This is a genomic window from Bacillus sp. ISO11, assembly GCF_003458115.1.
Lineage (GTDB): Bacteria > Bacillota > Bacilli > Bacillales > Bacillaceae_G > Bacillus_A > Bacillus_A cereus.
In genome coordinates, this window is record NZ_QXCO01000024.1 from 1 (window position 1) to 57,671 (window position 57,671).

A 57,671-nucleotide genomic window follows, 5' to 3' on the forward strand; every position below is an offset into this window, starting at 1 on the left:
AGATTTCCCATAGCGTAAGCTAGTAAGATCCCTGAAAGATGATCAGGTTGATAGGTTCGAGGTGGAAGCATGGTGACATGTGGAGCTGACGAATACTAATAGATCGAGGACTTAACCATATAATATGTAGCAATGTTATCTAGTTTTGAAGGAATATGCATTAAAATTTCTTCTTGACATTTCGAAATAAATGTTTATAATGATAAAAGTCTGGTAATGATGGCAGAGAGGTCACACCCGTTCCCATACCGAACACGGAAGTTAAGCTCTCTAGCGCCGATGGTAGTTGGGACCTTGTCCCTGTGAGAGTAGGACGTTGCCAGGCTAATATTATTCCGCAGTAGCTCAGTGGTAGAGCTATCGGCTGTTAACCGATCGGTCGTAGGTTCGAGTCCTACCTGCGGAGCCATTATGCTTCCATAGCTCAGCTGGTAGAGCACTTCCATGGTAAGGAAGAGGTCACCGGTTCAAGCCCGGTTGGAAGCTTGGGAATAGGTTTAAAACTTTTTTGGCCCGTTGGTCAAGTGGTTAAGACACCGCCCTTTCACGGCGGTAACACGGGTTCGAATCCCGTACGGGTCACCACTTTTGGAGGATTAGCTCAGCTGGGAGAGCACCTGCCTTACAAGCAGGGGGTCGGCGGTTCGATCCCGTCATCCTCCACCATATATGTTTAAAATGTCGGAGGGGTAGCGAAGTGGCTAAACGCGGCGGACTGTAAATCCGCTCCTTCGGGTTCGGCAGTTCGAATCTGCCCCCCTCCACCATTTTCTTTAAAATAACCTGAGAGGGTTTATTTTTTTGAAAAGATAACCATACTAGTAAATATTAATGGGCTATAGCCAAGCGGTAAGGCAACGGACTTTGACTCCGTCATGCGCTGGTTCGAATCCAGCTAGCCCAGCCATTTACGAGCCATTAGCTCAGTTGGTAGAGCATCTGACTTTTAATCAGAGGGTCGAAGGTTCGAGTCCTTCATGGCTCATCATTTTTGCGGAAGTAGTTCAGTGGTAGAATACAACCTTGCCAAGGTTGGGGTCGCGGGTTCGAATCCCGTCTTCCGCTTAATTAATAAGGGGCCTTAGCTCAGCTGGGAGAGCGCCTGCCTTGCACGCAGGAGGTCAGCGGTTCGATCCCGCTAGGCTCCATCTAAATAAAAAAGCTTACATCATATGATGTAAGCTTTTTTTGTGTTTAAAAAGACAACTTTTATACTTGTCGTTTAAAATGAAGAAAACGTAAAAATAAGGGATGGGGAGATAATTGTGAAAGTTGTTATTGCATCTGATTCATATAAAGAAAGCCTAAAAGCTATAGAAGTATGTGGAGCTATTGAAAGAGGTTTTAGAGCAATTTTTCCTAATGCAGAGTATGTGAAAATACCAATTGGAGATGGAGGAGAAGGGACGGTTGAATCACTTGTTGATGCTACAGGGGGGAGAATTATATCAATTAGTGTGACAGGACCGCTTAGAGAAGGTATACAAGCTTTTTATGGCATTTCTAAAGATAAAAAGACAGCGTTTATTGAAATGGCAGCAGCATCAGGATTACAGCACGTTCCAGTTGAAAAGCGCAACCCACTTATTACAACGACAAAAGGAACAGGAGAACTTATATTACATGCGCTAGATCAAGGAGTGGAGTACATAATTTTAGGACTTGGAGGAAGTGCTACAAATGATGGTGGGGCAGGTATGTTAGCAGCTTTAGGAGTAAGATTTATAAATGACAAGGGTGAAGTAATAGATCCATCTGGAGGCACATTACATTCGATTGTTGCTATTGATTTTTCACGAATGGACCCCCGCTTAAAGGGGGTAAAGATAGAAGCGGCATGTGATGTGGATAATCCATTAGTCGGAATGCAGGGAGCATCTTTCATATTTGGGAGACAAAAGGGTGCAAATGTAGAGATGATGAAAGAGCTAGATGAGAATTTACAACATTATGCGAATATGCTTAAACGATATGTATCTTTTGATGTATCTGAAATACCTGGTGCAGGGGCAGCGGGAGGAATGGGAGCGGCTGTTATTTCAGTGTTAAAGGGAGACTTGCGGAGGGGCATTGAAATTGTATTAGATTATACAAATTTCGATAAACATATAGAAGATGCAAATCTCATTATAACTGGTGAAGGTAGAATAGATAAACAAACTGCATATGGAAAGGCTCCTGTGGGTGTTGCGGGGCGTGCAAAACGTTTTTCTGTGCCTGTAATTGCTATTGGAGGGTCTGTATCATCTGATTATTCAGCTGTGTACGAGAAAGGAATAGATGCGGTATTTAGTATTACAACGAGACCGATGACACTAGAAGAAGCATATAAAGTAGCAGAAGAAAATATTGAAATGACAACAAAAAATATTGCAATAGTATGGAAAATAGCATCAGAAAAACACTTCTAAATGTAGGAGTGTTTTATTATTATTATTTAATAATAGTGATTGCGATTGTTTCATTAAGTTAACTTTATACATAGAATAGTCTTGAAATTTGGTTTTCAGTATGAATATAAGTGAATAAATTGTATATCCATACAGAAAAATGTCGAGTTGAGTCAGACTATATAAAAGATTTAAAATATTTAGTGAAGGCATAAAAGGGGGATACTATCTATGAAAAAAGAAATCTCAGTTATTGGAGTTCCAATGGATTTAGGACAGATGCGTCGTGGAGTTGATATGGGACCGAGCGCGATCCGTTATGCAGGGGTAATTGAAAGAATTGAAGAAATTGGATATGACGTTAAAGATATGGGAGATATATGTATAGAGAGAGAAAAAGAGATAGATGAAAATACAAAATTAAGAAACCTTACACAAGTTGCAACTGTATGTAATGAATTAGCAAGTAAGGTGGATCATATTATAGAAGAAGGTCGTTTTCCACTTGTATTAGGTGGTGACCATAGTATTGCTATCGGTACATTAGCTGGTGTAGCAAAACATTATAAAAACTTAGGCGTTATTTGGTATGATGCACACGGTGATTTAAATACAGAGGAAACTTCACCATCTGGAAATATTCATGGTATGTCACTTGCAGCAAGTTTAGGTTATGGACATTCTTCACTTGTAGATTTATACGGAGCATATCCAAAGGTGAAAAAAGAGAATGTCGTAATTATCGGTGCGCGTGCATTGGATGAAGGAGAAAAAGATTTCATTCGCAATGAAGGTATTAAAGTGTTCTCAATGCATGAAATTGATCGTATGGGGATGACGGCTGTTATGGAAGAAACAATCGCATATTTATCTCATACTGATGGTGTACACTTATCATTAGATTTAGACGGTCTTGATCCTCATGATGCACCAGGTGTTGGAACGCCTGTAATTGGCGGTCTATCTTATCGTGAAAGTCATTTGGCGATGGAAATGTTAGCAGAAGCTGATATTATCACATCTGCTGAATTTGTTGAGGTAAATACGATTTTAGATGAGAGAAATAGAACGGCAACAACAGCAGTTGCTTTAATGGGTTCTTTATTCGGTGAAAAACTAAAATAAATGTAAGAAAAGCAACTGAGAAGTTGCTTTTTTTATTTGAAAATAGGCGTATAATAATGATTTATATTATACTGTACAATAAAAATGTTTGACATCTTACCAATTTGAGCTAAAGGGGGTTGTTTGTAATTGTCGTTTGTTTCATGTATGGTATAATTAACTAGTTGTTGGAAATACATACAGATAGAGCATAAAACAATATTTCAATATATGGATAGAATTGCTCGTAAGTAGGAGGAAGGGATAGCATGCCTTTTGAAGATACGACCATTTTGAAATATCTTAGTACGGCATTAGATATTGCCATTGTATGGTTTATTATATATAAGCTAATTCTTATAATCCGAGGGACGAAAGCTGTTCAACTTTTAAAAGGGATTACAGTTATTATCGTCGTTAAGATGATCAGTATTTTCCTTGAATTGCGTACGCTATCTTGGCTAACTGAACAAGTATTAACGTGGGGATTTTTAGCCGTTATTATTATCTTTCAGCCAGAATTGCGAAGAGCACTTGAGCAGCTAGGGCGCGGAAGTTTATTTTCGCGTGTTGGAACGCATGAGGATGATGAACCTGAAATGGTTGCAACAGCGATAGCAAAAGCAACCGAATATATGGGGAAACGTAGAATTGGTGCATTAATTACTTTGTCAAAAGAGACCGGTATGGGTGATTATGTGGAAACGGGTATTCCGCTGAATGCAAACGTATCATCGGAATTACTTATTAATATTTTTATTCCAAATACACCTCTTCATGACGGAGCGGTAATTATGCAAGGAAGTACAATTAAAGCAGCAGCATGCTATCTTCCATTATCAGAAAGTCCGTTTATTTCTAAAGAATTAGGAACTAGACATCGTGCTGCAATGGGAGTTAGTGAAGTTACTGATAGTATTACAGTAGTTGTGTCTGAAGAAACTGGTCAAATTTCTTTAACGAAAAATGGTAAGTTGCATCGTGATTTGAAGACAGAACAGCTGAAGGATATGTTATTAGCTGAATTTAGTGGAAACGAAAAAACGACTTCTTCGTCTTTATGGAATTGGAGGAGAAAGCGTCATGGATAAGTTAATGGAGAATCATTGGTTTTTAAAAGGGATCTCATTACTATTGGCGTGTATGCTTTTTATGTCAGCGACGTTAACTGAAAAAAATACGACATCAGGTATATTACCTTTTGCAAATGATACGAAAGAAACATTAACTAATTATGCTATTAATCTTAAGTATGATGAGGAGAAATATATTGTAAGTGGTATTCCGGCAGAGGGCGTTAAAGTAAAATTAGAAGGCCCAAAAGCATCAGTTGCTACAGCAAAAGCAAAAAAACAATTTGACATACCAGTTGATTTGCGAGATAGTCCAAAAGGAACTTATGAGATTTCTTTAAAAACGAACGGGCTTCCAGATGATGTGAAAGGAACAGTTCAGCCATCAACAATTAAAGTTACTCTTCATGAAAAGGCGAGAAAATATGTTCATGTAGATCTGAAATTATCAAATGAGGATCAGATGCCAGCGGGGGCTACTCTAGAAAAATCAAGCCTTAAACCGGATACTGTTGAGGTAGTTGGGACGAAAGAAGAAATTGAAAGCATTTCATCTGCCAAAGCGTATGTTGATTTAAAAGGTGTTAATAAAACTGTTACAAAAACGCCCGAAGTTACATTATACAATAAAGAAGGAAAACGTTTAAATGTAAGAACAAGTCCATCTAAGATTAGTGTAACGTTGAATGTGGCAACGCAAAATACAGCCAATAATACTGAAAAAACTGTTCCTGTAACGTATACGAAGAAGGGGAGTTTAGCAGAAGGATTGGCGGTTACAAATATCAGTGTTGAACCGAGAGAAGTAACGATAGCTGGTCCAAAAGATATTTTGGATAATATACAATCGCTAGAGGGGGTCGAAGTAGATCTTAGTCAATTGACAGAGTCTACAACATTCGATGCCTCTGTTTTATTACCCAAGGGTGTAACAAGTGCCAAACCGAATCAAGTGAAGGTTTCGGTGGGAGTGCAAAAAACAAAACAAACGAAAACAAAAACGATTGATGGTATCCCAATCCAGAAAAATGGACTTTCTAAAGATGTTACTGCTCAGCTACTTTCGCCGCAAGATGGAAAGATAAGTGTTGATATTTCAGGAGAAGCAAGTATAGTAGATAAAATAACAGCTGCTCAAATAACAGCGGTAATTAATCTGCAAAATGTATCTCCAGGAACGAAAGATATTTCAATTCAAGTGAGTGGTCCTGGTAATATTTCAATAGAGCCAAAACAAAAAAGTGCTAAAGTTACTATTGTGAAGAAAGAAAAACCAGATAAAGAAGTACAGGGTAACGGTCAACAACCGGATTCAAACACCGATCAAGAAAATCAAAATGAGAAACCAAAAAATCCTGAACCTGATTCAGAAAAAGAACAGGAAAAGAATCAAAACCAAAATCAAAATCAAAATCAAGATAAAGATAAAGAAACGAGTCAAGAACCAACAGTAGATAATCACAATCAAAAAGAGCAAGAAAAAGGAGCGAATCATAATGGGTAAATATTTTGGTACAGATGGAGTACGCGGAGTTGCAAATAAGGAGTTAACACCTGAATTAGCTTTCAAAATTGGACGTTTTGGTGGTTATGTATTAACAAAAGATACAGATCGTCCAAAAGTAATTATTGGTCGTGATACACGTGTATCTGGCCATATGTTAGAAGGAGCTTTAGTAGCAGGGCTATTATCAACTGGAGCAGAAGTAATGCGCCTTGGCGTTATTTCTACACCGGGCGTTGCTTATTTAACAAAAGCACTAGACGCACAAGCGGGTGTTATGATTTCTGCATCTCATAATCCAGTACAAGATAACGGTATTAAATTCTTTGGTTCAGACGGCTTTAAATTAACAGATGAGCAAGAAGCTGAGATTGAAGCTTTATTAGACAAAGAAGTTGATGAACTACCACGTCCGACAGGTACTAATCTTGGACAAGTGAGTGATTACTTTGAAGGTGGACAAAAATATTTACAGTACATTAAACAAACTGTTGAAGAAGATTTCTCTGGCCTACATATCGCTTTAGATTGTGCACATGGTGCAACTTCTTCTCTTGCTCCATACTTATTTGCAGACCTAGAAGCTGATATTTCAACGATGGGAACTTCTCCAAATGGTATGAATATTAATGAGGGTGTAGGATCTACACATCCAGAAGGCTTAGCTGAATTGGTAAAAGAAAAAGGTGCGGATATCGGACTTGCTTTTGATGGCGATGGCGACCGTTTAATTGCTGTAGACGAAAAAGGAAACATCGTTGACGGTGATCAAATTATGTTCATTTGTGCGAAGTACATGAAAGAAACTGGTCAATTAAAACATAATACAGTTGTTTCAACTGTTATGAGTAACTTAGGTTTCTACAAAGCACTTGAAGCAAATAATATTACAAGTGATAAAACAGCAGTTGGTGACCGCTACGTAATGGAAGAAATGAAGCGCGGAGGTTACAACCTAGGTGGAGAACAATCAGGCCATATTATCTTACTTGATTACATTACAACTGGTGATGGAATGTTAAGTGCACTTCAACTTGTAAACATCATGAAAATGACGAAAAAGCCATTATCTGAGCTTGCAGGGGAAATGACGAAATTCCCACAATTGCTAGTAAACGTTCGTGTAACAGATAAAAAATTAGCATTAGAAAATGAAAAAATTAAAGAAATTATTCGTGTTGTAGAGGAAGAAATGAACGGTGATGGCCGTATTCTTGTTCGCCCATCTGGAACAGAGCCACTTATTCGTGTAATGGCAGAAGCACCAACACAAGAAGTTTGTGATGCATATGTACATCGCATTGTAGAAGTTGTGAAAGCCGAAGTTGGCGCTGAATAATTAGCTGAATTTATATGAAAAAGGAGCACAAAAAGTGCTCCTTTTTCATATGTTTTATAGACGATGAAAAAAATTTCATTGACGGTTTATCCATGTTTGTTATAAGATGGTCTTGTTCTTTTTCTCAAAGGAAATATTGTAAATTATAAAAGCGCCAGAACTACAAATAGTGTAGTTGACGAGGTGGGGTTTATCGAGATTTCGGCGGATGACTCCCGGTTGTTCATCACAACCGCAAGCTTTTACTTAAATCATTAAGGTGACTTAGTGGACAAAGGTGAAAGTGTGATGAGAGAAGAGGAACGGATGAAAACTAGCTGTATAAGTATATACGGACTTAAACCCAATCGAGAGGAAGGTGAAAGCCGTTACAAGCTTACAGGGCTAGCAATATGTAATCCGTTTTTTAGTATAAATAAAAATGGTATCGGACTATGTCGTTACATGTTCGCAGAGCAGTGTAAGCATTTGTAACGGCGACTAAACATGTGTGGAATCGTAGGATTTATTGGAGAGCAAGATGCAAAGGAAATTTTATTAAAAGGTTTAGAAAAGCTAGAATATCGTGGATATGATTCAGCAGGTATTGCAGTACAAGCAGAGAACGGTGTTGTTGTATACAAAGAAAAAGGCCGTATCGCAAAACTTCGTGAAATCGTAGATGAGAACGTAGCAGCAAGCGTAGGTATCGGACACACACGCTGGGCTACACACGGTGTTCCAAGTAAAGTAAACGCGCATCCGCATCAAAGTACATCAAAACGCTTTACATTAGTTCATAACGGTGTAATTGAAAACTATGAATTAGTGAAAAAGGAATATTTACAAGATGTAACGTTCGTAAGTGAAACAGATACAGAGGTTATCGTACAGCTTATGGAACAACAAGTGAGCACAGGATTAAGTGTAGAAGAAGCGTTCCGTAATACGCTATCTCTTTTACATGGCTCTTATGCAATCGGATTACTTGATGCTGAAAATCCAAACATGATTTATGTTGCTAAAAACAAAAGCCCGCTATTAGTAGGTGTTGGTGACAACTTTAATGTTGTGGCAAGCGACGCTATGGCGATGTTACAAGTTACAGATCAATTCATTGAGTTAATGGATAAAGAAATCGTAATCGTAACGAAAGAAAGTATTACAATTAAAAACTTACAAGGTGAAACGATTGAACGTGCACCGTTTACAGCGGAATTAGACGCAAGTGATATTGAAAAGGGAACATATCCTCATTTCATGCTTAAAGAAATCGATGAGCAACCACTTGTAATCCGTAATATAATTCAAAAGTATCAAGATGAAAATGGCGAAATTGAATTAAATCAAGACATCCGCAATGCGATTTTAGATAGCGATCGCATTTACATCATTGCATGTGGAACGAGTTATCATGCAGGTCTTGTTGGAAAACAATTTATCGAGAAGTTTGCAAAAATGCCAGTTGAAGTACACGTGGCAAGTGAATTCTCTTACAACATGCCATTATTAACAGAAAGACCATTCTTCATTTACATTTCACAAAGTGGTGAAACAGCTGATAGCCGTGCAGTACTTGTACAAACAAATGAAATGGGGCATAAAGCATTAACAATTACAAACGTGCCTGGTTCTACGCTTTCTCGTGAAGCTGATTATACACTTCCGTTATACGCTGGACCAGAAATTGCAGTTGCATCAACGAAAGCTTACACAGCACAGCTTGCAGTACTTTCAATTTTAGCGGCTGATATTGCTAAAGCAAAAGGTGAAGTTCTTGATTTCGATTTAACACACGAACTAGGACTTGTAGCAAATGCAATGATAGAACTTTGTGATCAAAAAGAAGAAATGGACGCATTAGCAAAACAATTTTTAGCAACAACGCGTAACTGTTTCTTCATCGGCCGTAGCGTAGACTTCTACGTAGGATTAGAAGGTGCGTTAAAACTAAAAGAAATCTCTTACATCCAAGCAGAAGGATTCGCTGGAGGAGAGTTAAAACACGGTACAATCGCTTTAATTGAAAATGGTACACCAGTTATCGCACTTGCTACACAAGAGCACGTAAACCTTGGAATTCGTGGTAACGTGAAAGAAGTAGTAGCACGCGGGGCTAACCCATGTATCATCTCAATGAAAGGCTTAGAAATGGAAGGTGACAGCTTCGTATTACCAGCTGTACACGAAGCGCTAGCACCGCTAGTAGCAGTTATTCCATTACAACTTATCTCATACTACGCAGCACTTCACCGCGAGTGTGACGTTGATAAGCCACGTAACTTAGCTAAGTCTGTTACTGTTGAGTAGGAGATTGGTAGGTTAATAAATATAGTTATAGCTTTAAAATAAATTTACAAATTTGCACCCCTTTAGATATTTTATCTAAAGGGGTATTTTTGTGTCGAAAAAGAACATCTAAAATTGATAAGCGGAAAGAGCCCTATAGATTAAAGTTTTACTTTATCGGATTCACTTTTATTTATCTGAATTTTCCGTTACTATTTTAAGTATCCGTGAACAATTTCCTTTATTACGACAAGAAGAGACGGTAGATTCATGGACATTACAAGGGGGCTTATTATATGAAAGTGAAAGCAAAAACATATTTAAGTATAGAAGAGATTATTTCATTACCAACCGTATCAAGTACAAACATAAGTGATGATGGTAAAAACGTAGCATTTGTTAAGAAGACGGCTGATTGGAAAGACAATACATATAGGAATCATGTATGGATATATGAAAAAGATAAGAAGCAGAGTTACCCATTATCAAATGGTGATATAGATAGTACACACCCATTATGGTCTCCAGATGCTAGGTGTATCGCATATCTTAGTCCAGTTGGTGACGGGGAAAATCAGATATTTGTTAAGTCACTAGATGATTATAGAGAGGTTCAAATTACTGATGAGAAAGAAGGAGTCAGTACATTCAAATGGGGTCCTACTGGCAAGGGTCTTTATTATGTTACGCAGTCAAAAGAATGTGAAGAGATAAAGAAACGTAAGGACCTATATGGAGATTTTCAACATATAGGTAAGGAACACCAGAATAATTGTTTATATTACATTGAAATAGAAAAGGTGATACAAAGTGATACAGATGAACACGAGAACAGAGTTGTTTATCAATTAACGGATGGTAAGGACTTTCATATCCATGAATTTGATATTTCAAATGATGGTAAAAAGGTTGTATTTATAACGACACCAAGCTCAAATATGGCAGATTATATAAATGGAGATCTATACATACTCCATATTAAAGCTGGAGAGCTACAAAAGCTGAATGTGGATAAGTTGTTGGGAGGGAGTGTTTGCTTTTCTCCTGACGGCAGTAAAATATGTTACACAGCAAGCATAAGAGAGAAGGATTACTATAGAAACCATATACAAGATAGTACGTTAGAGATATATGATATGAATACTGGAGAGGTAATTCAGCCTCTAACAAACTTTGATAGTACAGTTATGCCATTACAGTGGACAGCTAAAGGAATTTTAATTAGATGGCAGGATAAAACGAATTATCGTATTGGATTACTAGCTGAAGATGGCACTGTGGAAGCATTAAGCGACAAGATAGATGGCTTTATAATGGATGCCTCTATAACAAAGGATGGAAATCATATAACCTATAATAAGGCTATAACAAATGAAACCTTTGAAATCTATTTAGACGATAAAAAAATAACGGATGAAAATAGCTTTTTCAAAGGGAAACTTAAAAGTAACAGGGAAATCATCTCATGGAAAAGTAGTGATGGTCTTGAAATAGAAGGTGTTTTATCAACGCCAGTAGAGTTTGACACTAATAAAAAATATCCTTTATTAGTAGTAATTCACGGTGGTCCGGCTTGGGCATCTTTTCCGATATTTTCAGACTGCTTCAATGAGAAATATCCGATTGAACAGTTTGTTGAAAAAGGCTTTATCGTTTTAGAACCAAATTACAGAGGAAGTTCAGGTTATGGTAATGAATTTTTAAAAGCTAACTATAGAAAACAGGGGATTGCTGACTACGACGATGTTATATCAGGAGTTGATAAACTAGTTGATCAAGGGATAGTAGATAAAGATAGAGTAGGAGTTATGGGATGGAGCAATGGTGGATATGTATCAGCTTTTTGTTCTACATTTAGTAGCAGGTTTAAAGCTATTTCAGTTGGCGGTGGAATAACTAACTGGAGTACCCATTATGTAAATACAGATATACCTTACTTTATTAGAATGTATTTAGGAAATACTCCATGGAATGATCCAGATATATATACGAAGACATCACCTATGACGTATATTAAATCAGCTTGTACGCCTACCTTAATTCAACATGGGGAAAAGGATGCAAGAATTCCGATTACAAATGCATATGATCTATATCAAGGATTAATGGATATGGAAGTTGATACAGAATTAATTATATTTAAAGGAATGGCATATAGTTCTGACCAACCAGGAGTTCATGTGGCTATTATGAAGCAGAACTTGATGTGGTTTTCACACTATATGCTTGAAGAGAGTATGGAGGGTTTTAGGACTTTGTAATAGATGTTTGTACAAGACATATGATTGAAACGGTCTTCATATTGAGATGATTTATTATAAAATATATACTTAAACTACTATCAGTACATACATCAGGGAGGACTAATATGACAGGAAATAAAAATGACTTACTAGTAGAAAAACGTGAAGAGTTATTGAAAGTATTGCAAGCTCGTTTTGAGAAAAATATGAACCGCCATGAAGGTCTTGAATGGGCTAAAGTTGAAGCGAAGCTGACTACTAATAATGAAAAATTGTGGTCACTTAACGAAATGGAAGTAACTGGTGGTGAGCCGGATGTTATTGGTTATGATGAAGAAAAGGACGAATATACTTTCTATGATTGTTCAAAGGAGAGTCCTAAAGGCCGCAGAAGTCTTTGTTATGATCTTGAAGCGTTAGAATCAAGAAAAAAGCATAAACCAGAAAATAACGCTATTGATGTGGCGGCCGCTATGGGTATTGAGTTATTAACGGAAGAACAATATCGAGAGTTACAACAACTTGGAGATTTTGATATGAAATCATCGAGTTGGGTACAAACACCTTCAGATATTAGAGAGCTTGGTGGAGCTCTATTTTGCGATTATCGCTTTGGACATGTTTTCGTGTACCACAATGGAGCAGACTCTTACTATGCTGCCAGAGGTTTTCGTGGTTCGTTAAAAGTTTAAATTAGGATAAATAAGAAAAAGAGCCTATATTCAGGCTCTTTTTCTTATTTATATTTTAAAAGTAAATTGTTACTACGCAGTTTTACTTAATTTATATGTTCTGTGGTTGTTTTTACGGAAAAGTTTAGGGAAAACATAGCCATCTAATCCAATACGTCCAGCGTTCTGCCCTGCAACTAAAATGAACATAGTCAAAATAAGCAGGTTTGGGTTTACACTAACAGTTCCGCTTAATAAAAATGAAAGATTCATTATGATTCCGAAAAATGCAGCTGTTTTTGTTAATCCGCCTAAAATCAAACCTAGACCTACTAAAATTTCTCCCCATTGAACTAAAAAGCTAAATAGGTCTGCGTTTGGAAGGACAAAATGTTGAAGAAAATCTGCCCACCAACTTTGTACTGCAGGATGGTCACCTGATGCTTGAGCAATAGCACCCTTTAGAAAACCGCTTGCGTCAAAAGATTGTCCGAAGACTTTGCCTATCCCAGCAGCGAGCCATGTATATCCTATGTAAAGCCGTAAAAGTAATAATATGAAAGTAGCACGTTTATCAGTTCTTAAAAAATTGATAACCATTGAAATCCCTCCAATATTGTATTTACACGTTTATTATATATCCAATGTGAAAAGATTCACAATGGAGAGAATGTGAACAAGGATAGGTTGTGAATAATTGTTTTATTTTTTGTAACATTTTATCTGCTTTGATAAACTAAGAATAGAGATATATGTAAAGGAGACAAAGACTCAATATGTGGATGAACTTGTAATGATTAGAAACTACTAGATAGATAAATTTTTCTCTCATAAGCGAGGGTTTATTTAGTTATCTGTAAATCATTCAAGGAATGCATATTTGGCTTGTACATCCCTTTTATAAGGATAGGTGCCTATTTTATGTATCTGTCTTTTTTGTGGGAAAGTTTATATCTCTTATATAAAATATGCGTCCTTTAAACTTGGAGGAGTATATGATGAACCAATTAAAAAATAAAGTAGCAGTTATTACAGGGGTAAGTCGTCTAGATGGTATAGGGGCAGCGATTTGTAAAGAATTAGCTGAATCAGGATACGATATATTTTTTACGTATTGGACAGCTTACGATAAAGAGATGCCTTGGGGCGTTGATAAAAATGAACAAATACAATTAAAAGAAGAGTTACTAAAAAACGGTGTTAAAGTATCAAGTATGGAGTTAGATTTAACTCAGAATGATGCACCAAAAGAGCTTATAAATAAAGTTACTGAACAATTAGGGTACCCTCATATATTAATTAATAATGCAGCATATTCTACGAATAATGATTTCTCTACGTTGACTGTTGAAGAATTAGATAAGCATTATATGGTAAATGTTCGTGCGACTACGCTGTTAAGTAGTCAATTTTCCCGGGGATTTGATAAGAAATCTGGTGGTAGAATTGTTAATATTACTTCGGGGCAATTTCAAGGTCCTATGGCAGGAGAACTAGCTTATGCGACAACGAAGGGAGCTATTGATGCTCTTACTAGTACGTTGTCAGCAGAGGTAGCTCATTTAGGAATAACAGTGAATGCAATTAATCCAGGACCAACCGATACAGGATGGATGACTGAAGAGATAAAACAAGGGTTAAAGCCGATGTTTCCTTTTGGCAGAATTGGTGAGCCAAGGGATGCAGCTAGACTCATTAAATTTTTAGTAAGTGAAGAGGCCGAGTGGATTACTGGGCAAGTTATTCATTCAGAAGGTGGATTTAAAAGATAAAAAAGAAGGCATCTCACCAGGGTGAGATGCCTTCTTTTTTAATCTTTCTTCAATCTTCGTGCAACACCATTCCCTAAAGACTGTAATCCTTGAACGAGGATAATTAAAATAAAGACGGTTGCATACATTACTTCAGGCTCGTAGCGTAAATGTCCGAAGCGGTATGCTAAATCCCCTAGCCCGCCAGCACCTACAAGGCCAGCCATTGCTGTTGCGCCGATTAAGCCGATCGTTGCGATTGTTAATCCGAGTACAAGGGAGGGACGTGCTTCTTTCACCATAACGTGCCAAATGATTTTTATAGTAGAAACGCCCATCGCTTGGTAGGCTTCAATGACACCGCGATCGACTTCTAGTAAAGCTGTCTCCATTAAACGTGCGATATAAGGGGCTGTGAAGACGACAAGCGGTACGATAACACCTTGCACGCCAATGGACGTTCCCATTAGAAACTTTGTAAAAGGTAAAATAAAGAATAATAGAATGATAAATGGAAGAGAGCGAATGATATTAATAATTGTATTAAGAATAGGATAGATGATTTTATTTTCACGCTGTCCACCAGGTCTCGTTAAAACAAGTGTGACGCCAAGTGGTAATGCAATAAGGATCGAGATGAGTAATGAGATAGATGTCATTTGAAAGGTTTGGATTGTGGCTTCCCATATGACTTTACCCCATTCATCCAAAAAGGACTTGTTTCCCATAATCTGTTCTACCTCCTTCTACGATGATTCCTTGCTCTTGTAAAAATGATAAAGCACGGTGGATTTCATTTTGTTCCCCTTGCATATGAACGACTAGTTTCCCATATGCTTCATGTTTTAACTGCGTAATATTACCGGATAAAATATTCGGATACACTTGGAAACGTTTTGTGGCAACGGCTAAGGCAGGTTCCCCTGAAGTAGTGCCAATAAATGAAAGTGTTACAATTTCTCCAGTACTTTGTAGTTCTTTCTGTACCTCTTTTGGAATTTTCGCTGCAAATGCGCTATTTACAAATTTCTTCGTGGTTACATGTTGTGGGTTTGTGAAAATATCTTTTACAGTCCCACTTTCGACTACAGATCCATGTTCCATAACAGCAACGCGGTCACATATACGCTGGATGACATTCATTTCATGTGTAATGAGTAAAATCGTAATTCCGATTTCTTCGTTAATCTTTAATAACAAATCAAGGATAGAATCGGTTGTTTCGGGATCTAATGCGCTCGTTGCTTCATCACTTAATAACACTTCAGGTTCATGTGATAGCGCACGAGCAATTGCAACACGCTGTTTTTGACCACCAGAAAGTTCGCTTGGATACGCATCTTTTCTATTAAAAAGATCGACAATGCGTAAATACTTTTCTACTCTTTTTTCAATTTCTGCTTTTGGAATGCCAGCAAGCCGTAACGGTAATGCGATATTTTCATAAACGGTAACAGTTTTAAGTAAATTGAATCCTTGGAAGATCATTCCGATTTTTTGTCTCGATTTTGCTAGTTCTTTTGTCGATAACGTTGTTAAGTCTTGTTCGTTTACAATGATATTTCCTGTCGTTGGTTTTTCTAATAAATTTACACATCGAATCAATGTACTTTTACCAGCGCCACTATACCCAATGATTCCAAATACCTCGCCTTTTTCTACTTTAAGGGAAGTAGACTTAAGAGCCTCAACATTCCCTTTTTTTGTTGTAAATACTTTGGATATGTTTTTTAATTCAATCATTATCGTAAGCTCCTACCAAGATGGTAAAACTGAACCATCAAATTTTTTCTCGATAAACTCTTTTACTTCTTTAGATTGATAAGCTTTCTTTAATTTGTTTACAACGGCATCATCTTTATTTTCAGTACGAACAACGACCCAGTTCACATATGGTGAATCTTTTCCTTCGCGGAAGATAGAATCTTTCGCTGGACTTAATTTTGCACCTAATGCAAAGTTTGTGTTAATTGCAGCTGCTTTCACTTCACTTAGTTGTGTTGGTAATTGAGATGCCTCTAATTCGACAATCTTTAATTTTTTTGGATTTTCAATTACATCTTTTGCAGTCGCTTTTTCTGTAGCCTTTGGATCAACTTTTAAAACCCCTGCTTTTTCAAATAATTTTAAAGCTCGAAGTTCATTCGTTGGGTCATTTGGTACAGCAATTGCGTCGCCCTCTTTTAAGTCTTTTACATCTTTTATATCTTTAGAATATACGCCCATAGGGAATGTTACTGTTGAAAATACTTCAGCTAATTTCATATTGCGTTCAGCTTTAAATACATCTAAATACGATTTCGTTTGGTAGCTATTTACATCAAGGCTTTTTTCATCTAAAGATACGTTTGGCGCTACATAATCATTAAATACTTTTATATCAATTTCGAGACCATCTTTTGCTGCAACTTCTTTTACCTTTTCAAAAATTTGTTCATGTGGTCCACCTGTTACACCGACAGTAATCTTTTTCTCGTCTAATGCTTTTACCTCTTTATCTGAACTCACGCTACATGCGCCTAATAATAATACTGCTCCGCTTACAATGCTTAATAATACCTTTTTCATCTATAAATCCCCCCTTCATATACGTTCCAAAATAAAAAGCACCTCCCAAAAATAAGAGAGGTGCCGAATAGACGAAATAGATTCCTCTCTTATCTTCCAAAACGAAAACTCGTTTTGCAGGAATTAGCACCTTAGCTTATACGTCATAAGCTCGGTTGCCGGGCATCATCGGGCCAGTCCCTCCGCCACTCTTGATAAGAGTATGTGTATGTAGTTTTGAATATGGTACTAATAGTAAATCGTACAAAAAGAATTGTCAATGATATTTTCTGAATATATTTTATTTTAAGATAATCGAAACATTCCCCTTTTTATGTCCTTTTTCTACATATATATGAGCTTCAGCAATTTCTTCTAATCGGTAAGTTCTATCAATAACAGGTTTTAGCTTTTCTGTTTCAGCTAGTTGTTTTAGTAGGTTCATATCTTCTTTACTGACCTTTGCCATCATTCCGTTCACAGATACATATTTTCCATTAGGCATTAATGCATCTGTACAAAGAGACTTTTTATATTTTCCAACTGCATCAAATATAATATCGTAGTGCTCGCCCTGCTTAGTAAAATCTTCTTTCATATAATCAATTATGTTGTCTGCCCCTAAAGTTGTTACTAGATCGAAATTCGAACTACTACAAATGGCTGTGACAGTCGCCCCGAAGTATTTAGCAAGTTGTATGGCAGCTGTCCCTACTGACCCAGAGGCGCCGTATATAAGTACTCGTTGCCCTTTTTTTATCTGTCCTTTTCTAAGGAAGTGCAATGCTGAAGTTCCGCCAAAAGGAATAACGGCAGCTTCTTCATATGTCACATTGGTAGGTTTTAATGCTATTAATCCACTTTCATGCACGCATGTGTATTCCGCATAACCACCAAGGTTTAGTTCTGTTAATGCAAAAACTTGATCTCCTTTTTTAAATTGTGTTACATCTGTTCCAATGTCTTCGATTTCACCGGATAACTCTACGCCAAGTATAGGTTTTCTTGGTTTTCTGAAACCTAATATGATCCGCATAGGAATCCAAAATAAGAGGGGGCTATTAAAGCCACGTATTCTACAATCTCCAGTCGATACACTTGTTGCGTGAATTTTAACTAATACTTCATTTTTTTTAGGTTTAGGCTTTTCTACATTTTGAAGCTGGAGAACATTAGGTGGTCCGTACTTTGTACAAATAATCGCTTTCATAATGACCTCCTGAAATGAGTTGTTATTATTTACATCATATTTAAACTTTTTCTCAAACATGTTGTTATATAGGAAATAAATTTAAAGATAAATATTACGAATTATATAGATTTCATAGGAAAAGAGATGATATTATTTTTGGGAAGGAGGGGACGTTATGAAAAAACTTATTTTAATTTCAAGTTTAGTACTTGCAGTCGGTCTAGGAGTAGGGTGTAGTAATGAGAAAACAAAAAAGACTGACGAACCGAAAAAAGAAGCTGTGCAGAAAGAAAAGGAATTAACAGCGAAGGATGTTTTTAATAAAGCGAATGAAGCTTTTAAAAACGAAGAAAATGTAACGATGACATATGATGTGGGAATAAAGGCTGAAGGAACAGAGATGAATGTAATAAAGGCTAAAATGCAACTAGAGCCGAAGAAAAAAAATTCTCGTTCTGAAATGAATGTTTCTGGTACAGAGGTTGTTGTTTATGATGTGGGTGGCAAAATTGCTGGTCAGTTGAAAAATCCTAATACGGGTGAAATTATGTCTGTACCAGAGGAACAATTGAATGCTAACGGAATGAACGCGACTCAAGGAATGGTAGATAATTTAGAGATTCCATCGGAAATTTTAAATAAAGTGAAGATGGAGAAAAGTGGAGATAATTATAAGCTGAAGTTTGCATTAAAGGGGCAAGAGACAGAGAGTATGCTAGCTAGTATGGATGAAAAGCAGAAACAAATGCTACAAGGCCAAAATGCAAAGATAGAAGAAATAGATGGGGAATATATTATTACAAAAGATTTTAAATATGAATCAGCAAAGATAGATATGGTTATGAGTAGCAATGGTGAGGATAAAGCGCACATTATTACGGATGCAAAGTTTACATCGTATGATAAATTTGATCCAATACAATTGCCAGCAGCAAAGTAATCACTGTCAAGAGAGGTACCTGAAAGAAAGGGTATCTCTTTTTGTTGCTAATAAGGAGAGTGTCCTTTGAAAAAAAGAAAGATAGCAGCGGTCATTGTCGCATATACGGTTTTGCTTGCAACGTCTGTACATACGTATAAAAAACAAATTGATCATCCTATTATGAGTGATGTAGGTAAATTGCTTCCGACAAAAATAAAACGTGTTGAAAGTGCTACGGAAGAGCACTCGTTAATAAAATTAGTGCGAGATGCAAAAGTTTCAGGAGAGAAAATTTCCATTGCAGGCATGCAACATAGCCAAGGAGGACAGACATATTATCCGAATGGCACGATGCTCGATATGAAAGGATATAATAAAATATTAGAATTTGATCCAGAGAAGAAGCGGATTACAGTTCAAAGTGGTGTCACCTGGAATGATATTCAGAAGAAAATAAATCCTTATGGCCTTGCGGTACAGGTCATGCAGTCTCAAAATATTTTTACTGTTGGCGGTTCATTAAGTGTAAATGTACACGGGCGTGATATTCGTCATGAGGCACTGATTGATACAGTAGATTCATTTAGATTGTTAATGGCAGATGGCACGGTACGTAATGTAAGTAGAGAAGAAAATGCAGAGTTATTTCCATATGTCATTGGGGGTTACGGTTTATTTGGAGTTATTTTAGATGTGACGCTGAAGTTAACAGATGATGAATTATATGAAATGCACACGAGAATGATAGATTATAAAGAATACGCATCTTATTTCAAAGAGAAAGTGAAAAGAGATGAGAATGTTCGTATGCACTTAGCGCGTATTTCTGTTGCTCCAAATTCATTTTTAAAAGAGATGTATGTGACAGATTATACTTTGGCACAAAATCAAAATATGAGAGAAGAGTACAGTGAATTAAAGGAAGAAAATATTATAGCTGCACCGAAATTTTTACTTGGGTTATCACGTTATAGTGATTGGGGAAAGAATACATTTTGGGATATACAAAGAGGTTATTTTGAACGTACAGATGGAAAGTATGAGACGCGTAATAACGTTATGAGATCAGATAGTGCTTTTATGGAATATGAAAATCCAAATAGGACCGAAGTGTTACAAGAATACTTTGTGCCTATAGATGCTTTCACAGAGTATATAGATGATTTACGTAACGTATTAAATGAAGAAGAGTTTAATTTACTCAACATTACGATTCGTTACGTGGAAAAGAATGAAAATGCAGTTTTGTCCTATGCGAAAGATGATATGTTTGCGCTGGTTCTTTTGATTAACCAGGGACGCTCAGAGAGTGAGATAAAGAAAACAGAGGATGTCATTCGAAAGATGATTGATATTACTTTAAAGCATAATGGTAGTTACTATTTGCCGTATTATTCTTATCCAACGAAAGAGCAGTTAAAGAGGGCATATCCTCGCATTGAAGAATTTCTCAAGAAAAAGAAGGAAGTAGATTCAGAAGAGAGATTTGTGAATTTATTTTATAGGGAGTATACGAAATGACATATAGAAGATTTGTGGCTTCGCAAAGTATCATCATGATGGCAGGAAGTATGGTATTTCCTTTTTATATATTATTGCTTCGAAACGTCGGAAATAGCTTCTCGCAATTTGGCTGGGCGTATGGCTTATTTGCTTTAACATCAGCACTTGTATATCCACTAGTGGGAAAGGTATCTGATCAAGTAGGGGATAAAAAATTATTAATCATATACGCTTGGTCCATGGCAATCTTAATGCTTTGCTTTCCAATTGCCACGGAAGTTTGGCATGTGTATATTCTTCAAATTGTAATGGGCGTTTTAGGTGCTGTGCAGCGTAATACTGAGAAGACTTCGTTAGCACGAAAGGTTGCGCAGGAAAAGGCTGGTTATGAGATTGGAAAATACCATGTGTGGACATCCATTGGCGGAGCAGTAGCGGTTATTGCCACGGGATATTTAGTAGATTTCTTTACGATTGGTACAATTTTTTATATTGCATCTATTCTATATGTAGTGAGCGGGATTGTATTAAGTAGTAAAAAAATATAACTATTCCTATTTTCACCTTAATAACCTTTATTTGTTATACTAAAAGGGAATACAAAAGAAAAGGGGACAGTGCCTTTGATGAAATTTGTAGTTTTAGCTATTCTTACTTTGTTTTTGATTCCATGGACAAGAAGTAGTAGTAAGCTTCGAGCAGTGGATAAGAAGGGAGATAAGAAGGTTGTAAAGGGTAAGAAATCATCTATTTTAGTTATTCCTGTTTTATTTTGGATAGGTATTGCAATCTATGAATACTTTTGGCTAATTGATGATCGAGTAGATTCGATTCTTACTCATTATTCTGTTGCAGTAGCAATTTTAATTGGGCTTGTTTTATTTTCACAAGATCAAATAGGGAAATTAGAAGGTGCATTAAAAGGACTTCTAATGTTTATTTTACTCGCAAGTTACGGCTACTTTGGTTATTTGCACGATATAGTAATCTCGCAAAAGAAATATGATTCTGTTGTTAAGGTAGAGAAAGATATTTCAGAGCCATTTACTGAAAATGACCAGCCGTTTACAGTGCCGCCAAAGACAGCGGAGAATAAGATGAAAAAAGTATTTGGTGATATTCCAAAAGTAGCTTATTTTGAGCTAGGAGAATTAACGCCACAAATGGTAAACGGCGAAGCTTTATATGTAGCGCCGATTGAAGTTTCAGGGTTTTTTAAAGCACGTAAAGCTGAGACAATTCCAGGGTATGTAACGATGTCAGGTACGAATCCTGATGCGGAAGCGAAACTGCACCTCGGTTATAAAATGAAATATGTGCCAAGCATGTTTTTTGGTAATAATTTAGAGCGTGTGGTAAGGCAAGCAGAACCAAATTTAATCTTTAAAGGAAAACCTAAATTTGAGGTTGATGATAAAGGAAAACCATATTATACAATGACGTACGGTGAATTTATTTCAGGAAGATCTGGATTTGAGGTAGAAGGTGTTGTCGTAGTAGATGCACAAACAGGTGAAGTGAAAAGATATGATAAAGGAAAGGCACCTAAATTTGTTGATGGTGTATTAAATCATGAGACTGCATCTACGTTAAATACGTACTTTGGTAAATATATTCACGGATTTTGGAATACGAAATTCTCACAAACAGATATGAAAATTCCGACTGAGTGGGGAACGAAAGAAGGCGTGACCCCGATTTTTGGTAAAGATGGAACACTGTATTATTTTACAGACTTTACTTCTCCAAAAGAAGGAGTAGATTCAGCTCTAGGCTATTCATTAGTAGATGCACGCACAGGCAAGCTATATTATTATAATGGAAAAGAAGTAAAGGGGATTATGGATGGTTCAGCAGCTACAGAAGTAGTGGATAATTCCTTTAAGAGAGAGAAATGGCATGGGACAATGCCTGTCATTTATAACGTATACGGAAAACCAGCTTGGATTATTCCGGTTGTTGATGACGGAGGCCTAGTACGTGCGCATACAGTTGTATATGCTGCTAATGCAAAAATATTTGCGACAGGTTCTTCGCAGAAAGAAGCGCTTGAGAATTATAAAAACGTAATGAGCGGTAATGGTGATACATTTAGACCAACCTCAACAGGAAAAGAAGCGCAAAAAGAAGGTATTGTACAACGTGTATATAAAGAAAAATCAGGTGAAAATACAATCGTGTACGTACTTTTAGAGAATGAACAAAAGGTATTTATGATACCAGTGAAGAAATTCCCATATGCTATGTTTACAGAAGTAGGAGACCCAATTCAAATTACATATTTAGATACGGGAGAGACGATGGCCTCGGTATCTAAATTTACGAATAGCAATGTGAAAAAGTAAAGCGGTAGAATTTCTATCGCTTTTTTTACATTATGAAAGAGGAAAATGCACTGTACTTGACGTATGTTTATGATGTAACTATAATTGTTACGATTCAGTGTGTATAGGAAAGGGTGAATTGAAAAAGTGAATGAAGTTAATCACGAAATATATAAACCTGTAAAGGCAAACAGGTTGTGGATGATTCTTGTATTAGGGACACTTACGGCGATTGGGCCATTATCTATTGATATGTATTTGCCTTCATTACCGAAGTTAACGGATGACTTGCAAACAGGTGCATCGCTAGCGCAGCTTACATTAACAGCTTGTTTGCTTGGGTTGTCAGTAGGGCAATTATTTGTTGGCTCAATTAGTGATATTTACGGAAGACGCAAACCACTTATTATTGCTCTTATTATTTATGTTGCTTCTTCTTTACTTTGTGCTGTTGCGCCATCTATTTGGACATTAGTATTATTGCGCTTCCTACAAGGAGCTTCAGGATCAGCCGGGATTGTTATATCACGTGCGATGGTAAGAGATATGTACTCAGGTTCTGAAATGACGAAGTTTTTCTCACTGCTTATGTTAGTAAACGGAGCAGCACCTATTTTGGCACCGATTATTGGGGGTCAATTGTTACAGTTTACAACGTGGCGCGGTGTTTTCATCGTTCTTGGAGCAATTAGCGTATTCATGTTAATCTCAGCTACTTTTGTATTGCGTGAAACATTACCTCCTGAAGAAAGAGAAACGGGTGGTTTGTCAGGGACTTTGGCGACGTACGGAAAATTGTTAAAGGACCGTCTGTTTATGGGATATGCATTGTCACAAGGATTAGTAACAGCGGCAATGTTTGCATACATTTCGGGCTCACCATTTGTGTTGCAGAACATATACGGAGCATCACCACAGCAATTTAGTTTATTCTTTGCGATTAACGGCATCGGTATTATTATTGCTAGTCAGGTAACGGGTCGTTTAGCGGGGAAAGTGAATGAGAAGACATTATTTGTTGCGGGTATTATTATCGCAGCTGTTGGTGGTCTATCTTTACTACTGACAATCGTATTAGGAATAGGTTTAATTGGTGTTTTATGTTCGTTATTCCTTGTCGTATCAAGTGTCGGGGTTGTATCAACAACTGGGTTTTCATTAGCGATGAGAAATCAGAAACAAGCTGCAGGAACAGCATCAGCTTTATTAGGTTTATTACAGTTTATTTCAGGAGCTCTTGTTGCTCCGCTAGTAGGTATCGGTGGAAGTAATACAGCATTACCGATGGGTATTGTTATTGCGCTTTGTGAAGTAGGAGCAGTGTTATGTTATCTATTTATGGCCAGAAGAAGTGAGAAGCAGTTTGAACTGCAGCAAAAACAAAATCTAGAGGCTTAACAAAAAAGAACTGATTCAAAGGGAATATTTGAATCAGTTCTTTTTTCATTTCTTTGAAATACCTCATACAGTTTTGTAAGGTGATGTAGTAAAGCATTGCAAAAGTTATTTGTATAAAGTGACGATACTGTGACAAACATGTTGGTATATATATTACGGTGTCGTCTTAAGTGTAAAAAGTAGGATGTTCTCGGTATAATAACAAGTGGAGATAAAAGAAACTATAATGAGTAATAGTTGTAGATAAAAGGAGAAGAAGAGATGAAGAAGGTTTTGGGTATTGCCGTAATGGGAGGAATGCTCCTTCTAGCAGGATGTAATGGAAATAAAGATACGAAAGAACCGAAAGAAAAGGTAGAGCAATCTACAGAACAAACAGAAGAGATGAAAGAATACCGTGCAGTACATGAAAAATACGATATGAAAATGAATAAAGAAATTAATAAAGCACTGCAGTTATTTGAAGTAGCAAAAGAAAAGGGCGGTAAGGAAATAACGACTGCTACATATAAAGAAGATGTGCAAAAGGTAACAACGAGCATGTTAGAAGATATTGATCATATACGTAAAGAAATTCGTGTTCCGAAGTCGAAAGAGCAAGAACATGAAGTATATGTTGGTTTCTTGAATGAATCGGAGCAAGCAATGAAAAAATTACAGAAGTTAGCTAAAGAAGAAGATTCATCGTTGATTCGTGATATAGAAATTAATTTTGCAACAGCATCGACATACTATAAACGTTTTCAAGCAGAAACGAAAAAATAACCTTGCCTGTGCAAGGTTATTTTTTCTTCTTACCATCTTCATCTTCATCCTCGGATACTAATACCTTCTGCTCTTCGTGAAATTTGGAAATAGTTTGCCCGGTAATATTATCGAAAGGAGTATAAAAAAAGTAATACGTTTCTTTTTAATAAAGAGTTTATAGAAGCCGATGATGACAAGTATAACGATTGTTAAGGGTAATCCTATAGTAGCAAGAAGTAAGGGGTCCATCTTATAACTCCTTTAACATCATTTCTTTTTATTATAAGCTGAAAAATGTAATTTCGATAAATGGATTAAAAACTGATTTTTCTAAATATACCCAATTTGATTGACTTTTCATTTTTTCAGAATTATAATTCGAAATATACAATTTGAACCAAATAATAATATAGCAATTTACTTATCCAGAGAGGTAGAGGGACTGGCCCTATGACACCTCAGCAGCGGGTTCTGTAGTAGGAACACCGTGCTAATTCCAGCAAGCAAGTCTTGAAAGATAAGTGATGGGCCTTTGTTTATTAAGCCTTGATCTTATTTTTTAAGATCAAGGCTTTTTGTATTCTAAAAAGAGAAAAGGGAGTAATGGAAAAAGTACGTTCATAAAACTAAGTAAATATATGTGTTTAGGGGGTTATTGAAGTGTATGTAATTAAAAAATTATCAGTTATGGTGTTCACGCTATGGGTTATTACGACGGTGACATTTCTAATTATGCATATTATTCCGGGGGATCCATTTTCATCAGATGCAAAAATCTTTCCTGAAGAAGTGATCCAAAACATGAGAGCGAAGTATCACCTTGATGAACCGTTGTGGAATCAATATGTGGCTTATTTAGACGGTGTAGTTCATTTTGATTTTGGTGAATCTGTTCAATCAACCGGGCAAGGTGTATCAGAAATTATAACAACTGGCTTTGGTCCATCAGCAATTATTGGTCTACAAGCACTTGTTATTTCGTTGTTAGTCGGAATTGCTGCAGGTACATTTGCTGCTCTATATCATGGGAAAGTAATTGACTATAGTGTGAGTTTGCTCGCAATTCTAGGTATTTCTATTCCAAGTTTTATTTTAGCACCACTATTTATACAAGTATTCGCTATTCAATTCGAGCTTTTACCAGTAGCCTCTTGGGGAACATTCGAACATACAGTATTGCCATCCTTTGCGTTAGCGTTAGGGCCAATCGCAGTGATTACAAGGTTTGTTCGTTCTAATATGATCGAAGTACTGCAGAGTGATTATATTAAGTTAGCAAGAGCAAAAGGCATACCAATTAAGAAGATTATTATAAGACACGCTCTTCGAAATGCGATTGTTCCAGTACTTACATTTGTTGGACCGTTAATGGCTGGACTCTTAACGGGGACTTTCGTTATTGAAAAAATCTTTTCAATTCCTGGCCTAGGAAAATATTTTGTAGATAGTATTTTTAACCGAGACTATCCGGTGATTATGGGAACAACAATTTTCTATAGTGCATTATTAATTACTTGTATTTTCATTACAGATATTATTCACCGTATTGTTGATCCACGTATTCGTTCTATTACGTAAGGAGGGGGATGTTTAGATGGGGGCTTATGAAATTAATGACCAGTTATTAACAAATGAAGAGAAAAAAGAATTAACGATAAATAAAAATCAGCAAACGATTAGCAGAAAGAAAGAAGTGTTTCGTAAGTTTATATCGAATCCAATCGCAGTTTTAGGAACAGTGACGTTATTGCTAATTATTGTTTTCTCGCTTATTGGCGAAAGTTTAACTTCATTTACTGCGAGTGAACAAGTAAAAGAGGCAACAAATTTACCGCCGAGTAGTGAACATTGGTTTGGAACAGATGATCTAGGGAGAGATATTTGGGCACGTACTTGGGCTGGTGGGAAGATTTCACTAACAGTTGGATTAGTAGCAGCTGCCCTCGATATAGGGCTCGGTGTACTGATTGGTGGATTTAGTGGATATGTGAGAGGGCGTAATCGCCTTGGAACGTTAATTGATGAGTGGATTATAAGAGGAATTGAAGTATTATACGGCATCCCATATTTATTAATTGTTATTTTACTATTAATTGTTATGAAACCAGGTCTTTTCACCATTATTATCGCCCTTGCATTAACGGGATGGATTGGAATGGCTCGTCTCATTCGAGCACAAGTATTGTCTTTAAAACAACGAGAGTTTGTTATTGCAGCAGAGCGATTAGGTACATCACATATGAAAATTATATATGGGCATTTAATTCCGAATTTAACAGGGATTATTATCGTCAATTTATCATTTACAATTCCAGCAGCTATTTTTTCAGAATCATTTTTAAGCTTTATAGGACTTGGGGTACAATCACCAGCGGCAAGTTGGGGGACGATGACGAATGATGCACTCGGGACATTATTGAGCGGAGAATGGTGGCAGCTATTTTTCCCAGCAATCATGATTGCACTCATTATGTTCGCATTTAATGCAATTGGTGATGGTTTGCAAGATGCAATTGATCCAAAAATCGTCAAACGGAATCGAAAGGAGAAAAAACATGGGACAAATCTTATCTTTAGAAAACGTAACGTTAGCCGTTGAAAAAGAGAATAGTAAGCAAGCAATTGTGAAACATGTTTCCTTTTCTATTAACGAAGGTGAAATAGTTGCACTTGTAGGAGAAAGTGGTTCAGGAAAAAGTGTTACAGCACAATCCATTATCGGCTTGAATCAAGAATTAATTCATATCGATGATGGAAATGTATCTTTCCAATCAAAGGAATTAACGAATTTACAAGAATCAGAATGGAATCAAATTCGCGGAAAAGATATTTCCTTTATATTTCAAGATCCGCTTTCATCTTTAAACCCAACGATGAAGGTAGGCAAACAAATTACAGAAGTAATTTTGCAACATGGGGAAAAGTCGAAAAGAGAGGCAAAGGGAATTGCGATTAACTTGTTAACAGATTTAGGGATACATGAAGCAGAGAAACGCTTTGAACAGTACCCACATCAATTAAGCGGGGGGATGAGGCAGCGTATTTGTTTAGCAATTGCGTTTGCTTGTCATCCAAAGCTTGTAATTGCAGACGAGCCGACAACAGCGTTAGATGTAACGATTCAGAAACAAATTATGGGGCTATTAAAAGAAAGAAAAGAAAAACAAAATACGAGTATTTTATTAATTACACATGATTTGGCACTTGTACGTGAGGTAGCTGATCGAGTAGTTGTTATGTACGGGGGACGTGTTGTTGAAAAAGGAACGATACAGGAGGTAATAGGTTCTCCTAAACATCCATATACGAAAAGCTTATTACAAGCAATTCCGAATATGGATGTTTCCGAAAAGGTATTACGTGCTATAGAAGGAACGACACCTTCCATTGAAACATTAAATAGCTTTGGTTGTCCTTTTGTAAATCGTTGTCCAGTAGCCATAAAAGAATGTATTCATCGTTTCCCAGAGAGAACAACGTATTCTAAGGAGCATAGTTCACATTGCTGGCAGCATGTTCTGGAGCATAATAAAGCGAAATCAAAAGAGAAGGTGAATGCCTCATGACGACAGATTTAATTACTGTAAAGCAAGTAACGAAAACATATGGAAGTAAAAGTAAAGAAATCACAGCGTTAAAAGATATATCACTTTCTATCCCGAAAGGAACAACACTTGGCATTATTGGTGAAAGTGGTTCAGGAAAAACAACACTTGGAAAGCTCATAGCAGGGATTGAGAGTCCAACGTTTGGTGAAATTGATTATAACGGTCAAGTTGTTCACATGCTGAAGTCAGCTCATAAGCGAGATTTTTTACAGAAAGTACAGTTCATTTTTCAAGATTCTACAGCTGCATTAAATCCGCGCTGGAAAATACGCGATAGCGTAACGGAGGGTTATATTTCATTCGGTTTAGGTGATAAAGGATTGAAGGATAAAGTAGCGGGTGATGCCCTGGAGCGTGTTGGATTAGATAGAAGATATATTGATCGATATCCGCATGAATTTAGCGGAGGACAACGTCAACGTATCGCTATTGCAAGAGCGTTATTGTGTGAGCCAGAAGTATTGATTCTTGATGAACCAATTTCAGCATTAGACGTTTCATTGCAAATTCAAATTGTACATCTGCTGCAAAAAATCCAAAAAGAACAAGGTTATACATATTTATTCATCGCTCACGATTTACCGATGGTTCACTATTTATGTGAAAAAGTAGCTGTCTTATACAAAGGAGAACTTGTTGAATTTGGAAATACGGACGAAGTATTCCGTAATCCACAACATTCTTATACAAAAACATTATTAGCATCAACACCAAAAATTTCAGGTTAAAGGAGAATGTAGGATGAAGAAGTTTTTACTGTTTGTCATTATGACTGTTTTAGCAATTACTTCTGTTGCTTGCGGTAAGAAAGAAACGCCAAAGGCGAGTGCTGGTAAGGGAGAAGGCGATCGATTAGTAACGAATATTAGTAGTGATCCATATACACTTGATTCTGCTATTGCAACAGATAGCACGTCAGGTTATATAATTGGGCAGTTGTTTTCAAGTTTATATACGCAAGATAGTGATGGGAAATATCAAAATGAATTAGCGGAGAAAGAAGAAGTAAATGCTGATGGAACTGAATATACAATTCATTTGAAGAAAGATATTAAATGGTCAGATGGTTCGCCTATTACAGCAAATGATTTTGAATTTGCATGGAAGCGATTATTAAATCCAAAAACGGGTTCTATGAATGCGACAGAAATGTATTTTATTAAAGGGGCAGAGGCGTATAATACTGGGAAAGGTGAAGAGGGGCAAGTTGGTATTCAAGTTGTTGATCCTCAAACATTAAAGGTAACCCTTGAACACCCAGTTGCTTCTATTAAACAAAAACTAGCAAGCTCACTATTTATTCCATTAGCTAAAAAGTCGATTGATGATAATAATAAATTAAAAACAGATCCAAAAGAGTTAATTACGAATGGGCCATTCACGTTAAAAGAGTGGAAGCATAACCAGGCTATTACAGTACAAAAAAATAAAGAATTCTATGATAAAAAGGTAACTCTAAAAGAAATTGAGTTTCGTATTATTCCAGACTCTAAAACAGCGTATCAATTATTTAAATCCAAAGAATTAGATTTACTAAGTGGTTTACCACAAGAGATGATCGAAAAAGAAAAAGGAAATAAAGAATATAAGCGTGTTGCAGGTTTCTCTTCGTATATTTATTCGTTTAACGTAGAAAAAGAGCCGTTTACAAATGCGAAGGTACGTAAAGCATTTTCATTAGCGGTTGATCGTAAATTTATCGTTGAAAAATTGTATAAAAATAATGCGCAAGAAGCATATGCATTCGTTCCAGAAGGAGCAAAAACACAAAGTGGCCGTGATTTCCGTAAAGAAAAAGGTGATTACGTTAAATTTGATCCAGCAGAAGCGAAAAAGTTATTAGAAGAAGGCATGAAAGAACAAGGCTGGTCTACATTACCTGAAGTAACATTAAAATTCACTACAGATACACAACATAAAAAAGTAGCAGAAGCAATGCAAGAAATGTTTAAGAAAAATCTTGGCGTAGATATTAAATTAGAAAATAAAGAGTGGAAGAGTTACATCGACACATACAAGCAAAGTGATTTCCAATTAGCTTATATGGGATGGGGCGGCTCTTTATTAGATCCAATTACTAAACTAGATTTATATGCAGGTGATGGTCCGAATAACTATGCAAAGTGGCATAATAAAGAATTTGACGCTTTAATAAAAGAAGCAAAAGTTGAACAAAACGAGGATAAGCGCTTTGAATTATTACATAAAGCGGAAGATATTATGTTTACAGATTCACCATTAATCCCAATTATTTTCCCAAGTGCCTCATATTTACAAAAATCATCAGTATCTGGTGTCCAATTCATTATTGGTTCTAGTCCAGAATTAAGATACGCAAAAATTAAAAAATAAAGAAGTAGGCAACCGCCTACTTCTTTATTTTATTTCTCTTTTGTATTCTTTTTTCGTTCCATCAGAGAAGACAACTTCTAAATCAAATTTTTGATAGTCTTTATCAAGTTTGAACACATTCACTACTTGATCGATTACTTCTTGGTCAGCAGTATTTTTATCAAATTTTAATTCTTGTAAGAGTGGGCTTAATTTTGTGATAGCCTCGTCTCCTGTTAATTTTACATCTGCTTTATGATCTTCAATTTTTGCTTCCATTTTCTTATCAGCTGCTACATTTTTATAGTCTGCTTCGTAGTCTTTCTTTGTATCTTGGTAGTCTGCCTTTAAATCGAATTCATTGAAGTTTAGTTTTAAATCTGCAGGAGCCTCATTTTTTGCTTCTTCAGTCGTCTTTTTATTAGAAGTTGTGTCTTCTTTTGCAGGAGCTTTACATCCTGTTAATGCAGGTACTAGCATAAGAGCTAATAAAACTGATAGTAGAATTCTCATTATAAATTCCTCCTTATGTAAATTCGTTCTATACAAGTTTTTCCCAAAAACATGTAATTATGTATGTGTTGAAAATAAATTATTATTCTGTAGTTGCAAGGGCTAATCCGCAATTTAAATCAAAAAAGATTTGTATGTATATGGTAAATTGAAGTTGTGAGGGGGGGCTAAAATGCATGAAGAATATAAAGAGATAATAAAAAAATCAATTGAATATATAGAGAATCACTTACATGAGGAGCTTACAACAGAAAGAGTGGCATCTCACAGTGCAGTATCGATGTACCATTTTCATCGCATCTTTCAAAGATATGTTGGGATGAGTGTAACAGATTATATTCGAAAGAGAAGGTTAACTCATGCTGCGCAAGTTTTAGTGTCAACGGAGAGAGCTGTTATTGATATTGCAGTGCAATACGGTTTTTCCTCACAAGAGGCATTTACGAGAGCTTTTAAAAGAATGTTTCAATTGCCACCAAAGAAATATCGAAAGTACTTTCAGTCATTTTATATAGAAAGAGAGGGTGTTTCAATGCAAAAAGGTATACCGAAAGGATGGATCTTAAGTGGAAGTCATCCTGCTGAATATGAGATGGGTTTAGATTATGAAGTTGTCCATCAGGGGAAAGTATCTGCATACATAAAAGCAAAAGAGAATGTTACGCACGGAGGATTTTCAACATTAATGCAAATGTTCCGAGCGGATAAATATGTAGGAAAGAGATTACGTTTTACAGCATTTATTAAGAGTGAAAATGTAAGAGATTGGGCAGGATTGTGGATGCGAGTAGATGGAAAAGATACAGAACCGCTCGCTATGGATAATATGCAAAATCGCCCCATTAAAAATACGAATAACTGGCAATCGTACTCGGTTGTATTAGATATAAAAGAAGAAGCACTTGGTATTGCATTTGGTGTTTTATTATCAGGAGAAGGTTGTGTGTGGCTAGATAGTATTCGATTTGATGAAGTAGATGAAAAAATTCCTTCAACAGATTTGGCAGAGAACTTTTATGAAACACTTTTAGAAGAGCCGGTGAATCTACAATTTGAAGAAGTAGAAAAATAAAAAACAAGGAGAAAAGATATGCTCAAATATGTAAAACTAATAAGTATTAGTTTAGTAATATCGTCTTGTATTATGGGAGTTAATTATTTAGTTAGCTATCTTTGGTCAGGGCATATACCTTCTTTGACGTGGAGAACATATTTGATGTTTGTGTTTATATGTATGATGAGTTTTGGTTCAATGCAAAAAGAAGGAAAAGAGGATTATTGACAATAGTCTTCTTCGCCTTTCTTTCATTAACACAAATGGTTGTAACTGTTTTTGGAGATGCAGGTATGATTTTCAATATCATCTCACTATCGTTACAACTTGTAAGTTTGGGTGTAATTGTACCACATGAAATGCTTTCTAAAACATACCAAACAATCAGTGAATTATTTCCTGCAATATATGCAGGAAATGGCTATTATACAATAATATTTGGAGGAGTTAGTTTAGAAAGAAATATTATTTCATTATTAGTTATTGTATTGGTTATACAATTAGTAGCAGGTATGATTTTAGCTATAAAAGGAATGGCAAAGGGAAGAGGAAGCTCTGTAGTTAAAGTTGTATAAAAGTAAAAAGGTATCCTTCGTGGGATACCTTTTACTTTTGTTACTTTGCAACTTCTGTCCACTTGTAGTTAAATTCACCACCGAAGTCAGTTGTTACAAGTCCTTTAATGAAAGAGCGTTGTAAGTAAGAACGACCTTGTTGGTATAAAGGAGCGACAGCGCCGTCTTGTAATAGAATTTTTTCAGCTTGCTTCATTGCTTCAAAGCGTGCTTTTTCATCGCCAGCTAAATCTGTTTTCACTTTATGAATTAGCTCATCGTACTCTTTGTTAGAGTATTTATCGAAGTTATAAGCACTATCTGTTGTAAATAGATCTAAGAATGTAATTGGATCAGCGAAGTCAGGGCCCCAGCCGTCAATACCAATTTCATAGTCACCACTTAATAGTAGTTTTAGCTGTTGTTTACGTGGTTGTGGTTTTAAGTTCACTGTTAATCCGTCTAAGTTCTTTTCTAATTCACCTTTTAAATATTCACCAGTCTTTTTAGCTAAAGCATTGTCACTTGTTAATAGTTCGATTGTTACTTTGTCAGTACCAAGTTCTTGTTTTGCTTTTTTCCAGTTTTCTTTCGCTGTTTTCACATCATCCTTGACTAGATTTCCATTTTCTTTACGGAAGTCGTTGCCTTCTGGGCTCTTTGCGAATTTCGCAGGAACCATTCCTTCAGCTGGAACCGCGCCGTTATTTAAGATTGTTTCTACGTAAGCTTTTTTATTCATTGCGCCGTTAATAGCAAGGCGTGCATGTTGATTTTTTAATGTTTCATTTTTCTGATTTAGTCGTAAGAATTGAATGCCGACTTCAGCGCGTTCTTTGAAGTTTGGATCGCTCTTATATTTATCAACAAACTCTGCAGTTAAAGCAACACGATCAATTTGTCCTGAATCATATAAGTTCACTTCTGTAGACTTATCTTTAACGACATTGAAGTTGATTTCTTCTAGTTTTACAGTTTTAGCATCCCAATAGTTAAGGTTTTTCTTCAATTGGAAGCTTTGTTCATGTTTCCAGTTCTCTAATGTGAAAGCACCGTTGTAAATTAAATGAGTTGTTTCTAAACCATATTTATCGCCTTGAGACTTTAAGTACTCTTCATTAATTGGTAAGAATGTTGAGAATGTCGTTAAGCTTAAGAAGTAGGGAACAGGACGGTCTAGTTGTACTTCTAACGTTTTGTCATCAACAGCTTTGACCCCTAGTTGATCAATTGGCAATTGTTTTTGGTTTATTTGTTTCGCATTCTTTATATCGAAGAATAAGAATGCGTATTCAGCTGCTGTATCAGGATTTACGGCACGTTGCCAAGCGAAGGCAAAGTCCTTTGCTGTAACAGGAGTACCGTTTGACCATTTTGAATCACGCAGATGGAATGTATATTTTGTTTTATCGGGACTAATGTCAACCGACTCAGCGACACCAGGAACCGGTTTATTATCTTCTCCCATTGCATATAACCCTTCAAAAACATTGCGCATTACGTTCATGGATTCCCCATCCGTTGCTTTTGCAACATCCATTGTTGGAATTTCTGAAGCGAATGATAAGTTAATTGCCTGTTTATCAGGTGCTTTATCGTTTGCTTTCGCTCCGCTTGCATTATCTTTATTTCCCCCGCAAGCAGTTAGTAATAGACTTGCCCCTAAAACAGATGCAACAACAGGTATAACTTTTTTCTTCATTGTTCGTTCCTCCCTAAATGTGTTGTTCGTAACGTCATAATGTCCATGTCTTGAAGTAGTTATAGAAGGAGATAAAACCTATTATAAATATTTGTTTATAGGTAATCAGGTGTTCTATATGTATATACATGTTGATCTATAATCTATCGTTATATGTTTCAACGTAATAGACATTATATTTTGATGGTGAAATATTTCGTTTCTTTGATTATTTAGAATATTAACACTGGAAAGAACTATATGTCAATAATAAAAATAGATTGTTAATTTCTTAGAATAATATATTGAAAAAGCGGATTCTCATGTGTGAGAGAACCTATTTTTAATATATTTTGCTAAAAAAACAATTGGTGTGGGCTAATAATAAGTGGGGATGAAGAAACCCCCACTTATTAAAGTTTCACTTTATTTTTCAATTTTTGCCCACTTGAAGTTTAATTGCCCTGCAAAGTCTACTTGCACAATTCCTTTCACATAAGAACGTTCTAAATAAGATTCGCATTTTTGGTAAAGAGGAGCGATAACAGAGTCTTTAAATAATATTTTCTCGGATGCTAGTAATGCTTCCCAGCGAGCTTTTTCATCACCAGCTAAAGTTGTTTTCACTTTTGCTATTGTTTCATCGAATTCCTTATTAGAGTAATGATCTAAGTTATAAGGGTTATTCGTTGTAAATAGCTCAAGGAATGTAATTGGATCCGCAAAGTCAGGGCTCCAGCCATCAATTCCGATTTCGTAGTCACCTTTTAATAAAAGCGAAACTTGTTGCTTACGCGGTTGCGGTTTTATATTTACTGTTAATCCATCTAGATTCTTTTCTAGTTGTCCTTTTAAGAATTCACCAGTTTTCTTATCAAGGTCAGCATCACTCGTTAATAATTCTAATGTTATCTTTTCAGAACCAAGCTCTTGTTTAGCTTTTTTCCATAACTCTTGTGCAGATTTTGTATCAACTTTTGTTAAATCGCCATTTGCAGTACGGAAGTCTTTTCCTTCAGGTCCTTTTGCAAAGTTTTTTGGAACGAGACCAAATGTTGGTTTAGATCCATCATTTAATAACGTATTTACAAAGGATTTTCTATCAATTGTTTGATCAATTGCTTGGCGTGCAGAAACGTTTTGAAGCACTTTGTTTTGTTGATTCATACGTAAAAATTGTACGCCTACGTTTGGACGTTCTTTAAAGTTAGCATCCTTTTTATATTTATCGACGAAGTCAGATGTTAGTTTTATACGATCTAATTGTTTTGACTCGAATAAATTTACTTCTGTTGATTTTTCTTTTACGACGTTAAAATTGATTTCTTCTAGTTTGACAGTATCTTTATCCCAATAGGTAGGGTTTTTCTTGAATTTAAAGCTTTGTTCGTGCTTCCAATCGCTTAGTGTAAAAGCTCCGTTGTACAAGATTGTATTATCTTCTAAAGCGTACTTCTCACCTTGTGCTTTAAAGAATTCCTCGTTAATTGGTAGAAATGTTGGGAACGCTGTTAAGCTAATAAAATACGGAATAGGACGCTCCAATTCTACCTCAAACGTATGGTCATCAACTGCTTTTACACCAAGTTGGTCGGCTGGAAGTTCTTTGTTGTTAATTTTTGTTGCGTTTTTAATATCAAAGAATAGAAATGCATATTCAGAGGCTGTTGCTGGATCTACGGCTCTTTGCCAAGCGAACACAAAATCTTTAGCTGTAACAGGAGTGCCGTTTGACCATTTTGAATCTCGCAAATGGAATGTGTATTTCGTTTTATCGCCACTTACTTCATGAGATTTTGCAACACCAGGAACAGGTTTGTTACCTTCACCAAGATTATACAAACCTTCAAATACGTTTCTCATTACTTGACCAGAATCAGTATCTGTAGCACGAGCCGTATCCATTGTTCGTATTTCAGTAGGTGAAGATAAGTTTAAAACCTGTTTACTAGGTGCCTCGTCTTTTGCATTTGCTCCGCTTGCTTCGTTTTTATAACTACCGCAACCAGTTAATAAAATACTTACTCCTACAACTGATGCAATACCGGGTACAAACTTCTTTTTCATTTGATTTTCCTCCTAAATAATTAAGTTTGGATGATGATGAGGGAAATGAAAAATAAAAAATCCCTCTTTTCATATTGAGAAAGAGGGATTTTTACGTACAAGTTATGCACCCGTATATAAACGAAGTCCCTCATTCTATCTTTCAAGCATAAAGCTTGCAGGAAGTGGCACAGTATTCAAAATGAACCTGTTGCCGAGGTTTCAAAGGGCCAGTCCCTCCACCTCTCTTGATACAATGAGTAAACGAATAAATTGTATTAATTTTTGTGTTTCTTTGATAATTCAAAATCTTACACCTTGAATAATGAAGTGTCAACTAAATGAAATATAGTTTAAATTTTCAGTTTTATTAAACGAAAAAACCACTGCATAGGGCAGTGGTTTTTCTACTAGAAGTTAAAGTTATCTGGATCTGGACCAACGCGACGATCTTCATTTAAAGCTTGAATTGCTTTCATATCATCAGCGCTTAATTCAAAGTCGAAGATGTTTGCATTTTCAATAATGCGATGTTCTTTAATTGATTTGGGAATTGTTACAACTTCGTTTTGTAAATCCCAGCGTAAAATAATTTGCGCAGTTGATTTATTATATTTTGTCGCAATTTCTTGTAACGTTGGATTATCTAGTAGTTGTCCTTGCATTAATGGTGACCAAGCTTCAAGCTGAATATTATGTTCTTTACAGAATGCATGTAACTCTTCTTGTGCTAAACGTGGGTGGTATTCCACTTGGTTGACCATTGGCTTAATTTCAGCAATTTCAAATACGTCTTGTAAGTGGTGAATGTGGAAATTACTCACACCGATAGCGCGAACACGGCCATCTTTATAAAGTTTTTCTAATGCTTTCCATGATTCGGTATATTTCCCTTTTACAGGCCAATGTACTAAATATAAATCTAAATATTCTAGACCTAATTTCTCTAATGTAGTTTCAAATGCTTGAAGTGTTGTTTCATATCCTTGATCGCTATTCCATACTTTTGAGGTAATAAATAATTCTTCGCGTGAAACACCGGATTCACGAATCGCTTGTCCAACGCCTTCTTCATTTTGATAGATTGCTGCAGTATCGATGCTGAGGTAGCCATTTTTAATTGCTGCTTTTACAGAATCAATTACTTCTGAACCATCTTCTACTTTAAAAACACCTAAACCAAACCAAGGCATTTTTACACCGTTATGTAATGTTGTATAGTCTTTTAAACTTGTTAAAATCATATTATTTCCCCCTAGCTTTTTTGTTTGTTGCTTCTACTGCTTTTTGAATTGCCTCTGAAAAATTATATTCGTATAAAGTTTTGAGACCCTCAGCTGTGGAACCACCTGGCGTTGTTACTTGTTCGCGGAGGTTAGCTGGATTTTGCGTTTGTTCGAGCATAGAAGCAGAGCCAGAAATCATTTGAATGACAAGATGTTTTGCGGTTTCTTCATCGACTCCATAACTTTTTGTTGTTTCAATTAAGCTTTCAGCAAAGTAATAAAGGAAGGCTGGTGCACTTCCAGTAACTGCAGTAAGCTGATGAACTTCTTCCTCAGTACAAAGTTGCGAAGTACCAATACCTTTTAAAAGCAGTTGCAGGGTTTCTTGATGCATCTCATTTACTGATTGTCCCATTGTATATAAGGAGATAGATTTTCCAATTTCAGCAGCTGTATTAGGCATAATCCAAGCAACAGGCGTGCCCTTTGGGAGTCTAGCTTCTAAATAAGATGGTCCAATGCCAGCTGCGACTGTTACGACTAGTTGATTTGATATTAACGGAGATAGCTCAGCTAATAACTCTTCATGAGCAGAAGGTGGCATTGCTAAAACAACCGTATCAACAGATGTAACATGCTGTTTCCAATCTGTTGCAGTAGACACATTATATCGATGTTGTAACTGTTTTAGCTTTTCTACGTTGCTTCGATTAGAGACGATAATTTCTTCGATGTACTCTTTGCTTGTTTTAAGTAATCCGGAAAATATAGCTTCTGCCATACGACCGGCACCAATAAATAAAATTCGATGTTTAGTTAGCATATTCTTTATTCCTTTCTAGTAGAGATATGTTATAAAAACGATATCATCTTTAAGAGAATGTTGTAAAAAGAAAAGACTTACCGTAGATGGAATCGATAATGAGAAGGCGGAAATTCATGCTAATATTAACTGTTATTAATCTCTTTATATGTGTAGCTGGTTTGCTAGAGTGGAAGAGCAATTATAAGGGGCAAGAACATACAAATAATTATATCTAGAAAATAATTAGAATTGAAAAACCCCTGAAGCATATATGCTTCAGGGGTTTATTAATAGAATATAAGTTTATGCTTTTGTCATACCTAACAATACAGCGCCGCCAATAATTAAAACACTACCTAGTGCAATAAATATCAATTGACGTTTTGTTTTCTTTTCACCTAAGAAGACAATCGCACCGAATGTTGAGATAACGATTCCAGTTTGAGATAATGGGAAGCTTGTTGCTACTCCAACACGTGGTAATGAAAGAAGTAAGAATAAGTTTCCAGTTCCCCATAGTAAACCAGACAAAGCATTACGGATTGCATATTTGTTAAACGGTTTATGTTTAGACGTCAGTACAACCGCACCAACAAACATACCAACTGCTTGTGGTAAAATAGCAGACCAACCATCAATATTATACCAACGAATAATAATTACATATACAAGATAGCCGAAAGTAGAAACAATTAAAGTAAGAAGTCCTTTTTTCAATTGTCCAGGTGGCTGAGCATTTTCTTTATCATCTAATGATGTGAATACAACACCAACTACAATTAATAGGATTGCAATCGTTCCCAGAATGATCGTTGTAGTAGTAGTCCACTCACGGAAAGCGATAACCCCAAAGATAGAAGTTGCAACAAGTTGCATACCAGTAGAAATCGTTACAGTAGTTGAAACACCTAGTTTTTCAACTGTTTTTAATTGGTTTACTTGTCCTAAAGCCCAGAATAAACCTGAAATAAAACCAACAATTAAGATTGTCATTGTTAAAGCTGGTTGAGTAAATACATACATAATTGTTGCGAAGAATAGAGCACCGATTGTCATACCTACCGTTTGGCTATATGCACCACCGCCCATTTTTACGCTTACTAATAAGATGTTTCCCCATGCAATTGCAGGAAGAAGCGCTAATAAAATGTCCATTACAAGACTCCCTTCGGTTTGCTATACCAATATAGTTACATATCGTTCTAACGATCGGTAATGCCCCACTAATAGAGTAGAAGATTACCGATCGCTAAAACAGGATGAAGAATTCACGATATAAATGCGTTTTCATTTCTTCATTTTTTGAAACACCTCCATATAATAACAGGAAATTGCCTATTTTAGAAAGTGAATTCGAATAAAATGTATATTTAAATAAGAGGTAAAATTCAGTTATTTCCCATTGGTATATTTTATTTCCTAAGAAATAAAGAAGCAGCTTCGACAAAAGCTGCTTTAAGAGTTAGTGATTCTTTTATTAATAAGTTGAATACATAGTAGAAATACGAGTGACATACCGATAGTAATAACTACAAGTGTCCAGGCGAGTTGCATATTACTTGCATCAATAGCCATGTAAATTGCAGTTGGGATTGTCTGTGTTTTGCCAGGAATGTTCCCGGCAAACATGAGTGTAGCACCAAACTCACCGAGCGCGCGGACAAAGCTCAAAATCATCCCGCTTAGTAAGGCAGGAAATGCGAGTGGAAGTGTAACGTGCAGAAAAACTTGATATTCACTTGCGCCAAGGTCACGAGCACTTTCTTCAATTTGTACATTTGTGATAGAAAATCCCGTTTTCGCTGATTGGTACATAAGCGGAAATGCAACAACTGTAGAAGCGATGATCGCAGCAGTAGATGTGAACATAATAGACTGCTGAAATAATGATTCAACCCACTTTCCGATCGGGCTGTTGTTTCCAAAGATGATAATGAGAAAGAAGCCGATAACAGTTGGTGGAAGTACCATTGGTAATAAAAATATGGTTTCTAATAGTACTTTATATCGCCATGAGGAGCGAGCTAGTGCTCGCCCGACAATTGTCCCTAAAATTGTAACGAGAATAGTGGCGCACGCAGCTACTCTTAAAGATAGAAAGACAGGCGATAAAATAGCATCAATGCTCATAGTAATTACGACAGAACTGTAAATCCATATCTCTTAAAGATAGATTGTGCATCTTTTGACTGCAAATACTCATAAAATGAAGTCGCCTCTTTCTTATGTTTAGATTCCTTTATAACACCTAAAGGATAGTGGATTGGCTCATGAGAAGTAGCTGCTGCTGTCTCACCAATCTTTACTTTATCCGAAATGAGAGCATCTGTTTTGTATACGATGCCAGCATCGACATTCCCTGTTTCTACATATGTTAACACTTGGCGAACATCTTTTGTAAATACGACTTTATTTTGAACATCATTCCAAAGGTTTTCGTGTGTTAGAGAAGCCTTTGCATATTTGCCAGCAGGTACAGATTCAGGTGTACCAAGTGCAATTTTTTTGATTTTCTCATCTTTTAAATCTTGAAATTTTGTAAGTGAACTATCTTTAGGGATGACTAGAACTAGTTCATTTCCAAGAAGATTTTTCCCTTCTTTTTCACTAATGAATCCTTTTTTTACAAGGGTTTGGAATTTATCTTCTGCTGCAGAGAAGAATAAATCAGCAGGTGCACCTTGTTCAATTTGTTGTTGAAGTGCTCCAGAAGCACCGAAGTTAAAAGAAAGTTTGATATTTGGCTCTTTTTCTTTATATTGTTTTTCGATTTCTTTTAATGCATCTTGTAAGCTTGCAGCAGCTGAGATAGTCAGTTCAACTGTTTTATCCTCTTTAGCAGCTGACTTTGTATGCTTTTCCCCACTTGTACAAGCAGCACTAAATATAAGAAGGAAAGAAAGTATAAGTGCCCCGATGGAACGTAATGTAAATTTATTCATAAAAAAATCCCCTTTCGTTTTGATACATCTAATTATAACTAATTATATCTAAATATAACTAGTTATAATTGAATGTAATTTGAACATATATCTATTTTTAAAAAATAGGAGAAATATTCTTTTCTTTGTTACAATGAAAGGAGAAAGTGAGGAATCGTCTATGGATCATCATTCCTACACAACGGAAGAAGTAGCAAAGCGATTAAAAGTATCAAAATTAACTGTATACGACTTAATTAAAAAAGGAGAACTTCCTTCTTATAGAGTTGGTAGACAGATGCGCATTGATGCAGCAGATTTAGAACAATATATAAAGCAAATGAAAACAGGGAAAATACAAGGTACTCCTGTAAAGAGCGAAGATAGTAGAGGCTTGGATACATGTATTATTAGCGGACAAGAACTAACGTTAGATATGTTGGCAAAACGTATAGAAAATCGCCTGCCAAGTTCAAATATATTAAGGGCATATCAAGGTAGTTTAACGAGTTTAATAAAAATGTATCAAGGAGAAGGAAGTATCGTTAGTCTTCATTTGTTTGATGGAGAAACGGGTACATATAATGTTCCTTACGTAAAACGTATTTTAGTTGGACAACCATGTACTATGATTAATTTATTAGCAAGGAACGTTGGGTTTTATGTGCAAAAGGGAAATCCTAAAAATATAAAAACATGGGCCGATTTATCTCAATCATCTATACGATTTGTAAATCGAGAAAAAGGTTCTGGTATTAGGGTGTTAGTCGATGAACAATTGCGCATTCAAAAGTTAAATAAAGAACGTATTAGTGGATATGAATGGGAAGAATCGAATCATCTTGGTGTTGCCACGCAAGTTGCAAATGGAAACGCTGATGTAGGAGTAGGTTCAGAAAAGTTTTCGCAAATTGTAAATGTGGACTTTATTCCAATCATGAAAGAACAGTATGATTTAGTAATTTTGAAGAATAAAGAAAATGAAGAGTTGATTGAAGTTGTGAAAGACATTCTGCAATCGGAAGAATTTCATAATGAATTAAATGCGATTGGCGGATATGATATTACGAAAACAGGTCAAATTGTATATGAAACAAACTAAAAAGCTGCTTGTCTATAAGACGAGCAGCTTTTTCTATATATAAAGGGGGTTGGGGAAACAAAGTGTTAAACAAGACCTTGAGCAAGTGTATAAATGAAAGCCGTAAGAAGAGTAGCTCCACTTGCAAGTCCGATAAAGTCTGATTTGTTGAAAGTAATGTTGTTCATTATAATCTCTCCTTATTTGTTTAATGTAGTTGCAACAGCTTTTGCATCGACAAGTGCGGATAGCACCATGCCCATTGTATTTAAAAGTTTATTTGATTTCATATTGTTCATCATGCGTATCCGCTCCTTTTCGAATTGTTGTTGCCCTGCTTATGTCTTAATTATAGGAAATATGTCTACTTGCAACTATCGAATTAGCTTACGAAAGACTTACACTTTTGTAAGAAAAAAAGACATTCGTGTAAGAATGTCTTTCATAGCATATTGATATGATGATGTTCTTCAATTGTTTTTAAAAAACTACGCATTGAATTCGTCATATAGCTATCTTTACGGCGTATGAAAACCGTTGAAATACTGCCGTATTTTTCAGGGATTGCATGACAATGTACCTTACCTGCTTTAGAAAGATGATGGACAGCAGACTGTGGTACGAGTGTAATTCCGAGGCCGAGTGCAACGCTGTTTAATATTGTCTCTAATATATTGAATTCCATAATTCTTTTTGGTAGCAAACCTTCATCTTTAAGCCAACGTTCTAGTTTGGAGCGGTATCCACATCCTTGGTTAAAAACGAGTAGAGGAGTTGTTGTAAATTCTTCTATATGAAAGGCTTTATTTTGTGTTATAAGCATTAATTTCTCTGTACTAACATCGTATTGTTCGATTAGTGGATGTTTAATAGGACCTGATATAAAGGCGCCATCCAATTGATGATCTAGTACTTCTCTAATTAATTCTTCTGTTAGACCCGCTTGTAATGATAAATCGACATTCGGATAGCTTTTATAGTAAGAAGATAAAATGGTAGGCAGTGTACTTACTGTTTCGACTGTACCGATTTTTAATATACCGGAGGGTGTTTCGCTATCTAAAAATACTTGTTTTAGTTCGTCGACATCTTGCAAAATTTTACTAACATAAACGAGCATTTTTCTTCCTTCAGCTGTTAAAGTCATTCCTCGTTTATGGCGGTAAAAGAGTGGGGTTTTTAATTCGTTTTCTAGTTGTTTAATACGTGCAGTTACATTTGATTGTACATAATTTAATTCCTTTGCTGCGCTACTTACACTACCCTGATCGGCAACGCTTTTAAAGATTTGTAAGTCTCGTAATTCCATTTTGTAATCCCCCTTGATGTTAACTATCATTATAAATGATAGTTAACATCATTTTGAATCATTTTACGTGATATATTTTTTCTTTTACAATTCTCTTTGTGCAAATAGAAAGAAACGGGGGATTGCGGTGAGAAGGGGTCAAATGATAATAGGGGCTTTAGCGTGTTTAATTGCGAGTATGTCATGGGGAGCGATGTTTCCAGTTGCTGATCATGCGCTAGAATACATAGATCCATTTTATTTTTCGCTTATTCGCTATGGAGCAGTGGCGATAATGCTGATTGTATTGTTGTTAATGAAAGAAGGAAAACAGGCATTTCGTTTAGAGGAAAGAGGAAAATTACTCGTCTTTTTTGGAACGATGGCATTTACAGTATATAATGTCCTCATATTTTTAGGGCAAATGTTGATGGGTAAGTCGGGTGTAATGGTAGCTTCCATTATGGAAGCACTTATGCCGATGATTTCTATTTGTATTTTATGGGGATATAAGCATATAAAACCGAAGAAGTATATGATAACGAGTATGGTTATTGCTTTTGTAGGAGCTGTGTTTGTTATTACAAAAGGTGAAATGAGTTTCTTTGTAACATTGAAAGATAATATGTTCCCATTAGCATTTATATTTATTGGTGTTGTAGGCTGGGTTATTTATACGATGGGTGGTCAAACTTGTAGTGATTGGTCAACATTACGTTATTCTACGTTGACGTGTGTATTCGGTGCGACTGTTACAGCGATTATAACGGTAATTATTACGTCGCTTGGATATATTTCAGTTCCGAGTATGGGAACGATTTCTATTGTGAAATATGATTTGTTATTTATGATGACATTGCCAGGTATTGTAGCGCTACTTGCTTGGAACTATGGTGTGAAAATTTTATCATCCATTAATGGGATTTTATTTATTAATTTTGTACCAATTACGACTTTAGCTATTATGATGATGCAAGGGTATCAAATCACAATGTTTGATATTATAGGGACTGTACTTGTTATTGCGGCGCTTATTCGCAATAACGTTTGTCAGAGAAAAGAAGAAAATATAAATAAGAGAGTTTTACAAGAAGAACAATTACGTCAAGCTGTTTAATAGGCAAATGGAGGATTTTACATGTTAGAAAGTTTATTGTTTTTCTTCGCCGTCGGAGTTGCCTGTGAGCTTGCAGCAATTAATCGGAATGGTCGTAAAAAGATAAAACAACAAGCTGAGCTGATACAGCTTTTAAAAGAATTGAAAGAAAGAAAAAATTAAAAAGACGACCGGGCATAGACGGTCGTCTTTTTCTATATAAAGGGGAAAGGGGACACAAAGTTATACAAGCGTAGCAGCGTAAATAAAAGCAGTAAGAAGAAGAGAGCCGCTAGCTAATCCTAAAAAGTCTAATTTGTTAAAAGTGATGTTATTCATAATGAGTTCTCCTTACTTGTTTAATGTAGAAGCAACAGCTTTTGCATCGAAAAGAGCCGATAATACCATGCCCATTGTATGTAAGAAATTGTTCGTTTTCATATTGTTCATCATATCAATCGACTCCTTTTCGAATAGTTGTTGCCCTGTTTCTGACTTAATTGTATGAAATATAGTGAGAAGTAACTATCGAATTAGCTTACAAGAAAATTACACTTTTGTAAGAATTGAAATTTAACAATTCATACTTATTTTTATTACCAACTCCTAAAACTTAGTGTTATAATTGTTGTAAGAATATGATTATACTTCGGATGTTTAGAAAGGAACGAAATAAATGTATAAACCAATTACATTTTTGTTGAAATATATATTTAAAACAGCTGGGAAAGTAGAAGTGCAAGGAAGAGAAAAGCTACCAGAAGGTGGTCCGTATGTTGTTGCGTGTACACATACAAGTTTTATGGATGTATTAATGTTAGCTACAGGGATGTACCCAACTCAAATTCATTACATGGCAAAAAAAGAATTATTTGAAGGGAAATTCAAAAATTGGTTCTTTAAAAATGTAAATGCATTCCCTGTAGATCGCGCGAATCCGGGACCGAGTACACTTAAAATTCCATCACGTTTATTAAAAGAAGGAAAGGTAGTAGGGATTTTTCCAAGTGGAACGAGATCAGCGGAAGATGTTTCATTAAAAGCGGGTGCTGTGACAATTGCGATGCGTTCTAATGTTCCGTTAGTACCAGCAGCTTATGTTGGTCCATCAAGTGTAAAAGAATTAATAAAGGGGAAAAAGGCACAATTGATTTTTGGAGATCCAATTCAAATTGAGGGTGGAGAACAAATAGATCGAAAAACCGCTATGAAAATGATGACAGATCAATTAAATGAGAAGTTTGAGGAGTTAAAAGAAGCTTTGCAATCAAATCAAAAATAAGAAAAGACGACCGGGCATAGACGGTCGTCTTTTCTATTACTATTTATAATAAAGGGGAAAGGGGACACAAAGTTATACAAGCGTAGCGGTGTAAATAAAAGCAGTAAGAAGAAGCGAGCCACTAGCTAGTCCTAAAAAATCTAATTTGTTAAAAGTGATGTTATTCATAATATATTCTCCTTACTTGTTTAATGTAGAAGCAACAGCTTTTGCGTCGATAAGGGCGGAAAATACCATGCCCATTGTATGTAAGAAATTGTTCGTTTTCATTTTGTTCATCATATTAATCCGCTCCTTTTCGAATAGTTGTTACCTTGTCTCTGACTTAATTGTATGAAATGTTGCGGAAATTCACTATCGAATTAGCTTACAGAAAAATTACACTTTTGTAAGAGAAACGAATGAAGGTGTAATGATAAGAAGATTTGACATATGTTCATGAGATTCATTAACTTAAAGGTAGAGGTGAGTGTATGGCTAATATTAAAGATATTGCAAAGATGGCGGGAGTTTCAGTTACGACTGTTTCGAGAGTGTTGAATGATCACCCATATGTAAGTGAAGAAAAAAGGAAAGCGGTTATAGAGATAGTTGAGAAATTGAATTACTCGCAAAATGCAAATGCTGTTCATTTATCAAAAGGAAAAACGAATATTGTTGGTGTGATTTTACCGTATATTAATCATCCGTGTTTTGATGCGATGGTGAGCGGAATGATGGAGACTGCGTTAGCGCATAATTACAGGGTGCTACTTTGCCAAACGAATTATAATAAAAAAGAAGAAATGAAAAGTTTACATATGTTAAAAACAAAACAATTGGATGGTCTTATTATTTGTTCACGTGCAAATGATTGGGAAACGATAGAACCGTATGCTTCTTACGGCGCAATAATTGCTTGTGAAGACAATGATATTTCAAACATCTCAAGTGTATATACGAATCATTCAGCGGCCTTTCAATTAGGAATGGATTATTTGATTGAGAAAGGTTATAAAAAAATTGGCTATTGTACGGGAAGAAAATTAGGGCCGAGTAGTCAAAAGCGTTTTGATGTTTATAAACAGCAATTGCAATCTATAGATGAAGAGGTTAACGAAGAATGGATTTTTACAGAATGTTTTACACTAGAAGATGGTGTAAAAGTGGCCCATAAGTTAAAAGAGATGCAGGATCTTCCTGGAGCATTAATAGTAGCAGGTGATGAAGTTGCGATTGGGGTTATGACAGAGGTTGAAAAATTAGGGATTCAAGTTCCTGAGGATTTAGCGATTATTGGCTTTGATAATCAACCTATCTCGCAAGTGTTACAATTGACAACTATTGATCAAAATTTAAAGGAGATAGGGAAAACTGCTTTTGAAATGTTGCATAGAAAAGTGAATGACGAGAGTTCTAAACAAGAAAAGCTGGAAATTCCATACGAACTTGTGGAACGCTCTACAGTTTAATCTTAATCCGTTATGTGTATAATCGCATAACGGATTATTTTTTTGAAATATCTTTGACAGGAAACGCGTTTCATACTTTATAAAGGAGTTAAACCGGTCTGTAATATCCATGGATTCTTTTCAAGTGTTAAAGCAGTGAATAGAATTTGGAGGAATATGCATGAATGAACTTTTATCGAGTATGAAAAAGTATGTAGATGATGATGAAAAGATTTTGGTTTTTGTGGTAGGGATCTTTGAGAAGGATAATTTCATGTTATGTTATCAACATGGAATTTTTGTTGCCACTACTAGACGCCTCCTGTTTTACGGGAAATTTCCTTACTATCCTTCAACATTTAAAGAGTACTCATATTTGCATATAGATAGCATAGATTTTCATCCGTACTTTGAGTTTACTTGTAATCATGAAACCATTCGCGCTAAGTATATTCAGAAAGGGAATGTGGAGCAATTTGTCCGTGCAGTTAGAGCAAATATGAATAATTAATCAACCCTCTGTTTAAACATAATATTTCAATTTTTAAGAGGGAAAATGCGGAATAAAAACCACTTCTAAACCTCTAGGAGATAGTGATACAATGTCAAATGGGGGGAGGGTATGAACTATGGTTAATCAACGTATAAAGGAAATAACACTAATTACAATTGGTTCATTATTATTCGCAATTGGTATTAATTACTTTGCAATTCCAAACCGTTTATCGGAAGGTGGAATTATTGGTTTAACGGTTGTTACGTACTACTTATTTGATTGGTCACCAGGGATTGTGAATTTTGCTATAAATGCAATTTTACTAGCTATTGGTTATAAATTTTTTGATAAGAAAACAATGATTTATACAATTTTAGGGATTGTAGAAACATCTTTGTTTTTATACGTTACAGAACATATTGAGTATCATGTAAATAGTGATACATTATTAGCAGCTTTATTTGCTGGTTTATTTGTGGGTATTGGATTAGGCTGTATGTTCAAAGCCGGAGGTACATCGGGAGGGTCAGCAATCTTAGCTCGGTTAGCAAATCAATATTTAGGTTGGAGCGTAGGTAAAGGCGTACTAATTATTGATATTGTTGTAATTGCTGGTTCTGTATTTATAATAGGGCAAGAAAAGGCAATGTATACACTTGTAGCTGTGTTCATCGGAGCGAAGGTGATTGATTTCATTGTAGAAGGAATGGATACAAAAACGGCTGTTACGATTATTTCGAATCAACCAGATTTAATTCGTGAAGCTATTACGAAAAATATGACACGCGGTGTTACTGTATTAGAAGGGCGCGGCGGATATACTGGTAAAAATAAAGAAGTTTTATATGTTGTTATTAATAAACAAGAGCTTGTTAAGTTAAAACAAGTTATTAGCCGGGTAGATGAAGATGCTTTCGTTGTTATACATGATGTACGTGATGTACTTGGCGGTGGCTTTAAAGCAAGCTAAAAGGTGAACGAGTAAATTCGTTCACCTTTTTTAATTCTTACAAAAATGTAAGTGTAATGTAATGAGATTCAATAGTAGATTTTATTCCCCCTTTTTAAAATGGATGTATATATATCCTGCAGAGGAGGAATGTTTATTATGAAGAAAAAAATGATCACTACTATAATAGCGATGATAGTGATAGTAGTAATGTTACTGCCTACGAAACTTGGACCGGTTATCGATAAATATAATCCATTTTATAAGACGAAAGAATACTATACGGTTGTGAATACAATTGGTCAGCATATTGGTGATGAGTGGTATGAATATGAATTTATTGCATTCGATGAACGTGGTAGAGAGCAGAAAATAAAGAAAACGGTTAAGCATATGTTAAAGAGAGATGAAGCATTAAAGGTTTTTGCAAAAGGACGTTACGGTGAATCGATTGAAGAGATTGAGGTTGCAAATATTCCTATAAATGCGAAAAGTAAACTTTTAACGATGAGATAGTGAAATATACCCCCAGCTATTTTTTGTCGAAAATAAAAATACTGGGTAAGGGTATTTTAGGGGTTAGCAAAAAAGCCTTAGTCCATATAGACTAAGGCTTTTTTATTATATAAAGGGGAAGGGGGTACATTGTAGTAGCATGGGTGAAAGGTATAAGAAGAGTAGCTACTAGCAATGCAATTTGGTTATGTGATTGTTCTTCTTATTTGGCTTACTTTCTAACTTTATTGTACGAAATATAAGTAAGGGAAACTATCGAATTACATTACACATAACTTACAAACATGTAAGTCTTCTGTAATGTAATTCGATAGTTAAAAGATAGTAATTTTCATATAGTGTAACTAGAAAGTCTTAATGTATTACTTTCTGTTTGTAATGAAGAATGAAAAACCAACTAATTTTTAATAATCCTCATCTGAATAAAGATGAGGATCCTTTTTTAAACCTTACAACATTGTAAGGTTTACGTAAGTTAATTCGATAGTAAATTTGTCATATTTTTTGCATAATAGATACAGATAGAAAAATAATTAGGGATCTAGTAAGAAGGGAGAAAAATGGGATGCGTAAAGAAGAAGTAGTGAAGTTACCAATTAAAGATTTCTGTAGCTACTTTACTGTTGCCGTAGTGTGTATTGGATTATTTGATATCATAACAAACTTAATTGTTAAATAATATAGATGCTAAAACAAGAAAGGAAGTCCTTTCTTGTTTTTTTTATGGGGGCATAAAGATGAAATGGATTGATAGTCATATACATGTTGATCAATATAAGGATGAAGAGAAGAACAGATTACTGAAAGAGGTGGAAAATAGTAATGAAATAAAGGGGCTTATTGCTGTATCTATGAATTATCAATCTTGTAAGGAAACGTTATCTTTAGCGAAGAAGTATCCCTTTATATATCCAGCGATAGGGTTTCATCCAGAGCAACAGATTCATAAAGAAGAGTGTGAACAGATTTATAAACTTATTGAACAGAACGCAGAGGAAATTGTTGCGATTGGTGAAGTAGGTTTGCCCTATTATTTGAGGAAAGAAGATGAAAGCATTGCTGTAGATCCATACATAGCTGTATTGAAAAAATTTATAGAACTAGCTAGTAAGTATAATTTGCCGATTATATTACACGCAGTTTATGAAGATGCTGACACTGTATGTGATTTGCTAGAGAAATATAAAGTTTCACGTGCACATTTCCATTGGTTTAAAGGAAGTGATGAAACAATGAAACGGATGATGAAGAATGGTTATTATATTTCGATTACACCGGATGTTTTACATAAGGAGAAGATTAGAAAAATTGTTTCGTATTATCCGCTTGAATATATGATGGTAGAAACAGATGGACCGTGGGAATTTCAAGACGATGTTATGACGCACCCGAGAATGATTCGAGATGTATTAAAGGAAATTAGTGTTATAAAAAACATATCTGTTGATCAGGTTGCAGAAACAATATATGAAAATACCATTCGATTTTACCCCGCTATTTGCCGGGGATTAAGACCCTGACTGATTAAGGTTTCGCTTTATTTGAAAGGATAGGAGAGGTACTCTTATTCTTTTTATTATGGATATTTTTTCTAATTTTTTCTATAATTTATGATATGTTTAATTTGATGAAGGAAGTAGGGGAGAAAATGGGGAAAGCACATAAAAAAATAGCTATTACAATGATGATCGGTGCACTTTCAGTTGCAGCGTTTGGTTGTGAAGCAGAAAAGAAGGCTATAAATCCCAACGCAACGCAAGAAAGTAAAGAAGAACAAATTGATCCAGTAGTTGAAAAACAGATGAAAGAAACTGAGAAAAACGGGAATTCGGTTGGAAACAGTTCTAATAAAGGGAAGATGGCAGAGAGTAATGGATGGGTTTACTATGCGGTAAATGGTGATAAAAATACAGGAGGCATTTATCGTACGAAAGATCAATTTCAGACTTCGGAACGTGTAGTGGAAGGTGTAAATGCTTCTTACATAAATATAAAAAACAAAGCTTTATATTTTATTCATACGGATGAAGAGAAGAATGCGGGATTATCTTCTTTAATGAAGTATGATATATCAAATAAAAAGTTAGATACGTTAAAAGCGGATACAAATTATGTTTATATAAAAGATCAAACTTTATTTTATCCGAAAAAATATTCTGAGCATGGTGGTTTTGATATTGTAGGGATCGCAAAAATCAATTTGAAGACGGGACAGGAAGAAGAAGCGGCATTTAAAAATTCTGGTTGGTCTCGAACGATAGATGATAGTATTCTACATTGGAATAAAAATCGTGGAACACAAATGACAAAAGATAATAAAACTTGGTCAAAAGAAAATTATGCAACAATATCTAGTGCTACGTATAATAATGAAAAATTATATGCTGTTGTCGACTTTTCGTTACCTTTTGAAACAAATGAAGCTGAGCATGGCATATATGAAATAGACGTTCAACAAAATAATGAAAAGTTATTGGTAAAGGATGCCTTGCAGATGAATGTGAAAGGGGATACTTTTTATTATTTAAAAAAGGATGGAGTATATAAGAAGAAAATAAATGGTGGAAATGAAAAGGTAATTTATAATAAAGCGGTTGAACCAACTAAATCCTATTTATATTTTGTAGCAGGAGATATGTATCTCTATACGGATAATGGAACTATCATGAATTTGGATACAAAGAAATCAAATGAAGTAAAAGATAAGAAGCTAGCAGATAACGTTATGTTACAGAAAGTATGGAATGCACAGAAGGAACTGACTAATGTTCAAATGGCTGCACTAACAGGAAACCCAAAACGAGTAGGGGATTTTTCATACGGGGAATTAGTGAACCCTATTTATAATAAGAAAGATAATTTAGAGACTACGCTATCTACGTACTTCTCAAAATCATTTATAGCACAGTATATGAAGAGTAAATATATTAAAGAGTTAAATGGAAAAATGCACTATGCTATTGGAGATCCAGGGTCAAAAGCAGCAACTAAATTTACAAAAATTATTTCTGCCGAGTTAAAGGATGGGAAAATAAAAGCGCAGGTAGAAACGTATAATGACTATGATAATGTAACGGAAAAAGTAGAAGTTGAATTTATTTATGAAAATAATCAATGGGTTATTAATAACATGCCACGTTTTGGTTTAAGTTAAAAAAACCACCAAGCAGAATGCTTGGTGGTTTTGTATTAGGATTCTAATTTCTTCGCACGTTTTAATAATAAAAGAAAGACAATGATAACGAACCCCAGTATAAGGAAGAAGCCATATTGCTTTATATAATCAATTATGTCATTCGCACTGGTTGGTTTTTCAACGTGAATGCCGTCTTTATTCGTCGTAATATGAATATCTTTCATTTTTACTTCATTCTTTTCCTTTTGTAAATCAATCCACTCTATATTTGGAATACTTTCTAGATCCTTTAATACTTCTTTTAATGGTTTCACACCTAAGTAAGGATGATAGAATGCACCAATAATTCCATCGGATAATTTAGAAACAGATAGAGCACGTTCTTTCATTTTAGCAATAGTTTGTGGCGTATCTTCTTCAATAAATCCGACTGTTTCAGGCAATAGTTTCATTCCATGTAAAAATGACGGAGTACTTGTATAATATGGTGAGTGCATGGATTTCCAAGTTGTATCATTTAACTGTAGTTGTCCTACATAAGTTGAAAAGTACCTTGATAATATTTCATATCCTTTTTGAGACATCGTGTAATGAGGTGCTTCAAAGGCAACAGGATATAGTTTAGCATCTACAAGTTCTTGAATTCCTTTTTCAATATGATTTTTCGTATATTTTTCCTCGAATTCTTCCCCTTTTTTTACATATTGGTTATATGCCTCTATATTTGGAAAGTCATCTTTTGTCTTCGGTTTTTCATGCTTCGGTTGGCGAATTGGTTGATCTGTTTTGACATCCCAAAATTCAAAGCCCTCACCTGTTTCACTGTCATAAAATTGGTGAGTATAACCATGCATAATAATTGCTGCACCATCATCTTGCATAGAGCGTAAAAGATCAACTAGTTCTGGTTTATCTTTTAAATGTATTATCTTTCCTGTATCTGGATCTTTATATACCGGAATAACAGTAATCATGTAAGGCATCTTTTTCTCTTTTAGTAATTCAGCAATTTCTTTCAATTGATTTATATCTGCTGCTGGGTGAACATCCTCAAGACGTAAATAAGCTTCAACTTTATTTTTCGTTGGTTTTTGGCTGAAATAAGAAAATAACATTTCACCGACGTAATGAGACATCCAGTCAAAGAGGTTAGGTGTTGCAACATAATAAGATATTTCATGCTGAACGATTAGTGGGTTAGTGTTATTTGAGCTTAAAGCGTTAGCAAGCACAGTTCCATTCGTATCAAATGATTGAATTAATCGTTCCTCTTCTAAGGTATTTTTTAGCTTCTTTTCTGGATATTCAATTTTATTAACTCGTATATCGTCACTCTTCAATGTAATGAAAGAAAAACGCTTAGATAATTGTTCAACATTTTGTCCTAATACTAATACAGGGCCGGAGAAGTTTTCTAGAAATTGTTTCGTTTCATCAGAAAACGCTTCTTTTGTTTCACCGATATAAACAATATGTGTATAGGAGGATACGTTATTAATTGAAGTTGCTTCTTTTAAGTTTTTTACGGTTATATCATTTGTAAAATGTCCTAATTGAGTATTAAGGATTTGGACATTATTTGAAACTTTATCGTCTTGTGTACTATACAAAACAAGTACTTTTGGTTTTGATGATGTTTGTGCAGAGGTGTAGGTAGGGATGAGTAGTAAAATGCTGAACAAGAGTGTTAGGCATTTTTTCATTTTGTACGCTCCTATTCTATATATAGAGTTCAGTTTACAATTATATACAAAAAATGCGTTATAGTCTATGAAAGTTACATTTTTGCACGTATTTACCAGCTGTTTTTTCACAAAATCGGTCTAAAGCATGATGATAATACGTATAGTTATTTGCTATGATAAAAGAGTAATAGAATGTAGGTAATTGTAAAGGGAAGGCTGAAAGGGGACAAATTTCAGCGGAGAAAGAGGTAGAGGTAGTGAAGAAATTCTTTGTAGGATTTTTAGTTGTTCTTGGAGTATATTTATATTTCCAAGGAAAGTCTGAAGGAATGGATAAGCTAGTGAATCGAACAAGCTATGTTGATTCAGAAGAAGCAAAACAGATGAAACAAATCATTATAGAGGAAGCGAAGAAAGTAAATCTTCCAGAATGGATACCTCTTGCAATTGCCGAGCATGAAAGTCGATTAAATCCAAGAAGTGTTGGAGATAATGGAACTTCATTCGGATTGTTTCAACTACACCGCGGCGGCGGGCTTGCACCAGAACATTTAACTGATGATGAGCTGAAAGATCCACGTACAAATGCGCAAATTGCAATGCCGCATTTAATGAAAGGATATAAGCGTGGGGTGCAAAAAGGTTTGACTGATTTTGCATTACTGAAATATATAGCGAATACATCTGGATGGCCAGGGAATTTAGGGCCAGAGTGGACGGATAATAACATGAAGTATAACATCGGACTAGAAGATGTGTACTATCGAAATAAAGGTGTAATAAAGTGAAACTTTAATCAGTGGGGGAGTCTGTTCATCCCCCGCTGATTATTAGTCTTCACCAATCGGGCTTTTACTGCTCATTAATGCGGGGTCAAAGAGTAGGTTTTCTATACCTACTCTGTTTTTTTATGAATAATTTCATCCTTTTCTTTCGTGAAATACTGCGTGAGTTGTATTTTCACCTCTTCTAGTTTTGTAGAAACTTGCGGTATTTTATATCCTACATACAATGGTGAAACGACAAATCTAGGTACAACTTTACAAATGATTTTTCCATTTAAGTAATAAAAGAATAAGTTATAACTACTGCATCCTTTATGGAAATCTATCAGTACGTAACGTACAGTTTGCTGAATGTAATTTGCCATTTCATCTATATATGAAATATTATCAATGATTATATTGAATTCAGTGAAGCCAATAATGGGACGCTCTGAAATATTAAGCTCAATGCGTTCATTTTTTTGAACAATTACCCCTTGAAAATTTTCTTCTTCCATATTTTCAAGATAATCTACATATTTCATTCCGATAATTTGCATGTGTGCATGATGCAAACTTCCACCTGAAAATGGACCGTGATTTTTGTATAAAATTACAGATGCAAATTCTTCGTTCTTCTGTAAGTGTAACCAATGTTGAATAGAAAATTGCATTAATTTTCGCATATGTTCTTCTGTATATGTTGCGATATGATCTTCGCAATTATCCGTTTCAATCAGCACCGTTTGAAATGTATCTTGTAATGTAGGAAATTTATTTTTTAACCAAATAATAGAACCATCAGTTGCTAAAATATCCGTTAAATGTTCTTTATCGCAAAATGGACATGCAGCGCTTCTATTCCGAATACTTTCTGGTTTTTGTTTACCGATATCGTTTAAAAAATATAGTTGTTGTGTATCCATTTGTATATATGCCCCTTTAAAATATGTGTAAAAATCCCGCTTAATACATTCGGGAAAAGGAGAAGGAAATCCTCTAAAGACAATATGGAAAAAATAAAAGACAAGATATCCTCATTACGATAGGGTACCTTGTCTTTTATTTTTTCTCTAATAGTGTGTATGGATAATATAGAACATTTTCATTATTTTTCTTTTTTCTATTTTTTATTGTGTATAAAGTGATTGCTGTGCTTGCAATTATAATAATGGCTTTCTTCATATTCATATACCCCTTTTTATTGTTGGTTTAATTCTTGGCTAACTGCTTTTGCATCGACTAAAGCGTGTAAAATCATTTTCACCATGTTCATCATATTTCTTCACTCCTTTTTATAGTTCATTTAGTTCTTTTACAACTGCTTGTCCGTTCACTAATACCTCAAAGATTGCTTTTACGATTTCTTTCATCATGTTTGTTTCCTCCTTGTGTTTGTCACTCTTGTTTTACATCTTTATTGTATAGGGAGGCATCTTTTCGTACTATCGCTTTCCATTACGTGAACATAACAGTTTTGTAAGATTTGATGTCACTTATTGAAATGTTTAGTCTATCTTCATTATTTTCAGAAAAATGACTATTCAAACATGAAATTGGAAAGTATAATAAAGAAGTAAGTATTAAATTCCGTACGAAAGGGGTGAATGAGATGAAACGTTCTTTAGCTGCGCGTGCCAAATTTTTAGATTTTATCTATTTTTGTCGTGCGATTTTTCATGATGTAGTTGTTAACGGGATACGTATGCCCTTTTTTAACAATTGCATAGTGACTATTGAACGATAGAAATCTCTTCACCCATTTTTAATAAACGTGTGAAAAGGGAGCTATTTGGCTTCCTTTTTCTATGCCGAAAACCATGGGGAATGTTTCTTTCTCATGGTTTTTTATATTGAAAGGAGTACGGAAAATGACTATTTGTAGTGTAAATAATGTAACGAAATCTTTTGGTGGAAACATCATATTTGAAAATATATCGCTTGAAATAAAGAATGGTGAACGTGTTGGGTTAGTTGGTCGTAACGGTAGTGGGAAGACAACAATCTTTGGGCTTCTAACGGGAATGGAGAGTTTGGATGCAGGAGCCATTCATATGAAGAAAGGTACACGTATTGGTCATGTCGCACAAATTCCGAAGTTTGATGAGGCCATGACTGTATATGATGTATTGAGTTCCGCTTTTAAAGTAGAAAAGGAATTAGAAAAAGAAATGCATGCTCTAGAAAAAAATATGGCGGAGGAGCAGGAACAATCTTCTTTGAAAAAGCTAAT

Annotated in this window: 57 protein-coding genes, 9 tRNA genes, 2 rRNA genes, 1 pseudogene and 3 riboswitches (1 of these 72 running past the window's edge); of the genes and pseudogenes, 48 read left to right on the forward strand and 21 right to left on the reverse strand. The window is 35.5% G+C overall.

Annotated features, from left to right (window positions below; all coding sequences use genetic code 11):
• The 20 genes from D1166_RS21830 to D1166_RS21925 all read left to right on the forward strand — a co-directional run.
• Positions 1-119, forward strand: a 23S ribosomal RNA gene (locus D1166_RS21830); the annotation flags it as partial.
• Positions 120-209: 90 nt separating this feature from the next.
• Positions 210-325, forward strand: a 5S ribosomal RNA gene (rrf, locus tag D1166_RS21835).
• Between the two features lie 9 nt (positions 326-334).
• Positions 335-409 (forward strand) — tRNA-Asn (locus D1166_RS21840).
• Positions 410-413: 4 nt separating this feature from the next.
• Positions 414-486, forward strand: a tRNA-Thr gene (locus tag D1166_RS21845).
• 24 nt (positions 487-510) lie between these two features.
• Positions 511-585 (forward strand) — tRNA-Glu (locus D1166_RS21850).
• Positions 586-590: 5 nt separating this feature from the next.
• Positions 591-666, forward strand: a tRNA-Val gene (locus tag D1166_RS21855).
• Between the two features lie 17 nt (positions 667-683).
• Positions 684-767: transfer RNA gene (locus D1166_RS21860), tRNA-Tyr, on the forward strand.
• 65 nt (positions 768-832) lie between these two features.
• Positions 833-907, forward strand: a tRNA-Gln gene (locus tag D1166_RS21865).
• Positions 908-912: 5 nt separating this feature from the next.
• A tRNA-Lys gene (locus tag D1166_RS21870) sits at positions 913-985 on the forward strand.
• Positions 986-993: 8 nt separating this feature from the next.
• Positions 994-1,065 (forward strand) — tRNA-Gly (locus D1166_RS21875).
• 10 nt (positions 1,066-1,075) lie between these two features.
• Positions 1,076-1,148, forward strand: a tRNA-Ala gene (locus tag D1166_RS21880).
• A 117-nt stretch (positions 1,149-1,265) separates the two neighbouring features.
• The gene (locus D1166_RS21885; RefSeq protein WP_000869584.1) at positions 1,266-2,411 is read left to right on the forward strand and encodes a glycerate kinase; all 1,146 of its coding nucleotides are present in this window, start codon (positions 1,266-1,268) and stop codon (positions 2,409-2,411) included.
• Between the two features lie 210 nt (positions 2,412-2,621).
• Positions 2,622-3,515, forward strand: a complete 894-nt coding sequence (rocF, locus tag D1166_RS21890; RefSeq protein ID WP_000711563.1) for an arginase — start codon at positions 2,622-2,624, stop codon at positions 3,513-3,515.
• A gap of 248 nt (positions 3,516-3,763) precedes the next feature.
• The gene (gene cdaA, locus D1166_RS21895) at positions 3,764-4,585 is read left to right on the forward strand and encodes a diadenylate cyclase CdaA (RefSeq protein WP_001115697.1); all 822 of its coding nucleotides are present in this window, start codon (positions 3,764-3,766) and stop codon (positions 4,583-4,585) included.
• Positions 4,578-6,071 carry a CdaR family protein gene (locus D1166_RS21900; RefSeq protein WP_061140065.1) on the forward strand — a complete coding sequence of 498 codons (1,494 nt, stop codon included), beginning with the start codon at positions 4,578-4,580 and terminating at the stop codon, positions 6,069-6,071. Before cdaA ends, D1166_RS21900 begins: the two co-directional genes overlap by 8 nt.
• On the forward strand, positions 6,064-7,410 hold the full coding sequence (gene glmM / locus D1166_RS21905; protein ID WP_000521476.1) for a phosphoglucosamine mutase: 1,347 nt from the start codon (positions 6,064-6,066) through the stop codon (positions 7,408-7,410). The genes D1166_RS21900 and glmM overlap by 8 nt, the downstream gene beginning before the upstream one ends.
• 288 nt (positions 7,411-7,698) lie before the next feature.
• Positions 7,699-7,884: a hypothetical protein gene (locus D1166_RS21910; RefSeq protein ID WP_001206405.1), complete on the forward strand. Its 186-nt coding sequence runs from the start codon at positions 7,699-7,701 to the stop codon at positions 7,882-7,884.
• A gap of 12 nt (positions 7,885-7,896) precedes the next feature.
• On the forward strand, positions 7,897-9,699 hold the full coding sequence (glmS, locus tag D1166_RS21915) for a glutamine--fructose-6-phosphate transaminase (isomerizing) (protein ID WP_000334163.1): 1,803 nt from the start codon (positions 7,897-7,899) through the stop codon (positions 9,697-9,699).
• A gap of 275 nt (positions 9,700-9,974) precedes the next feature.
• A complete protein-coding gene (locus tag D1166_RS21920) occupies positions 9,975-11,939 on the forward strand; it encodes a S9 family peptidase (RefSeq protein WP_097814017.1) in 1,965 nt (654 codons plus the stop codon).
• A gap of 107 nt (positions 11,940-12,046) precedes the next feature.
• Entirely contained in the window at positions 12,047-12,613 is a 567-nt protein-coding gene (locus tag D1166_RS21925) for a DUF4256 domain-containing protein (protein WP_000147390.1), read from the forward strand.
• A 72-nt stretch (positions 12,614-12,685) separates the two neighbouring features.
• On the opposite strand, the gene D1166_RS21930 is transcribed toward D1166_RS21925, so the two are convergent.
• A complete protein-coding gene (locus tag D1166_RS21930) occupies positions 12,686-13,192 on the reverse strand; it encodes a DoxX family membrane protein (protein ID WP_000236368.1) in 507 nt (168 codons plus the stop codon).
• 395 nt (positions 13,193-13,587) lie between these two features.
• Here D1166_RS21930 and D1166_RS21935 point away from each other — a divergent pair, with 395 nt between their 5' ends.
• Positions 13,588-14,364 (forward strand): SDR family oxidoreductase, encoded by a 777-nt coding sequence (locus D1166_RS21935; protein ID WP_033668212.1) that lies wholly within the window; start codon positions 13,588-13,590, stop codon positions 14,362-14,364.
• 38 nt (positions 14,365-14,402) lie between these two features.
• Here the strand turns inward: D1166_RS21935 and D1166_RS21940 are convergent, their stop codons facing one another.
• From D1166_RS21940 to D1166_RS21955, 4 genes are all read right to left on the reverse strand, one after another.
• Positions 14,403-15,071: a methionine ABC transporter permease gene (locus D1166_RS21940; protein WP_000527151.1), complete on the reverse strand. Its 669-nt coding sequence runs from the start codon at positions 15,069-15,071 to the stop codon at positions 14,403-14,405.
• Complete coding sequence (locus D1166_RS21945) at positions 15,046-16,086, reverse strand: methionine ABC transporter ATP-binding protein (RefSeq protein ID WP_000571318.1); 1,041 nt, start codon at positions 16,084-16,086, stop codon at positions 15,046-15,048. Before D1166_RS21945 ends, D1166_RS21940 begins: the two co-directional genes overlap by 26 nt.
• 12 nt (positions 16,087-16,098) lie before the next feature.
• The gene (locus D1166_RS21950) at positions 16,099-16,911 is read right to left on the reverse strand and encodes a MetQ/NlpA family ABC transporter substrate-binding protein (protein WP_000756992.1); all 813 of its coding nucleotides are present in this window, start codon (positions 16,909-16,911) and stop codon (positions 16,099-16,101) included.
• Between the two features lie 86 nt (positions 16,912-16,997).
• Positions 16,998-17,112, reverse strand: a riboswitch (SAM riboswitch).
• Positions 17,113-17,191: 79 nt separating this feature from the next.
• Positions 17,192-18,100 carry an NAD(P)-dependent alcohol dehydrogenase gene (locus D1166_RS21955; protein ID WP_000643862.1) on the reverse strand — a complete coding sequence of 303 codons (909 nt, stop codon included), beginning with the start codon at positions 18,098-18,100 and terminating at the stop codon, positions 17,192-17,194.
• A 157-nt stretch (positions 18,101-18,257) separates the two neighbouring features.
• Here D1166_RS21955 and D1166_RS21960 point away from each other — a divergent pair, with 157 nt between their 5' ends.
• The 6 genes from D1166_RS21960 to D1166_RS21985 all read left to right on the forward strand — a co-directional run bounded on the left by D1166_RS21960 (position 18,258) and on the right by D1166_RS21985 (position 24,994).
• Positions 18,258-19,022, forward strand: a complete 765-nt coding sequence (locus tag D1166_RS21960) for a DUF6612 family protein (protein ID WP_000733612.1) — start codon at positions 18,258-18,260, stop codon at positions 19,020-19,022.
• 66 nt (positions 19,023-19,088) lie between these two features.
• Positions 19,089-20,525, forward strand: coding sequence for an FAD-binding oxidoreductase (locus D1166_RS21965; protein ID WP_000746276.1), 1,437 nt, complete (start codon positions 19,089-19,091; stop codon positions 20,523-20,525).
• Positions 20,522-21,055 (forward strand): MFS transporter, encoded by a 534-nt coding sequence (locus D1166_RS21970; protein ID WP_000222367.1) that lies wholly within the window; start codon positions 20,522-20,524, stop codon positions 21,053-21,055. The genes D1166_RS21965 and D1166_RS21970 overlap by 4 nt, the downstream gene beginning before the upstream one ends.
• 78 nt (positions 21,056-21,133) lie before the next feature.
• Positions 21,134-22,852, forward strand: coding sequence for a DUF3981 domain-containing protein (locus D1166_RS21975; protein ID WP_084063802.1), 1,719 nt, complete (start codon positions 21,134-21,136; stop codon positions 22,850-22,852).
• Positions 22,853-22,969: 117 nt separating this feature from the next.
• Positions 22,970-24,229 carry a multidrug effflux MFS transporter gene (locus tag D1166_RS21980; RefSeq protein ID WP_223153447.1) on the forward strand — a complete coding sequence of 420 codons (1,260 nt, stop codon included), beginning with the start codon at positions 22,970-22,972 and terminating at the stop codon, positions 24,227-24,229.
• Between the two features lie 261 nt (positions 24,230-24,490).
• On the forward strand, positions 24,491-24,994 hold the full coding sequence (locus D1166_RS21985; protein WP_000756517.1) for a hypothetical protein: 504 nt from the start codon (positions 24,491-24,493) through the stop codon (positions 24,992-24,994).
• Positions 24,995-25,010: 16 nt separating this feature from the next.
• Here the strand turns inward: D1166_RS21985 and D1166_RS21990 are convergent.
• Positions 25,011-25,225 (reverse strand): annotated as a pseudogene (locus D1166_RS21990) (DUF3951 domain-containing protein).
• 169 nt (positions 25,226-25,394) lie between these two features.
• Positions 25,395-25,500, forward strand: a riboswitch (SAM riboswitch).
• Between the two features lie 136 nt (positions 25,501-25,636).
• Between D1166_RS21990 and D1166_RS21995 the strand changes: the two are divergent.
• From D1166_RS21995 to D1166_RS22015, 5 genes are read left to right on the forward strand one after another with little or no spacing between them, the layout of a single operon-like run.
• Complete coding sequence (locus D1166_RS21995; RefSeq protein ID WP_000289322.1) at positions 25,637-26,554, forward strand: ABC transporter permease; 918 nt, start codon at positions 25,637-25,639, stop codon at positions 26,552-26,554.
• 16 nt (positions 26,555-26,570) lie between these two features.
• Positions 26,571-27,575, forward strand: coding sequence for an ABC transporter permease (locus D1166_RS22000; protein ID WP_000501529.1), 1,005 nt, complete (start codon positions 26,571-26,573; stop codon positions 27,573-27,575).
• Entirely contained in the window at positions 27,532-28,542 is a 1,011-nt protein-coding gene (locus tag D1166_RS22005) for an ABC transporter ATP-binding protein (protein ID WP_097842458.1), read from the forward strand. The genes D1166_RS22000 and D1166_RS22005 overlap by 44 nt, the downstream gene beginning before the upstream one ends.
• Complete coding sequence (locus D1166_RS22010; protein WP_000205679.1) at positions 28,539-29,312, forward strand: ABC transporter ATP-binding protein; 774 nt, start codon at positions 28,539-28,541, stop codon at positions 29,310-29,312. Before D1166_RS22005 ends, D1166_RS22010 begins: the two co-directional genes overlap by 4 nt.
• Positions 29,313-29,325: 13 nt before the next feature.
• Positions 29,326-30,936, forward strand: a complete 1,611-nt coding sequence (locus D1166_RS22015; RefSeq protein WP_000714099.1) for a peptide ABC transporter substrate-binding protein — start codon at positions 29,326-29,328, stop codon at positions 30,934-30,936.
• Positions 30,937-30,960: 24 nt separating this feature from the next.
• Here the strand turns inward: D1166_RS22015 and D1166_RS22020 are convergent, their stop codons facing one another.
• Positions 30,961-31,428 (reverse strand): YusW family protein, encoded by a 468-nt coding sequence (locus D1166_RS22020; protein ID WP_001221553.1) that lies wholly within the window; start codon positions 31,426-31,428, stop codon positions 30,961-30,963.
• 172 nt (positions 31,429-31,600) lie between these two features.
• Between D1166_RS22020 and D1166_RS22025 the strand changes: the two genes are divergently transcribed.
• Genes D1166_RS22025 through D1166_RS22035 form a run of 3 tightly spaced genes read left to right on the forward strand, consistent with a single transcriptional unit; the run spans position 31,601 to position 33,057 of the window.
• Positions 31,601-32,500: a helix-turn-helix transcriptional regulator gene (locus D1166_RS22025; RefSeq protein WP_000544203.1), complete on the forward strand. Its 900-nt coding sequence runs from the start codon at positions 31,601-31,603 to the stop codon at positions 32,498-32,500.
• A gap of 18 nt (positions 32,501-32,518) precedes the next feature.
• Positions 32,519-32,710 carry a hypothetical protein gene (locus D1166_RS22030; RefSeq protein WP_000922552.1) on the forward strand — a complete coding sequence of 64 codons (192 nt, stop codon included), beginning with the start codon at positions 32,519-32,521 and terminating at the stop codon, positions 32,708-32,710.
• Entirely contained in the window at positions 32,707-33,057 is a 351-nt protein-coding gene (locus D1166_RS22035; protein ID WP_000156942.1) for an ABC-2 transporter permease, read from the forward strand. The genes D1166_RS22030 and D1166_RS22035 overlap by 4 nt, the downstream gene beginning before the upstream one ends.
• A 40-nt stretch (positions 33,058-33,097) precedes the next feature.
• Here the strand turns inward: D1166_RS22035 and D1166_RS22040 are convergent, their stop codons facing one another.
• The 7 genes from D1166_RS22040 to modA all read right to left on the reverse strand — a co-directional run bounded on the left by D1166_RS22040 (position 33,098) and on the right by modA (position 41,736).
• Positions 33,098-34,738: a peptide ABC transporter substrate-binding protein gene (locus D1166_RS22040; protein WP_000730943.1), complete on the reverse strand. Its 1,641-nt coding sequence runs from the start codon at positions 34,736-34,738 to the stop codon at positions 33,098-33,100.
• Positions 34,739-35,143: 405 nt separating this feature from the next.
• The gene (locus D1166_RS22045; protein ID WP_097856315.1) at positions 35,144-36,784 is read right to left on the reverse strand and encodes a peptide ABC transporter substrate-binding protein; all 1,641 of its coding nucleotides are present in this window, start codon (positions 36,782-36,784) and stop codon (positions 35,144-35,146) included.
• Between the two features lie 132 nt (positions 36,785-36,916).
• Positions 36,917-37,021, reverse strand: a riboswitch (SAM riboswitch).
• A gap of 152 nt (positions 37,022-37,173) precedes the next feature.
• The gene (locus D1166_RS22050; RefSeq protein ID WP_087948181.1) at positions 37,174-38,007 is read right to left on the reverse strand and encodes an aldo/keto reductase; all 834 of its coding nucleotides are present in this window, start codon (positions 38,005-38,007) and stop codon (positions 37,174-37,176) included.
• 1 nt (position 38,008) lies between these two features.
• Positions 38,009-38,812 carry a pyrroline-5-carboxylate reductase gene (gene proC, locus D1166_RS22055; protein WP_000956278.1) on the reverse strand — a complete coding sequence of 268 codons (804 nt, stop codon included), beginning with the start codon at positions 38,810-38,812 and terminating at the stop codon, positions 38,009-38,011.
• A gap of 285 nt (positions 38,813-39,097) precedes the next feature.
• Positions 39,098-39,949 (reverse strand): GRP family sugar transporter, encoded by an 852-nt coding sequence (locus tag D1166_RS22060; RefSeq protein WP_000353544.1) that lies wholly within the window; start codon positions 39,947-39,949, stop codon positions 39,098-39,100.
• Positions 39,950-40,249: 300 nt separating this feature from the next.
• Positions 40,250-40,924, reverse strand: a complete 675-nt coding sequence (modB, locus tag D1166_RS22070) for a molybdate ABC transporter permease subunit (protein ID WP_097856316.1) — start codon at positions 40,922-40,924, stop codon at positions 40,250-40,252.
• A 5-nt stretch (positions 40,925-40,929) separates the two neighbouring features.
• Positions 40,930-41,736, reverse strand: a complete 807-nt coding sequence (gene modA / locus D1166_RS22075) for a molybdate ABC transporter substrate-binding protein (RefSeq protein WP_097856317.1) — start codon at positions 41,734-41,736, stop codon at positions 40,930-40,932.
• Between the two features lie 133 nt (positions 41,737-41,869).
• Here modA and D1166_RS22080 point away from each other — a divergent pair, with 133 nt between their 5' ends.
• Positions 41,870-42,817, forward strand: a complete 948-nt coding sequence (locus tag D1166_RS22080) for a substrate-binding domain-containing protein (protein ID WP_097856318.1) — start codon at positions 41,870-41,872, stop codon at positions 42,815-42,817.
• 65 nt (positions 42,818-42,882) lie between these two features.
• On the opposite strand, the gene D1166_RS22085 is transcribed toward D1166_RS22080, so the two are convergent.
• Both D1166_RS22085 and D1166_RS22090 read right to left on the reverse strand, forming a co-directional pair.
• Entirely contained in the window at positions 42,883-42,984 is a 102-nt protein-coding gene (locus tag D1166_RS22085; RefSeq protein WP_001060018.1) for a DUF3948 family protein, read from the reverse strand.
• A 254-nt stretch (positions 42,985-43,238) separates the two neighbouring features.
• Positions 43,239-44,105 (reverse strand): LysR family transcriptional regulator, encoded by an 867-nt coding sequence (locus tag D1166_RS22090; protein ID WP_000423032.1) that lies wholly within the window; start codon positions 44,103-44,105, stop codon positions 43,239-43,241.
• Positions 44,106-44,232: 127 nt separating this feature from the next.
• Here D1166_RS22090 and D1166_RS22095 point away from each other — a divergent pair, with 127 nt between their 5' ends.
• Positions 44,233-45,201, forward strand: a complete 969-nt coding sequence (locus D1166_RS22095) for a DMT family transporter (RefSeq protein ID WP_118043430.1) — start codon at positions 44,233-44,235, stop codon at positions 45,199-45,201.
• A 21-nt stretch (positions 45,202-45,222) separates the two neighbouring features.
• Positions 45,223-45,363, forward strand: coding sequence for a YrzO family protein (locus tag D1166_RS22100; protein WP_000894065.1), 141 nt, complete (start codon positions 45,223-45,225; stop codon positions 45,361-45,363).
• Positions 45,364-45,423: 60 nt separating this feature from the next.
• Here the strand turns inward: D1166_RS22100 and D1166_RS22105 are convergent, their stop codons facing one another.
• Positions 45,424-45,519 carry a DUF3948 family protein gene (locus tag D1166_RS22105; protein ID WP_001060007.1) on the reverse strand — a complete coding sequence of 32 codons (96 nt, stop codon included), beginning with the start codon at positions 45,517-45,519 and terminating at the stop codon, positions 45,424-45,426.
• A gap of 337 nt (positions 45,520-45,856) precedes the next feature.
• On the opposite strand from D1166_RS22105, the gene D1166_RS22110 reads away from it, so the two are divergent.
• Entirely contained in the window at positions 45,857-46,462 is a 606-nt protein-coding gene (locus D1166_RS22110; RefSeq protein ID WP_000277779.1) for a lysophospholipid acyltransferase family protein, read from the forward strand.
• 72 nt (positions 46,463-46,534) lie between these two features.
• On the opposite strand, the gene D1166_RS22115 is transcribed toward D1166_RS22110, so the two are convergent.
• Positions 46,535-46,630 carry a DUF3948 family protein gene (locus tag D1166_RS22115; protein ID WP_001060008.1) on the reverse strand — a complete coding sequence of 32 codons (96 nt, stop codon included), beginning with the start codon at positions 46,628-46,630 and terminating at the stop codon, positions 46,535-46,537.
• A gap of 305 nt (positions 46,631-46,935) precedes the next feature.
• Here D1166_RS22115 and D1166_RS22120 point away from each other — a divergent pair, with 305 nt between their 5' ends.
• From D1166_RS22120 to D1166_RS22145, 6 genes are all read left to right on the forward strand, one after another.
• Positions 46,936-47,913: a LacI family DNA-binding transcriptional regulator gene (locus D1166_RS22120; protein WP_001273906.1), complete on the forward strand. Its 978-nt coding sequence runs from the start codon at positions 46,936-46,938 to the stop codon at positions 47,911-47,913.
• Positions 47,914-48,073: 160 nt separating this feature from the next.
• Positions 48,074-48,403, forward strand: coding sequence for a PH domain-containing protein (locus tag D1166_RS22125; protein WP_001004250.1), 330 nt, complete (start codon positions 48,074-48,076; stop codon positions 48,401-48,403).
• Positions 48,404-48,521: 118 nt separating this feature from the next.
• On the forward strand, positions 48,522-49,358 hold the full coding sequence (locus D1166_RS22130) for a YitT family protein (RefSeq protein ID WP_000248040.1): 837 nt from the start codon (positions 48,522-48,524) through the stop codon (positions 49,356-49,358).
• A 138-nt stretch (positions 49,359-49,496) separates the two neighbouring features.
• Positions 49,497-49,853, forward strand: coding sequence for a YxeA family protein (locus D1166_RS22135; protein WP_000728422.1), 357 nt, complete (start codon positions 49,497-49,499; stop codon positions 49,851-49,853).
• 737 nt (positions 49,854-50,590) lie between these two features.
• Positions 50,591-51,373, forward strand: coding sequence for a TatD family hydrolase (locus D1166_RS22140; RefSeq protein WP_000871064.1), 783 nt, complete (start codon positions 50,591-50,593; stop codon positions 51,371-51,373).
• A 128-nt stretch (positions 51,374-51,501) separates the two neighbouring features.
• On the forward strand, positions 51,502-53,007 hold the full coding sequence (locus D1166_RS22145) for a DL-endopeptidase inhibitor IseA family protein (protein ID WP_000513543.1): 1,506 nt from the start codon (positions 51,502-51,504) through the stop codon (positions 53,005-53,007).
• Positions 53,008-53,042: 35 nt separating this feature from the next.
• On the opposite strand, the gene D1166_RS22150 is transcribed toward D1166_RS22145, so the two are convergent.
• Positions 53,043-54,692, reverse strand: a complete 1,650-nt coding sequence (locus tag D1166_RS22150; RefSeq protein WP_065702670.1) for a DUF2334 domain-containing protein — start codon at positions 54,690-54,692, stop codon at positions 53,043-53,045.
• Between the two features lie 239 nt (positions 54,693-54,931).
• Between D1166_RS22150 and D1166_RS22155 the strand changes: the two genes are divergently transcribed.
• Positions 54,932-55,462, forward strand: coding sequence for a transglycosylase SLT domain-containing protein (locus D1166_RS22155; RefSeq protein ID WP_118043431.1), 531 nt, complete (start codon positions 54,932-54,934; stop codon positions 55,460-55,462).
• A 107-nt stretch (positions 55,463-55,569) separates the two neighbouring features.
• Here the strand turns inward: D1166_RS22155 and D1166_RS22160 are convergent, their stop codons facing one another.
• On the reverse strand, positions 55,570-56,364 hold the full coding sequence (locus D1166_RS22160; protein WP_097856321.1) for a DUF4931 domain-containing protein: 795 nt from the start codon (positions 56,362-56,364) through the stop codon (positions 55,570-55,572).
• 136 nt (positions 56,365-56,500) lie between these two features.
• Positions 56,501-56,629 carry a hypothetical protein gene (locus D1166_RS22165; protein ID WP_001998915.1) on the reverse strand — a complete coding sequence of 43 codons (129 nt, stop codon included), beginning with the start codon at positions 56,627-56,629 and terminating at the stop codon, positions 56,501-56,503.
• A gap of 421 nt (positions 56,630-57,050) precedes the next feature.
• Between D1166_RS22165 and D1166_RS31870 the strand changes: the two genes are divergently transcribed.
• Together D1166_RS31870 and abc-f are read left to right on the forward strand one after the other, a co-directional pair.
• Positions 57,051-57,185, forward strand: coding sequence for an RAxF-45 family protein (locus D1166_RS31870; protein WP_000830643.1), 135 nt, complete (start codon positions 57,051-57,053; stop codon positions 57,183-57,185).
• 124 nt (positions 57,186-57,309) lie between these two features.
• On the forward strand, positions 57,310-57,671 hold the beginning of the coding sequence (gene abc-f / locus D1166_RS22170; RefSeq protein WP_097861992.1) for a ribosomal protection-like ABC-F family protein. 1,519 nt of this gene lie beyond the right edge of the window; only the first 362 of its 1,881 coding nucleotides appear in the window; the start codon lies at positions 57,310-57,312; its stop codon lies beyond the right edge, outside the window.

What these genes read in the sequence shown, in the direction of transcription:
- rocF (WP_000711563.1), top strand. Translation starts at nt 2,622, where the DNA reads ATGAAAAAAGAAATCTCAGTTATTGGAGTTCCAATGGATTTAGGACAG.
- cdaA (WP_001115697.1), top strand. Translation starts at nt 3,764, where the DNA reads ATGCCTTTTGAAGATACGACCATTTTGAAATATCTTAGTACGGCATTA.
- D1166_RS21900 (WP_061140065.1), top strand. Translation starts at nt 4,578, where the DNA reads ATGGATAAGTTAATGGAGAATCATTGGTTTTTAAAAGGGATCTCATTA.
- glmM (WP_000521476.1), top strand. Translation starts at nt 6,064, where the DNA reads ATGGGTAAATATTTTGGTACAGATGGAGTACGCGGAGTTGCAAATAAG.
- D1166_RS21910 (WP_001206405.1), top strand. Translation starts at nt 7,699, where the DNA reads ATGAGAGAAGAGGAACGGATGAAAACTAGCTGTATAAGTATATACGGA.
- glmS (WP_000334163.1), top strand. Translation starts at nt 7,897, where the DNA reads ATGTGTGGAATCGTAGGATTTATTGGAGAGCAAGATGCAAAGGAAATT.
- D1166_RS21920 (WP_097814017.1), top strand. Translation starts at nt 9,975, where the DNA reads ATGAAAGTGAAAGCAAAAACATATTTAAGTATAGAAGAGATTATTTCA.
- D1166_RS21925 (WP_000147390.1), top strand. Translation starts at nt 12,047, where the DNA reads ATGACAGGAAATAAAAATGACTTACTAGTAGAAAAACGTGAAGAGTTA.
- D1166_RS21930 (WP_000236368.1), bottom strand. Translation starts at nt 13,192, where the DNA reads ATGGTTATCAATTTTTTAAGAACTGATAAACGTGCTACTTTCATATTA.
- D1166_RS21935 (WP_033668212.1), top strand. Translation starts at nt 13,588, where the DNA reads ATGATGAACCAATTAAAAAATAAAGTAGCAGTTATTACAGGGGTAAGT.
- D1166_RS21940 (WP_000527151.1), bottom strand. Translation starts at nt 15,071, where the DNA reads ATGGGAAACAAGTCCTTTTTGGATGAATGGGGTAAAGTCATATGGGAA.
- D1166_RS21945 (WP_000571318.1), bottom strand. Translation starts at nt 16,086, where the DNA reads ATGATTGAATTAAAAAACATATCCAAAGTATTTACAACAAAAAAAGGG.
- D1166_RS21950 (WP_000756992.1), bottom strand. Translation starts at nt 16,911, where the DNA reads ATGAAAAAGGTATTATTAAGCATTGTAAGCGGAGCAGTATTATTATTA.
- D1166_RS21955 (WP_000643862.1), bottom strand. Translation starts at nt 18,100, where the DNA reads ATGAAAGCGATTATTTGTACAAAGTACGGACCACCTAATGTTCTCCAG.
- D1166_RS21960 (WP_000733612.1), top strand. Translation starts at nt 18,258, where the DNA reads ATGAAAAAACTTATTTTAATTTCAAGTTTAGTACTTGCAGTCGGTCTA.
- D1166_RS21970 (WP_000222367.1), top strand. Translation starts at nt 20,522, where the DNA reads ATGACATATAGAAGATTTGTGGCTTCGCAAAGTATCATCATGATGGCA.
- D1166_RS21975 (WP_084063802.1), top strand. Translation starts at nt 21,134, where the DNA reads ATGAAATTTGTAGTTTTAGCTATTCTTACTTTGTTTTTGATTCCATGG.
- D1166_RS21985 (WP_000756517.1), top strand. Translation starts at nt 24,491, where the DNA reads ATGAAGAAGGTTTTGGGTATTGCCGTAATGGGAGGAATGCTCCTTCTA.
- D1166_RS22000 (WP_000501529.1), top strand. Translation starts at nt 26,571, where the DNA reads ATGGGGGCTTATGAAATTAATGACCAGTTATTAACAAATGAAGAGAAA.
- D1166_RS22005 (WP_097842458.1), top strand. Translation starts at nt 27,532, where the DNA reads ATGGGACAAATCTTATCTTTAGAAAACGTAACGTTAGCCGTTGAAAAA.
- D1166_RS22010 (WP_000205679.1), top strand. Translation starts at nt 28,539, where the DNA reads ATGACGACAGATTTAATTACTGTAAAGCAAGTAACGAAAACATATGGA.
- D1166_RS22015 (WP_000714099.1), top strand. Translation starts at nt 29,326, where the DNA reads ATGAAGAAGTTTTTACTGTTTGTCATTATGACTGTTTTAGCAATTACT.
- D1166_RS22020 (WP_001221553.1), bottom strand. Translation starts at nt 31,428, where the DNA reads ATGAGAATTCTACTATCAGTTTTATTAGCTCTTATGCTAGTACCTGCA.
- D1166_RS22025 (WP_000544203.1), top strand. Translation starts at nt 31,601, where the DNA reads ATGCATGAAGAATATAAAGAGATAATAAAAAAATCAATTGAATATATA.
- D1166_RS22030 (WP_000922552.1), top strand. Translation starts at nt 32,519, where the DNA reads ATGCTCAAATATGTAAAACTAATAAGTATTAGTTTAGTAATATCGTCT.
- D1166_RS22040 (WP_000730943.1), bottom strand. Translation starts at nt 34,738, where the DNA reads ATGAAGAAAAAAGTTATACCTGTTGTTGCATCTGTTTTAGGGGCAAGT.
- D1166_RS22045 (WP_097856315.1), bottom strand. Translation starts at nt 36,784, where the DNA reads ATGAAAAAGAAGTTTGTACCCGGTATTGCATCAGTTGTAGGAGTAAGT.
- D1166_RS22050 (WP_087948181.1), bottom strand. Translation starts at nt 38,007, where the DNA reads ATGATTTTAACAAGTTTAAAAGACTATACAACATTACATAACGGTGTA.
- proC (WP_000956278.1), bottom strand. Translation starts at nt 38,812, where the DNA reads ATGCTAACTAAACATCGAATTTTATTTATTGGTGCCGGTCGTATGGCA.
- D1166_RS22060 (WP_000353544.1), bottom strand. Translation starts at nt 39,949, where the DNA reads ATGGACATTTTATTAGCGCTTCTTCCTGCAATTGCATGGGGAAACATC.
- modB (WP_097856316.1), bottom strand. Translation starts at nt 40,924, where the DNA reads ATGAGCATTGATGCTATTTTATCGCCTGTCTTTCTATCTTTAAGAGTA.
- modA (WP_097856317.1), bottom strand. Translation starts at nt 41,736, where the DNA reads ATGAATAAATTTACATTACGTTCCATCGGGGCACTTATACTTTCTTTC.
- D1166_RS22080 (WP_097856318.1), top strand. Translation starts at nt 41,870, where the DNA reads ATGAAAGGAGAAAGTGAGGAATCGTCTATGGATCATCATTCCTACACA.
- D1166_RS22085 (WP_001060018.1), bottom strand. Translation starts at nt 42,984, where the DNA reads ATGAACAACATTACTTTCAACAAATCAGACTTTATCGGACTTGCAAGT.
- D1166_RS22090 (WP_000423032.1), bottom strand. Translation starts at nt 44,105, where the DNA reads ATGGAATTACGAGACTTACAAATCTTTAAAAGCGTTGCCGATCAGGGT.
- D1166_RS22100 (WP_000894065.1), top strand. Translation starts at nt 45,223, where the DNA reads ATGTTAGAAAGTTTATTGTTTTTCTTCGCCGTCGGAGTTGCCTGTGAG.
- D1166_RS22105 (WP_001060007.1), bottom strand. Translation starts at nt 45,519, where the DNA reads ATGAATAACATCACTTTTAACAAATTAGACTTTTTAGGATTAGCTAGC.
- D1166_RS22110 (WP_000277779.1), top strand. Translation starts at nt 45,857, where the DNA reads ATGTATAAACCAATTACATTTTTGTTGAAATATATATTTAAAACAGCT.
- D1166_RS22115 (WP_001060008.1), bottom strand. Translation starts at nt 46,630, where the DNA reads ATGAATAACATCACTTTTAACAAATTAGATTTTTTAGGACTAGCTAGT.
- D1166_RS22120 (WP_001273906.1), top strand. Translation starts at nt 46,936, where the DNA reads ATGGCTAATATTAAAGATATTGCAAAGATGGCGGGAGTTTCAGTTACG.
- D1166_RS22125 (WP_001004250.1), top strand. Translation starts at nt 48,074, where the DNA reads ATGAATGAACTTTTATCGAGTATGAAAAAGTATGTAGATGATGATGAA.
- D1166_RS22130 (WP_000248040.1), top strand. Translation starts at nt 48,522, where the DNA reads ATGGTTAATCAACGTATAAAGGAAATAACACTAATTACAATTGGTTCA.
- D1166_RS22135 (WP_000728422.1), top strand. Translation starts at nt 49,497, where the DNA reads ATGAAGAAAAAAATGATCACTACTATAATAGCGATGATAGTGATAGTA.
- D1166_RS22140 (WP_000871064.1), top strand. Translation starts at nt 50,591, where the DNA reads ATGAAATGGATTGATAGTCATATACATGTTGATCAATATAAGGATGAA.
- D1166_RS22145 (WP_000513543.1), top strand. Translation starts at nt 51,502, where the DNA reads ATGGGGAAAGCACATAAAAAAATAGCTATTACAATGATGATCGGTGCA.
- D1166_RS22150 (WP_065702670.1), bottom strand. Translation starts at nt 54,692, where the DNA reads ATGAAAAAATGCCTAACACTCTTGTTCAGCATTTTACTACTCATCCCT.
- D1166_RS22160 (WP_097856321.1), bottom strand. Translation starts at nt 56,364, where the DNA reads ATGGATACACAACAACTATATTTTTTAAACGATATCGGTAAACAAAAA.
- D1166_RS22165 (WP_001998915.1), bottom strand. Translation starts at nt 56,629, where the DNA reads ATGAATATGAAGAAAGCCATTATTATAATTGCAAGCACAGCAATCACT.
- D1166_RS31870 (WP_000830643.1), top strand. Translation starts at nt 57,051, where the DNA reads ATGAAACGTTCTTTAGCTGCGCGTGCCAAATTTTTAGATTTTATCTAT.